Origin of the sequence: Streptomyces sp. APSN-46.1 (assembly GCF_022815725.1) — a bacterium.
Classification (GTDB): Bacteria; Actinomycetota; Actinomycetes; order Streptomycetales; family Streptomycetaceae; genus Streptomyces.
Map to the genome: position 1 here is coordinate 57,024 of NZ_JALGRF010000017.1, position 56,514 is coordinate 113,537.

General features: G+C 73.1%; 49 protein-coding genes, 2 pseudogenes and 1 riboswitch (2 of these 52 running past the window's edge). Of the genes and pseudogenes, 21 read left to right on the forward strand and 30 right to left on the reverse strand.

Annotated features, from left to right (window positions below; translation table 11 throughout):
- The 11 genes from MTF65_RS29130 to MTF65_RS29180 form a co-directional block, all read right to left on the reverse strand.
- A protein-coding gene (locus MTF65_RS29130; protein ID WP_243631983.1) for a methylated-DNA--[protein]-cysteine S-methyltransferase crosses the window boundary here: on the reverse strand, positions 1-208 show its 5' portion. 290 nt of this gene lie to the left of the window's left edge; 208 of the gene's 498 nt are visible here — the first part of the coding sequence; its start codon is at positions 206-208; its stop codon lies beyond the left edge, outside the window.
- A 14-nt stretch (positions 209-222) separates the two neighbouring features.
- Complete coding sequence (locus MTF65_RS29135) at positions 223-1,713, reverse strand: AlkA N-terminal domain-containing protein (protein ID WP_243631984.1); 1,491 nt, start codon at positions 1,711-1,713, stop codon at positions 223-225.
- Between the two features lie 244 nt (positions 1,714-1,957).
- The gene (pssA, locus tag MTF65_RS29140) at positions 1,958-2,818 is read right to left on the reverse strand and encodes a CDP-diacylglycerol--serine O-phosphatidyltransferase (RefSeq protein ID WP_308407236.1); all 861 of its coding nucleotides are present in this window, start codon (positions 2,816-2,818) and stop codon (positions 1,958-1,960) included.
- The gene (locus MTF65_RS29145; protein WP_008737909.1) at positions 2,805-3,461 is read right to left on the reverse strand and encodes a phosphatidylserine decarboxylase; all 657 of its coding nucleotides are present in this window, start codon (positions 3,459-3,461) and stop codon (positions 2,805-2,807) included. The genes pssA and MTF65_RS29145 overlap by 14 nt, the downstream gene beginning before the upstream one ends.
- 186 nt (positions 3,462-3,647) lie before the next feature.
- Positions 3,648-4,853, reverse strand: coding sequence for an acyl-CoA dehydrogenase family protein (locus tag MTF65_RS29150; RefSeq protein WP_214938775.1), 1,206 nt, complete (start codon positions 4,851-4,853; stop codon positions 3,648-3,650).
- 2 nt (positions 4,854-4,855) lie between these two features.
- Positions 4,856-5,368 (reverse strand): MaoC family dehydratase, encoded by a 513-nt coding sequence (locus MTF65_RS29155; RefSeq protein ID WP_030155134.1) that lies wholly within the window; start codon positions 5,366-5,368, stop codon positions 4,856-4,858.
- Positions 5,369-5,373: 5 nt separating this feature from the next.
- A complete protein-coding gene (locus MTF65_RS29160; protein ID WP_243631985.1) occupies positions 5,374-6,348 on the reverse strand; it encodes a CoA ester lyase in 975 nt (324 codons plus the stop codon).
- Complete coding sequence (locus MTF65_RS29165) at positions 6,345-8,414, reverse strand: protein meaA (protein ID WP_243631986.1); 2,070 nt, start codon at positions 8,412-8,414, stop codon at positions 6,345-6,347. The genes MTF65_RS29160 and MTF65_RS29165 overlap by 4 nt, the downstream gene beginning before the upstream one ends.
- Positions 8,415-8,445: 31 nt before the next feature.
- Positions 8,446-9,819 carry a crotonyl-CoA carboxylase/reductase gene (gene ccrA, locus MTF65_RS29170; RefSeq protein WP_243631987.1) on the reverse strand — a complete coding sequence of 458 codons (1,374 nt, stop codon included), beginning with the start codon at positions 9,817-9,819 and terminating at the stop codon, positions 8,446-8,448.
- Positions 9,820-10,219: 400 nt separating this feature from the next.
- Positions 10,220-11,047: a TetR family transcriptional regulator gene (locus MTF65_RS29175; RefSeq protein ID WP_243631988.1), complete on the reverse strand. Its 828-nt coding sequence runs from the start codon at positions 11,045-11,047 to the stop codon at positions 10,220-10,222.
- A gap of 187 nt (positions 11,048-11,234) precedes the next feature.
- Positions 11,235-13,031 (reverse strand): 3-hydroxyacyl-CoA dehydrogenase family protein, encoded by a 1,797-nt coding sequence (locus MTF65_RS29180; RefSeq protein WP_243631989.1) that lies wholly within the window; start codon positions 13,029-13,031, stop codon positions 11,235-11,237.
- A gap of 433 nt (positions 13,032-13,464) precedes the next feature.
- On the opposite strand from MTF65_RS29180, the gene MTF65_RS29185 reads away from it, so the two are divergent.
- Both MTF65_RS29185 and MTF65_RS29190 read left to right on the forward strand, forming a co-directional pair.
- Positions 13,465-14,016, forward strand: a complete 552-nt coding sequence (locus MTF65_RS29185; protein WP_243631990.1) for a HEAT repeat domain-containing protein — start codon at positions 13,465-13,467, stop codon at positions 14,014-14,016.
- 74 nt (positions 14,017-14,090) lie between these two features.
- Entirely contained in the window at positions 14,091-14,447 is a 357-nt protein-coding gene (locus MTF65_RS29190; protein WP_243631991.1) for a hypothetical protein, read from the forward strand.
- On the opposite strand, the gene MTF65_RS29195 is transcribed toward MTF65_RS29190, so the two are convergent.
- The 3 genes and pseudogenes from MTF65_RS29195 to MTF65_RS29205 form a co-directional block, all read right to left on the reverse strand.
- A complete protein-coding gene (locus MTF65_RS29195; RefSeq protein ID WP_243631992.1) occupies positions 14,441-14,869 on the reverse strand; it encodes a RidA family protein in 429 nt (142 codons plus the stop codon). The two genes, MTF65_RS29190 and MTF65_RS29195, sit on opposite strands and share 7 nt — an antisense overlap.
- A 24-nt stretch (positions 14,870-14,893) precedes the next feature.
- On the reverse strand, positions 14,894-16,528 hold the full coding sequence (locus tag MTF65_RS29200) for an alpha/beta hydrolase (protein WP_243631993.1): 1,635 nt from the start codon (positions 16,526-16,528) through the stop codon (positions 14,894-14,896).
- Positions 16,529-16,640: 112 nt separating this feature from the next.
- Positions 16,641-16,971 (reverse strand): annotated as a pseudogene (locus tag MTF65_RS29205) (radical SAM protein); the annotation flags it as partial.
- An 88-nt stretch (positions 16,972-17,059) separates the two neighbouring features.
- On the opposite strand from MTF65_RS29205, the pseudogene MTF65_RS29210 reads away from it, so the two are divergent.
- The 5 genes and pseudogenes from MTF65_RS29210 to MTF65_RS29230 all read left to right on the forward strand — a co-directional run.
- Positions 17,060-17,203: pseudogene (locus MTF65_RS29210) on the forward strand (cytochrome P450); the annotation flags it as partial.
- Between the two features lie 122 nt (positions 17,204-17,325).
- Entirely contained in the window at positions 17,326-17,769 is a 444-nt protein-coding gene (locus MTF65_RS29215) for an SRPBCC family protein (protein ID WP_243631994.1), read from the forward strand.
- 303 nt (positions 17,770-18,072) lie between these two features.
- Entirely contained in the window at positions 18,073-18,906 is an 834-nt protein-coding gene (locus tag MTF65_RS29220) for a M55 family metallopeptidase (RefSeq protein WP_243631995.1), read from the forward strand.
- 1 nt (position 18,907) lies between these two features.
- Positions 18,908-20,248: a M20/M25/M40 family metallo-hydrolase gene (locus MTF65_RS29225; protein WP_243631996.1), complete on the forward strand. Its 1,341-nt coding sequence runs from the start codon at positions 18,908-18,910 to the stop codon at positions 20,246-20,248.
- Positions 20,248-22,305, forward strand: coding sequence for a prolyl oligopeptidase family serine peptidase (locus MTF65_RS29230; protein WP_243631997.1), 2,058 nt, complete (start codon positions 20,248-20,250; stop codon positions 22,303-22,305). Before MTF65_RS29225 ends, MTF65_RS29230 begins: the two co-directional genes overlap by 1 nt.
- 11 nt (positions 22,306-22,316) lie before the next feature.
- On the opposite strand, the gene MTF65_RS29235 is transcribed toward MTF65_RS29230, so the two are convergent.
- Positions 22,317-23,030, reverse strand: coding sequence for a hypothetical protein (locus tag MTF65_RS29235; protein WP_243632042.1), 714 nt, complete (start codon positions 23,028-23,030; stop codon positions 22,317-22,319).
- A gap of 41 nt (positions 23,031-23,071) precedes the next feature.
- On the opposite strand from MTF65_RS29235, the gene MTF65_RS29240 reads away from it, so the two are divergent.
- Together MTF65_RS29240 and MTF65_RS29245 are read left to right on the forward strand one after the other, a co-directional pair.
- Entirely contained in the window at positions 23,072-23,644 is a 573-nt protein-coding gene (locus MTF65_RS29240; RefSeq protein WP_243631998.1) for a GNAT family N-acetyltransferase, read from the forward strand.
- A 64-nt stretch (positions 23,645-23,708) separates the two neighbouring features.
- Positions 23,709-25,676: a DUF5107 domain-containing protein gene (locus tag MTF65_RS29245; protein WP_243631999.1), complete on the forward strand. Its 1,968-nt coding sequence runs from the start codon at positions 23,709-23,711 to the stop codon at positions 25,674-25,676.
- A gap of 137 nt (positions 25,677-25,813) precedes the next feature.
- Here the strand turns inward: MTF65_RS29245 and MTF65_RS29250 are convergent, their stop codons facing one another.
- The gene (locus MTF65_RS29250; RefSeq protein WP_243632000.1) at positions 25,814-26,647 is read right to left on the reverse strand and encodes a methyltransferase domain-containing protein; all 834 of its coding nucleotides are present in this window, start codon (positions 26,645-26,647) and stop codon (positions 25,814-25,816) included.
- Between the two features lie 202 nt (positions 26,648-26,849).
- On the opposite strand from MTF65_RS29250, the gene MTF65_RS29255 reads away from it, so the two are divergent.
- On the forward strand, positions 26,850-27,419 hold the full coding sequence (locus tag MTF65_RS29255; RefSeq protein WP_243632001.1) for a TIGR03086 family metal-binding protein: 570 nt from the start codon (positions 26,850-26,852) through the stop codon (positions 27,417-27,419).
- A gap of 157 nt (positions 27,420-27,576) precedes the next feature.
- On the forward strand, positions 27,577-28,809 hold the full coding sequence (locus tag MTF65_RS29260) for an aminotransferase class I/II-fold pyridoxal phosphate-dependent enzyme (RefSeq protein ID WP_243632002.1): 1,233 nt from the start codon (positions 27,577-27,579) through the stop codon (positions 28,807-28,809).
- 882 nt (positions 28,810-29,691) lie between these two features.
- Here MTF65_RS29260 and MTF65_RS29270 read toward each other — a convergent pair.
- Both MTF65_RS29270 and MTF65_RS29275 read right to left on the reverse strand, forming a co-directional pair.
- A complete protein-coding gene (locus MTF65_RS29270) occupies positions 29,692-30,330 on the reverse strand; it encodes a DedA family protein (protein WP_243632003.1) in 639 nt (212 codons plus the stop codon).
- A complete protein-coding gene (locus MTF65_RS29275; protein ID WP_243632004.1) occupies positions 30,327-31,103 on the reverse strand; it encodes an MBL fold metallo-hydrolase in 777 nt (258 codons plus the stop codon). The genes MTF65_RS29270 and MTF65_RS29275 overlap by 4 nt, the downstream gene beginning before the upstream one ends.
- A 146-nt stretch (positions 31,104-31,249) precedes the next feature.
- Between MTF65_RS29275 and MTF65_RS29280 the strand changes: the two genes are divergently transcribed.
- The 4 genes from MTF65_RS29280 to MTF65_RS29295 all read left to right on the forward strand — a co-directional run bounded on the left by MTF65_RS29280 (position 31,250) and on the right by MTF65_RS29295 (position 35,967).
- Positions 31,250-31,654 carry a hypothetical protein gene (locus MTF65_RS29280; protein ID WP_243632005.1) on the forward strand — a complete coding sequence of 135 codons (405 nt, stop codon included), beginning with the start codon at positions 31,250-31,252 and terminating at the stop codon, positions 31,652-31,654.
- Between the two features lie 104 nt (positions 31,655-31,758).
- The gene (locus MTF65_RS29285; protein ID WP_243632006.1) at positions 31,759-33,939 is read left to right on the forward strand and encodes a phage holin family protein; all 2,181 of its coding nucleotides are present in this window, start codon (positions 31,759-31,761) and stop codon (positions 33,937-33,939) included.
- Between the two features lie 74 nt (positions 33,940-34,013).
- Entirely contained in the window at positions 34,014-35,435 is a 1,422-nt protein-coding gene (locus tag MTF65_RS29290; RefSeq protein ID WP_243632007.1) for an amino acid permease, read from the forward strand.
- An 85-nt stretch (positions 35,436-35,520) separates the two neighbouring features.
- Positions 35,521-35,967 (forward strand): SRPBCC family protein, encoded by a 447-nt coding sequence (locus MTF65_RS29295; protein WP_243632008.1) that lies wholly within the window; start codon positions 35,521-35,523, stop codon positions 35,965-35,967.
- 101 nt (positions 35,968-36,068) lie between these two features.
- Here the strand turns inward: MTF65_RS29295 and MTF65_RS29300 are convergent, their stop codons facing one another.
- The gene (locus tag MTF65_RS29300) at positions 36,069-37,649 is read right to left on the reverse strand and encodes an RNA polymerase sigma factor (protein ID WP_308407237.1); all 1,581 of its coding nucleotides are present in this window, start codon (positions 37,647-37,649) and stop codon (positions 36,069-36,071) included.
- Positions 37,650-37,959: 310 nt separating this feature from the next.
- A riboswitch (ZMP/ZTP riboswitch) is annotated at positions 37,960-38,056 on the forward strand.
- A gap of 28 nt (positions 38,057-38,084) precedes the next feature.
- Here MTF65_RS29300 and MTF65_RS29305 point away from each other — a divergent pair.
- Entirely contained in the window at positions 38,085-38,993 is a 909-nt protein-coding gene (locus tag MTF65_RS29305) for a bifunctional 5,10-methylenetetrahydrofolate dehydrogenase/5,10-methenyltetrahydrofolate cyclohydrolase (RefSeq protein ID WP_243632009.1), read from the forward strand.
- 90 nt (positions 38,994-39,083) lie between these two features.
- On the opposite strand, the gene MTF65_RS29310 is transcribed toward MTF65_RS29305, so the two are convergent.
- The 3 genes from MTF65_RS29310 to MTF65_RS29320 all read right to left on the reverse strand — a co-directional run bounded on the left by MTF65_RS29310 (position 39,084) and on the right by MTF65_RS29320 (position 42,787).
- The gene (locus MTF65_RS29310; protein WP_243632010.1) at positions 39,084-40,496 is read right to left on the reverse strand and encodes an NAD(P)/FAD-dependent oxidoreductase; all 1,413 of its coding nucleotides are present in this window, start codon (positions 40,494-40,496) and stop codon (positions 39,084-39,086) included.
- A gap of 16 nt (positions 40,497-40,512) precedes the next feature.
- Positions 40,513-40,701, reverse strand: coding sequence for a hypothetical protein (locus tag MTF65_RS29315; protein ID WP_243632011.1), 189 nt, complete (start codon positions 40,699-40,701; stop codon positions 40,513-40,515).
- Positions 40,702-40,996: 295 nt separating this feature from the next.
- Positions 40,997-42,787, reverse strand: coding sequence for an FAD-dependent oxidoreductase (locus MTF65_RS29320; RefSeq protein ID WP_243632012.1), 1,791 nt, complete (start codon positions 42,785-42,787; stop codon positions 40,997-40,999).
- Between the two features lie 216 nt (positions 42,788-43,003).
- Between MTF65_RS29320 and MTF65_RS29325 the strand changes: the two genes are divergently transcribed.
- Together MTF65_RS29325 and MTF65_RS29330 are read left to right on the forward strand one after the other, a co-directional pair.
- On the forward strand, positions 43,004-43,309 hold the full coding sequence (locus MTF65_RS29325; RefSeq protein ID WP_243632013.1) for a 4a-hydroxytetrahydrobiopterin dehydratase: 306 nt from the start codon (positions 43,004-43,006) through the stop codon (positions 43,307-43,309).
- Positions 43,309-44,061 (forward strand): class I SAM-dependent methyltransferase, encoded by a 753-nt coding sequence (locus MTF65_RS29330; RefSeq protein ID WP_243632014.1) that lies wholly within the window; start codon positions 43,309-43,311, stop codon positions 44,059-44,061. The genes MTF65_RS29325 and MTF65_RS29330 overlap by 1 nt, the downstream gene beginning before the upstream one ends.
- A 12-nt stretch (positions 44,062-44,073) precedes the next feature.
- On the opposite strand, the gene MTF65_RS29335 is transcribed toward MTF65_RS29330, so the two are convergent.
- The 7 genes from MTF65_RS29335 to MTF65_RS29365 form a co-directional block, all read right to left on the reverse strand.
- Positions 44,074-44,508, reverse strand: coding sequence for an RICIN domain-containing protein (locus MTF65_RS29335; RefSeq protein WP_243632015.1), 435 nt, complete (start codon positions 44,506-44,508; stop codon positions 44,074-44,076).
- A gap of 11 nt (positions 44,509-44,519) precedes the next feature.
- On the reverse strand, positions 44,520-45,368 hold the full coding sequence (locus MTF65_RS29340; protein WP_243632016.1) for an aldo/keto reductase: 849 nt from the start codon (positions 45,366-45,368) through the stop codon (positions 44,520-44,522).
- A gap of 104 nt (positions 45,369-45,472) precedes the next feature.
- The gene (locus MTF65_RS29345) at positions 45,473-46,246 is read right to left on the reverse strand and encodes an ABC transporter ATP-binding protein (RefSeq protein ID WP_243632017.1); all 774 of its coding nucleotides are present in this window, start codon (positions 46,244-46,246) and stop codon (positions 45,473-45,475) included.
- A complete protein-coding gene (locus MTF65_RS29350; protein WP_243632018.1) occupies positions 46,243-49,029 on the reverse strand; it encodes an ABC transporter permease subunit in 2,787 nt (928 codons plus the stop codon). The genes MTF65_RS29345 and MTF65_RS29350 overlap by 4 nt, the downstream gene beginning before the upstream one ends.
- Positions 49,030-49,043: 14 nt before the next feature.
- The gene (locus MTF65_RS29355; RefSeq protein ID WP_243632019.1) at positions 49,044-50,309 is read right to left on the reverse strand and encodes an ABC transporter substrate-binding protein; all 1,266 of its coding nucleotides are present in this window, start codon (positions 50,307-50,309) and stop codon (positions 49,044-49,046) included.
- Positions 50,310-50,397: 88 nt separating this feature from the next.
- The gene (locus tag MTF65_RS29360; protein ID WP_243632020.1) at positions 50,398-52,221 is read right to left on the reverse strand and encodes a long-chain fatty acid--CoA ligase; all 1,824 of its coding nucleotides are present in this window, start codon (positions 52,219-52,221) and stop codon (positions 50,398-50,400) included.
- 128 nt (positions 52,222-52,349) lie between these two features.
- The gene (locus MTF65_RS29365) at positions 52,350-53,213 is read right to left on the reverse strand and encodes a LysR substrate-binding domain-containing protein (RefSeq protein WP_243632021.1); all 864 of its coding nucleotides are present in this window, start codon (positions 53,211-53,213) and stop codon (positions 52,350-52,352) included.
- Between the two features lie 462 nt (positions 53,214-53,675).
- On the opposite strand from MTF65_RS29365, the gene MTF65_RS29370 reads away from it, so the two are divergent.
- Positions 53,676-54,836, forward strand: coding sequence for a bile acid:sodium symporter family protein (locus tag MTF65_RS29370; RefSeq protein WP_243632022.1), 1,161 nt, complete (start codon positions 53,676-53,678; stop codon positions 54,834-54,836).
- A gap of 9 nt (positions 54,837-54,845) precedes the next feature.
- Positions 54,846-55,286, forward strand: coding sequence for a (2Fe-2S) ferredoxin domain-containing protein (locus MTF65_RS29375; protein ID WP_243632023.1), 441 nt, complete (start codon positions 54,846-54,848; stop codon positions 55,284-55,286).
- A gap of 30 nt (positions 55,287-55,316) precedes the next feature.
- On the opposite strand, the gene fdhD is transcribed toward MTF65_RS29375, so the two are convergent.
- Positions 55,317-56,144 carry a formate dehydrogenase accessory sulfurtransferase FdhD gene (gene fdhD / locus MTF65_RS29380; protein WP_243632044.1) on the reverse strand — a complete coding sequence of 276 codons (828 nt, stop codon included), beginning with the start codon at positions 56,142-56,144 and terminating at the stop codon, positions 55,317-55,319.
- Between the two features lie 219 nt (positions 56,145-56,363).
- Between fdhD and MTF65_RS29385 the strand changes: the two genes are divergently transcribed.
- Positions 56,364-56,514 carry the 5' portion of a beta-ketoacyl-ACP synthase III gene (locus MTF65_RS29385; RefSeq protein ID WP_243632024.1) on the forward strand. It continues 791 nt past the right edge of the window, so only the first 151 of its 942 coding nucleotides appear in the window; it begins with the start codon at positions 56,364-56,366; the stop codon falls past the right edge of the window.

Genomic DNA, 56,514 nt, shown 5'->3' on the forward strand with positions numbered 1-56,514 from the left:
CGGTGAGCTCGCCGGCGAAGTACGCGGTCAACTGCCGGACCACTTCCGGGAACGGCTCCTCGGTGGCCGCGACCCGATCGCCGAAGGACTCCTCCGCCGGACGGTGGCGCTGGCCGGTCATGTAGAGGCCGCTGAGGACGCCGTCGGAGGCGACCAGGGTGAGCGGGCCGTAGGGGCTTTCGACGATGGTGTGCTGCTTGTTTTCCATGACGGTCGTACTCCTCAGACGGGCATGTGGTTGATGGGGTGGCCGTCGGTGGCCCACAGGTACTGGACGGCGTACGCGCGCCAGGGCTGCCAGCCGGCCGCCCGGGCCGTCAGCGCGGCCGGGGTGGAGGGCAGCCCGAGCTCCTTCGCGGCCTTCCGGACGCCCAGATCGGCCGGCGGGAAGGCGTCCGGATCGCCGAGCGCGCGCATGGCGATGACCTCGGTGGTCCACGGCCCGAAGCCGGGCAGGGCGTTCAGCCGCGCGCGGGCGTCCTCCCAGTCGCTGTCGATGCCGAGCGGCAGCGAACCGTCGGCCAGTGCGGAGACCAGGGTGGTCAGCGTGGCGCGGCGGCTGCGCGGCAGGGCCAGGGCCTCCGGGTCCAGCGCGGCGAGCGCCTGCGGCGAGGGGAACAGGCGGGTCAGCCCGCCCTCGGGGTCCGGGTCCGTCACGGGCTCGCCGTGGGCGGTGACCAGCCGGGCCGCGTGGGTGCGGGCCGCCGCGGTGGACACCTGCTGGCCGAGGACCGCGCGGACGGCGAACTCCGCCGCGTCCACCGTACGGGGCACCCGGCGCCCAGGAGCCTTGTCCACGAGCGGGGCCAGCAGGGGGTCGGAGCGCAGCTGCTCGTCCACGGCCTCCGGATCGGCGTCGAGGTCGAGCATCCAGCGGCAGCGGCTGATGGCGATGGTGAGGTCGCGCAGATCGGTCAGGGCCAGCCGGCAGCCGATGTGGTCGGGCCGCGGGGTCAGCGAGACCACCCCGGTGCCGTACGGGAGCCTCAGCGTCCGGCGGTAGGCCCCGGCCCGCCACTCCTCGACGCCGGGGACGGCGGTCGCGGCGAGGTGCCCGAAGAGGTTGTCGGGGTTGAGCGGGGCCCGGTACGGCAGGCGCAGGCTGAGGGTCCCGGGCACCTCCGGCGTGCGCCGCACGGCCTTCCCGGCCTTCCCGGCGCGTTGGCGCAGCTCGCCGGGGGCCAGGGCGAAGACCTCGCGGACCGTGTCGTTGAAGGTGCGGATGGAGGAGAACCCGGCGGCGAAGGCGACGTCGCCCATGGGGAGCTCGGAGGTCTCGATGAGCAGCCGGGCGGTCTGGGCGCGCTGGGCCCGGGCGAGGGCGAGGGGCCCGGCACCGAGCTCGGCGTTCAGCTGCCGCTCGACCTGCCGGGTCGAGTACCCCAGCCGCGCGGCGAGCCCCGGCACGCCTTCCCGGTCCACGACGCCGTCCTGGATGAGCCGCATGGCGCGGGCGACGGCGTCGGCGCGGGCGTTCCACTCGGGGGACCCGGGGGAGGTGTCGGGCCGGCACCGCTTGCAGGCCCGGAACCCTGCCTGCTGGCAGGCGGCGGCGCTGGGCAGGAAGCTGATGTTCTCGACCTTGGGCGGCACCGCGGGGCAGCTGGGCCGGCAGTAGATCCCTGTGGTCCGGACGGCGGTGAAGAACCAGCCGTCGAAGCGGGCGTCCTTCGACTGCACGGCCCGTACGCAGCGATCGGTGTCGGTGTACATGGCTCCAGGATCCCGGGAGGTGGATGTCGGGGCTGGCGGTTTTCCGACATCAAGCGTGCCACAGCCGAATCCAGCCTCGCCGGCGTTTGAGGCGCGGGGTACGGGGCGGAGCCCCGGGAAGCCCCGGGCGCAGGCCGGGCACGCTTTGCGCGACGGCGCCCCCAGGAGGCCGGCCTCGGGACCTCGGGAAACGACGAGAGGGCCCCTGGACGCCAACGGCGTCCAGGGGCCCTCTCCCGTACGGCTAGCGCGGCGTCGCGGCCCGCGCCTCGCGGCGGTTGTGGCGGAACGTGTTCGCGCGACGGGTCGTCGCGAACAGCGGGATCGTCGCCGCCAGAGCGATCTGCAGCGCGCAGCCCGTCTGGAGCAGCAGCTGACCACCCGGCGCGTCGAACGCCCACGCGGCCAGCAGGCCCATCGCCCCGACGATCCAGCTCAGCATCGCCACCGCGAGGACCCCCCGCGGCTTCGGGTACTCGACCCGGCTCACCATCAGCCAGGCCACGCCGATGATGGCCAGCAGGGTCGGGATGAACTTCAGCTCCAGCAGCACGATCGAGACGACCGTCAGCGCGCCGAAGGGGCTCGGCATGCCCTGGAACATGCCGTCCTTCATCGTCACGCAGCTGAATCTCGCGAGCCTCAGCACCACCGCCAGCAGCACCACGATCGCCGCCAGCGCCGACATCTTCTGGTGCGCGTCGTCGGCGACCATGCCGTAGACCAGCACGAAGTACGCCGGCGCCAGCCCGAAGCTGATCAGGTCGGACAGGTTGTCCAGCTCCGCGCCCATGGGTGAGCTGCGCAGCTTGCGGGCCACGATCCCGTCGAAGAGGTCGAAGACCGCCGCGAGCAGCATCAGTATCACCGCGGTCGCAGCGCTGTGCCGGGCCATGCCCGACTCGCCGCTGCCGGTGAGGTGCGGAATGAGGATTCCGGTGGTGGTGAAGTACACCGCCATGAATCCGCAGGTCGCGTTGCCGAGCGTGAGGGTGTCCGCTATCGACAGCCGCAGCGACAGCGGCATGTCGTCCTCGGCGGAGTCCTCCTCGGCGTGCTCGGGCACCCAGCCCGCAGCGGGAGTCTCAGGGTCAGTCACGGTCAATTCGGGTCACCCCCGCGGTGGTGGCCTGTCCGACCTCGACCGCGACCTCGACACCCTCGGGGAGGTAGATGTCGACGCGGGAGCCGAAGCGGATCAGACCGATGCGTTCGCCCTGCTCCACCTTGGTGCCGGCCGGCAGGTAGGGGACGATGCGCCGCGCGACGGCGCCGGCGATCTGCACCATCTCGATGTCGCCGAGCTCGGTGTCGAAGTGCCAGACAACGCGCTCGTTGTTCTCGCTCTCCTTGTTGAACGCCGGGACGAACCCGCCGGGGATGTGCTCCACGGACGTCACCGTGCCCGCGAGGGGCGCGCGGTTGACGTGGACGTTCAGCGGGCTCATGAAGATCGCGACGCGGGTGCGCCCGTCCTTCCACGGCATGATGCTCTGCACCACGCCGTCGGCGGGCGAGATGACACGGCCCTGGGTGATCTCACGCTCGGGGTCGCGGAAGAACCACAGCATGCCCGCCGCGAGAGCGGTGGCGGGCACGGCCGCCGCGGCCCAGCGTCCGGACTTGCGAGCCCGGGTGAGGCTGAGCGCCGCGGTGGCGACGGTCGGCAGAAGCCACGGCGATGCTCCGCGTGCGAGACGTCCGTTGAGGAAGCCGACGCGAGGTGCAGAGGTTTGGCTGTGGGGCATGGATGACCTTCGTAGCGGGTGATTGCCGCGCCGCAAACGGGGGGACGGGACGGCGGCTTTACCGGAATGCTATCGGTTGCACGCAACAACTGGGCAAGCCAGAAGCCGAGTCGATGCCCGTTGGCCAGTGACTGGGTGTGACACTTTTGCGACGAATCTCATGAAGATTCGTCGCAAAAGGAACATTCAGCCCTGGAGTCGGTACTCCTCGAGCAGGCGTCGCCCGATGATCATTTTCTGAATCTCGGCGGTACCTTCACCGATCAACAGCATCGGGGCCTCCCGGTAGAGGCGCTCGATCTCGTACTCCTTCGAGAATCCGTATCCACCGTGGATACGGAAGGCGTCCTCCACTACCTCCTTGCAGTACTCGGAGGCGAGGTACTTCGCCATCCCTGCTTCGAGGTCGTTTCGTTCCCCGGAGTCCTTTTTGCGTGCTGCGTTCACCATCATCGCATGGGCGGCTTCGACCTTGGTAGCCATCTCGGCCAGCTTGAACTGGATGGCCTGGTGCTCGGCGATCGCCTTGCCGAAAGTGTGACGTTGCTGGGCATAAGAGACGCCCAGTTCGAACGCACGCTGAGCGACGCCGCAGCCACGCGCCGCCACGTTGACGCGGCCGACCTCGACCCCGTCCATCATTTGGTAAAACCCTCGGCCCGTCTGGCCGCCCAGCACGCGATTGGCCGGAATGCGCAGTCCGTCCATGATGAGCTCGGTCGTGTCGACGCCCTTGTAGCCCATCTTGTCGATCTTGCCGGGGATGGTCAGGCCCGGACGGACCTCACCGAAGCCCGGCTCCTTCTCGATCAGGAAGGTCGTCATCGACTTGTGGGGCGCGGTGCCCTCGGGGTGTCCTTCGTCACTCCGGACGAGGACCGCCACCAGGGTGGACGAGCCGCCGTTGGTGAGCCACATCTTCTGGCCGTTCAGGACGTACTCGTCGCCGTCCTTCACCGCCTTGGACGTGATGGCCGACACGTCCGAGCCCAGACCAGGCTCGGACATCGAGAACGCGCCGCGCACCTCGCCCAGGGCCATCCGCGGAAGGAAGTAGTCCTTCTGCTCCTGGGTACCGTGCTGCTTGAGCATGTACGCCACGATGAAGTGCGTGTTGATGATGCCCGAGACGGACATCCAGCCACGCGCTATCTCCTCGACGCACAGGGCGTAGGTGAGGAGCGACTCGCCCAGGCCCCCGTACTCCTCCGGGATCATCAGGCCGAAGAGGCCGAGCTCCTTGAGGCCGTCGACGATCTGCTGCGGGTACTCGTCGCGGTGCTCCAGCTCGGTGGCGACCGGGATGATCTCCTTGTCGACGAACTCCCGGACGGTCTTGAGGATCTCCCGCTGGACGTCGTTGAGCCCGGCGGTCTGGGCGAGTCGGGCCATGGCTACTTCCCCTGTTCCTTCAGCTGCGGGCGGCCGGGCTGCTCGCCGCCGCGCTCCTTGATGTACGTCTCGGTCGGGACCATCACCTTGCGCCGGAAGACGCAGACGAGGGTGCCGTCCTGCTTGTAGCCCTTGGTCTCCACGTAGACGATGCCGCGGTCGTTCTTCGACTTCGACGGTGTCTTGTCGAGGACGGTGGTCTCGCCGTAGATGGTGTCGCCGTGGAAGGTCGGCGCCACGTGCCGCAGGGACTCGATCTCCAGGTTGGCGATGGCCTTCCCGGAGACGTCCGGCACCGACATGCCCAGCAGCAGGGAGTAGATGTAGTTGCCCACGACCACGTTCTTGCCGAAGTCGGTCGTGTTCTCCGCGTAGTTGCTGTCCATGTGGAGCGGGTGGTGGTTCATGGTCAGCAGACAGAAGAGGTGGTCGTCGTACTCGGTGACCGTCTTCCCGGGCCAGTGCTTGTAGACCGCCCCGACCTCGAACTCTTCGTACGTGCGTCCGAACTGCATGGGGATCAGGCCTCCGGGATTTCGAACTTGCTCGTGCGCTGCATGCCGGCGGCGCGGCCCTTGCCCGCGACGACCAGGGCCATCTTGCGGCTGGCCTCGTCGATCATCTCGTCGCCGAGCATCGCCGAGCCCTTCTTGCCGCCGGCCTCGGAGGTGCACCAGTCGTACGCGTCGAGGATCAGCTCGGCGTGGTCGTAGTCCTCCTGGGAGGGGGAGAAGACCTCGTTGGCCGCGTCCACCTGGCCCGGGTGCAGCACCCACTTGCCGTCGAAGCCCAGCGCCGCCGCCCGGCCCGCCACCTCGCGGTACGCGTCCACGTCGCGGATCTGGAGGAAGGGGCCGTCGATCGCCTGGAGGTTGTGCATGCGGGCCGCCATCAGGATCCGCATCAGGATGTAGTGGTAGGCGTCCGCGCCGTAGCCGGGCGGCTGCATGCCCACGACCAGCGTCTTCATGTTGATCGAGGCCATGAAGTCGGCCGGGCCGAAGATGATGGTCTCCAGCCGGGGCGAGGCGGCGGCGATCTCGTCGACGTTCACCAGGCCCTTGGCGTTCTCGATCTGCGCCTCGATGCCGATCTTGCCGACCTCGAAGCCCATCGTCTTCTCGATCTGGGTCAGGAGGAGGTCGAGCGCCACGACCTGCTGGGCGTCCTGGACCTTCGGCAGCATGATGCAGTCGAGGTTCTGGCCCGCGCCCTCGACGACCGTGACGACATCGCGGTACGTCCAGTGGGTGGTCCAGTCGTTGACGCGCACGACCCGGGTCTTGCCCGTCCAGTCGCCGTTGTTCAGCGCGTCCACGATGGTGTGGCGGGCGCCTTCCTTGGCGAGCGGCGCGCAGGCGTCCTCCAGGTCCAGGAAGACCTGGTCGGCCGGCAGGCCCTGGGCCTTCTCCAGGAAGCGCGGGTTCGAACCCGGCACCGCGAGGCAGGAGCGACGCGGGCGAAGACGGTTCACCGGGTGGACTGGCGTGGTCATGCGGGGACCTCCGTGCTTGCAACGATTTCGAGAGGGGCGAGCTTGTTGGCTTTGCGGATCTCGTCGACGATACGGCCGATGATCTCCGTGATGCCGAAGTCCTTCGGCGTGAAGACGGCGGCCACACCGGCCGCCTTCAGTGTCACGGCATCCGCGTTCGGAATGATGCCTCCGACGATGACGGGAATGTCACCCGCCCCCGCCGCGCGCAGGCGTTCGAGGACGTCCGGGACGAGTGCGCTGTGGGATCCGGACAGGATGGACAGTCCCACGCAGTGCACGTCCTCGGCCAGCGCCGCGGAGGAGATCTCCTCGGGCGTCAGCCGGATGCCCTGGTAGACCACCTCGAAGCCGGCATCGCGGGCCCGGACGGCTATCTGCTCGGCGCCGTTGGAGTGCCCGTCCAGGCCGGGCTTGCCGACCAGCAGGCGCAGTCGGCCCGAGCCGAGCTCGTCGGCCGTACGGGCCACCTTCTCGCGGACCTCGTGCATCGGCGTACCGGGCTCGGCGGTGACCGCGACCGGGGCCGAGGAGACCCCGGTCGGGGCGCGGAACTCGCCGAACACCTCGCGCAGCGCGCTCGACCACTCGCCGGTGGTGACACCCGCCCGGGCGCACTCCAGGGTGGCCTCCATCAGGTTCTCGGTGCCGGCCGCGGCCTCCTTGAGGCGCTCCAGGGCCTGCTGGGTGGTGGGGAAGACGAACGGGTCGCCGTTCCCCTGCCGGTCCGAGGACTCCTGCCGCTCGGCGCGCCAGCGGCCGATGCGTTCGACGGTGAGCGCCTCCACCGCGGGGTCCACCGTCATGATGGCGCCGTCCAGGTCGGCGGTGAGCGGGTTCTCCTCGGTCTGCTGGAAGCAGTTCACCCCGACGATCTTGTCCTCGCCGGACTCGATCCGCGCGCGCCGCTCGGCGTGCGAGGAGACCAGCTGGGACTTCAGGTACCCGGACTCGACGGCGGCCATCGCGCCGCCCATCTCCTGGATCCGGTCGATCTCGGCCAGGCAGTCGGCGACCAGGGAGTCGACTTTGGCCTCGATGACGTGGGACCCGGCGAAGATGTCCTCGTACTCCAGCAGGTCGCTCTCGTGCGCGAGGACCTGCTGGATGCGCAGCGACCACTGCTGGTCCCAGGGCCGGGGCAGGCCCAGCGCCTCGTTCCAGGCCGGCAGCTGCACCGCGCGGGCGCGGGCGTCCTTGGAGAGGGTGACCGCCAGCATCTCCAGGACGATGCGCTGGACGTTGTTCTCCGGCTGCGCCTCGGTCAGGCCCAGGGAGTTGACCTGGACCCCGTAGCGGAAGCGGCGCTGCTTCTCGTTCTCGATGCCGTAGCGCTCACGGGTGACCTTGTCCCAGATGCGGCCGAAGGCGCGCATCTTGCACATCTCCTCGACGAAGCGGACGCCCGCGTTCACGAAGAAGGAGATACGGGCGACCACCTCGCCGAAACGCTCCTCGGGCACCTGGCCCGAGTCGCGCACCGAGTCCAGGACGGCGATCGCGGTGGACATCGCGTACGAGATCTCCTGGACCGGGGTGGCCCCGGCCTCCTGGAGGTGGTACGAGCAGATGTTGATCGGGTTCCACTTCGGGATGTGGTTGACCGTGTACGCGATCATGTCCGTCGTCAGGCGGAGCGAGGGCCCGGGCGGGAAGACGTGCGTCCCGCGCGAGAGGTACTCCTTGACGATGTCGTTCTGGGTGGTGCCCTGGAGCTGCGAGATGTCCGCGCCCTGCTCCTCGGCGGCCACCTGGTAGAGCGCCAGCAGCCACATGGCGGTGGCGTTGATCGTCATCGAGGTGTTCATCTGCTCCAGGGGGATGTCCTGGAACAGCCGCCGCATGTCGCCCAGATGGGAGACCGGGACCCCGACCCGGCCCACCTCGCCGCGGGCGAGGATGTGGTCGGGGTCGTAGCCGGTCTGCGTCGGGAGGTCGAACGCGACCGACAGGCCGGTCTGGCCCTTGGCGAGGTTGCGGCGGTACAGCTCGTTGGACGCCTCGGCCGTGGAGTGGCCGGCGTACGTCCGCATGAGCCACGGACGGTCTTTCTGGCGCTCTGTCATCTCAGGCTGTCCCTTTGGCCTTTGAGGCGTCTCAGACGTTGCGGCTGGTTGAATTGGTCCGCTCCGCTGGCGCGTCACGGAACAGGTTGATGGCGTCGAGGTGCGTGGCGCGCAGCTCGTGGTCGCGGACGCCCAGGCCCTCCTCGGGGGCCAGCGCGAGGACGCCGACCTTGCCCTGGTGGAGGTTGCGGTGGACGTCGTACGCGGCCTGGCCGGTCTCCTCCAGGGAGTAGACCTTCGACAGCGTGGGGTGGATCTTGCCCTTGGACACCAGGCGGTTGGCCTCCCACGCCTCGCGGTAGTTGGCGAAGTGCGAGCCCACGATCTTCTTCAGGGACATCCACAGGTAGCGGTTGTCGTACTCGTGGTTGTAGCCCGAGGTCGAGGCGCAGGTGACGATCGTGCCGCCCTTGCGGGTGACGTACACGGAGGCGCCGAAGGTCTCGCGGCCCGGGTGCTCGAAGACGATGTCCACGTCCTCGCCGCCGGTCAGCTCGCGGATGCGCTTGCCGAGGCGCTTCCACTCCCTGGGGTCCTGGGTGTGCTCGTCCTTCCAGAACTTGTAGCCCTCGGCGCTGCGGTCGATGATCGCGGTCGCGCCCATCTTGCGGCAGATGTCCGCCTTCTGTGCGCTGGAGACGACACAGATCGGGTTGGCGCCGCCGGCCAGCGCGAACTGCGTGGCGTACGAGCCGAGGCCGCCGCTGGCGCCCCAGATCAGGACGTTGTCGCCCTGCTTCATGCCGGCGCCGTTGCGGGAGACCAGCTGGCGGTACGCGGTGGAGTTGACCAGGCCGGGGGAGGCGGCCTCCTCCCAGCTGAGGTGGCCGGGCTTGGGCATCAGCTGGTTGGACTTGACGAGGGCGATCTCCGCCAGGCCGCCGAAGTTGGTCTCGAAGCCCCAGATGCGCTGCTCGGGGTCGAGCATCGTGTCGTTGTGGCCGTCCGAGGACTCCAGCTCGACCGACAGGCAGTGCGCGACGACCTCGTCACCGGGCTGCCACGCGTTGACGCCGGGGCCGGTGCGCAGCACGACGCCCGAGAGGTCGGAGCCGATGATGTGGTACGGCAGGTCGTGGCGCTTGGTGAGCTCCGACAGGCGCCCGTACCGCTCCAGGAAGCTGAAGGTGGACACCGGCTCGAAGATCGAGCTCCAGACGGAGTTGTAGTTGACCGAGGAGGCCATGACGGCCACCAGGGCCTCGCCCGGGCCCAGCTCCGGCACCGGGACCTGGTCCAGGTGCAGGGACTTGCGCGGGTCCTTCTCGCGGGTGGTGAGCCCCGCGAACATCTCCTGCTCGTCCTTGTGCACGGTGATCGCGCGGTACGAGTCGGGGAGCGGCAGGGCCGCGAAGTCGGAGGCCGTAGCGGCCTGCGACTGGATCGCGTCCAGGATGTCCTTCACGGTATTGCCTCCGGCGAGCGCTGATGAGGGTGCGCTGAGGGATACGCGGGTGCGCGGTACAGGGGTGGTGGGTGCCGTCGGTTCGGCGGAGCTGTTGTGCTGGGGTGCTGCTGTGCTGGCGACGCCCGTGGTGAGGCGTGCGTGCGGTGCCTGGTGACGCAGGCATCCGGGGCGCGTTCCACTGCCGAGTGGGCGTGGTCCGCGGGGACGTCCGGACGAGATTCAACGTATGGCACCCCGTGTCACTCGGCAAGGCACCCAGTGCCAAAACTTTCTCTCATTTGCCTATTGACCTGCGCAGATGAGCGATGATCGATCAGAGTTACCCGCGAGTAGGGGCAAGCCGGACAAACACGAATGGCCGCCCCCGGAACGGGAGCGGCCACTGTGACGTGAGCGACTACTGCTTGAGTCTGAGTGCCTCTTCGATGGTGCGCATGACCTCGTCCAGCGGGGCGTCCGTACGGGCCACCGCCACCAGCACCTCGCCCTGCGTACGGACCGCGGCCGCCTCCTCCGCCGGGGCCTGCGCGCCGGCGTGCGGCGTGCGGCCCGCGCCGATGCCCGAGCCGAAGGTGTTCCGTACGATCGAGAAGGCGTGGTCCAGCTGCGCCTCCACGTCCCCCTGCCCGCCCGCCCGCAGCCAGCGCCGCAGCACGTGGTTGTGGGCGGTGACCACCGCGGAGGCGGCCACCTCGGCCAGCAGCGGGTCGTCATTGCCGTCGTGCGGCTCGTGCTCGTCGAAGTGGGCCAGCAGATAGCGCGTGAACAGCCGCTCGTACCGGGCCACCGAGGCGATCTCCCGCTCCCGCAGCGCCGGCACCTCGCGGGTGAGCCGGTAGCGCTCCACCGACACCGCCGGCGAGGCGGCGTACATCTTCATGACTTCCTTGATCCCGCGGCACACCGTGTCGAGCGGGTGCTCGTGCGCCGGGGCCGCGTCCAGCACCGCCTCGGCGCGGGTCAGGGTGTCGTCGTGGTCCGGGAAGATCGCCTCTTCCTTGGAGCGGAAGTGCCGGAAGAAGGTGCGGCGCGCCACCCCGGCGGTCGCGGCGATCTCGTCGACCGTCGTCGCCTCGTACCCCTTGGTCGCGAACAGCTCCATCGCGGCCGCGGCGAGCTCGCGGCGCATCTTGAGCCGCTGTGCGGCCGCCTTGGTGCCGGCCGGGCTCTCCGGGGTGTCGGAGGCGGTGGCGGCGCGGGGCGAGGTCTTGGCGGGCTGGGACATAGAGCGAAAGTACTTCATTTGCGCGGGGGAGCGCGCCTGAGGGGGGTGGGACGGGAATGGATGCGGGGGAGGGCCGGCACTGGGCACACAGTGCTCGTCGGGAGGGTTCGTCCGCCGTGAGGGTCCGGCGGACCCGAGCAGCCCTCCCCACGCATCCGGCTCGGTTGGCCCGGGGGCGGGGCGCGGCTTACCGGGGGGCGTACTCACGGAATCCGCGGCCGGTCTTCCGGCCCAGGCAGCCGGCCGCGACCAGGTGCTCCAGCAGCGGGGACGGGGCCAGGCCCGGGTCGCGGAACTCCTTGTGCAGCACCTTCTCGATGGCCAGCGACACGTCCAGGCCGACCACGTCGAGGAGTTCGAACGGCCCCATCGGGTAGCCGCCGCCCAGCTTCATCGCGGCGTCGATGGCGTCGATGTCCGCGTAGTGCTGCTCGACCATCTTGATCGCGTTGTTCAGGTACGGGAACAGCAGCGCGTTCACGATGAAGCCCGCCCGGTCCCCGCAGTCCACCGGGTGCTTGCGCACCTTCGCGCAGACCTCGCGGACCGTGGCGTGCGCGTCGTCGGCCGTCAGGACCGTACGGACCACCTCGACCAGCTTCATGGCCGGCGCCGGGTTGAAGAAGTGCATGCCGATCACGTCCTGCGGACGCGAGGTCGCGCGGGCGACGGCGATCACCGGCAGCGAGGAGGTGGTGGTGGCCAGCACCGCGCCCGGCTTGCAGACCTTGTCCAGGCCCGCGAACAGCTCCTGCTTGACGGCCAGGTTCTCGGCGACGGCCTCCACGGCCAGGTCCACCTCGGAGAAGGCGTCGAGCGAGCCCGCCGGGGTGATCAGCGCCAGCGTCTGGGCCGCGGCCTCCTCGGTCAGCCGGCCCTTGGACACCGCACGGCCCAAGGACTTGCCGATCGCGGCCTTCGCGGCATCGGCCTTCTCCTGGCTGCGGGCAGCCAGCACGACCGGGTAACCGGCCTGCGCGAAGACCTGGGCGATACCGCTCGCCATCGTGCCGGAGCCGGCGACGCCGACCGAGGAGACCGGGCGGCTCGCGCCCAGCAGGGACCCGTCCAGCGGCGTCTGGAGATCGCGGACGATCACCGTGCTGCCCGGGGCCTCGTACGTGTAGAAGCCGCGCCCGGACTTCTGCCCGGTCAGGCCCGCCTCGGCGAGGTGGCCCAGGATCGGGGCCGGGGCGTGCAGCCGGTCGCCGGAGGAGGCGTACATGGCCTCCAGGACGGTGCGGGCCGTGTCCACGCCGATCAGGTCGAGCAGCGCGAGCGGGCCCATCGGCAGGCCGCAGCCGAGCCGCATCGCCGCGTCGATGTCCTCGCGGGAGGCGTACTTCGACTCGTACATTGCGGCTGCCTGGTTGAGGTAGCCGAAGAGCAGGCCGTCGGCGACGAAACCGGGGCGGTCGCCGACCGCGACGGGCTCCTTGCCGAGCTCGCGGGCCAGCTCGGTGACCGCCTCGACGGCGGGCGGGGCGGTGAGGACGCTGGAGACGACCTCGACCAGCTTCATGGCCGGCGCCGGGTTGAAGAAGTGCAGGCCCAGCACGCGCTCGGGGCGCTGCGACTCGGCGGCCATGCGGGTCACGGAGAGGGCGTTCGTGCCGGTGGCCAGGATCGTGTCGGGCCGGACGATCGCGTCGAGCTCGCGGAACAGCCGCTGCTTGACCTCGTAGCTCTCCGGGACGACCTCGATGACGAGGTCGGCTTCGGCGGCGGCGCTCAGCTCGGTGAAGGTCCGGAAGCGGGCGAGCACGCCCTCCCGCTCCTGCTCGGTGAGCCGCTGCCTGGAGACGGAACGGGCCGTGGCGGCCGCGAGGGCGGCGGTGGCCCGGCGCGTGGCGGTGTCGCTGATGTCGATGCCGATGACCTCGCGGCCGGCCCGGGCGAGGACCTCGGCGATGCCGGTGCCCATCGTGCCGAGGCCGACGACGGCGATGGTCTGGAGGGTGGACTGACTGGACGGACGGTCCATCGCGGGACTCCAGTGAATGAGGGTGACGACTGGGGGAAGGCGCGCGGCGCACAGTGCGCGCGGAAGCCGTACGGAACGGAACGCGATGCCGATGCAATGCGTTGTGCCGTGCGGAGAAGCCTGGGAAAACCCCTGGGAAAGCCCGAGGGGAAAGCCCGAGGGGAAAGCCCGAGGGCGGAAGCGGCGGCGGAACCCTGTCCCGGGGTCGCCGTGAGGTCGTGCAGAACCGACTGGCACGAGGCGGCTGCGTCACCAGGCCGGTCCTCGTACGTGTTGTAGGGACAGTAACCCGCTGGTAACTGGTCCGCCAGAGTGCGGAGATGTGACCTGTACCGCCCAAATGTACCGATCATCGATCATCGATCAAACGCCCGTGCGGCGGGGTCTGCGGGAACCCGGCGTGGCGACCCCAGCGGGCCCCTAGGGTGGCCGCGTGAACGACGTACTGGAGCGCCTGCGGACCGAATCGGGGCAGTCGGCGGAGTACGAGGCGCTGCTCGCGGCGGACCCCGAGGCCCTGGCGGCCTCGCTGCACTCGCCCGGCCTGCCGCTGTGGGCCCGCGAACTGGCCGCGTACCGGCTGGGGCTGGCGGGCGACCCGCGAGCCTTCGAGCCCCTGGTGCTACTCCTCAACCACCGGGACCCGCCGCGCTGCGCGGCCGCCGCCGAGGCGCTGGCCGCACTCGGCGACCCGCGCACCGCCCGCGCGGCGGCGGCCCTCGCGACGAACGGCCTCCGCACGGCGTACGCCCTCCAGCCGGTCCGGCTCCTGGCCGCGCTCCGGGCCCCGGAGTCGGCCCCGGCACTGATCGCCACGCTGTCCCGGCTACTCGCGCCGAACGACCCGTACTGGAGGGTCGCCCTGGCCTGCGTCGAGGGCCTCGGCACCCTGGCCGACCCCCGCTCCCGCGAGGTCCTGGTACGAGCCCAGTCCCACCCCCGCCTGGCGGTCCCGGCAACGGAGGCGCTGCGTAGGCTGACCTGAACAGCCAGTAGAAGTGGGGCACATGCTGACGTACCGAGAGGTCATGACCAAAGGAAGCGGCCGCGTACCTGCGTGTGGAGATCCCGGCGGGTGCCGAGGATGTCAGGGGGGCCGGGCTGGACGGCTGGGACAGTGACGGCTACCTCCTGTCCTTCACCGTGCCCCACGCCGAGGCGGAGGCGCTCGCCGCCGATCTGCGCCTGGACCAGCCGCTGCGGGCACTGACCCCGCTGCCCCCGAGGGAGCCGCCCTCCCCCGCGGGGTTCGCGCACCTGGGTCTGCCCGATCCCGACACCGTGCCGAACGCGCGCAGTGGCGGGGTCTGCCCGCCCTGCATCGGGGACAAGCGCCGGTCCATGCTCCAGAGCATCGGCATCACCCTCCAGGATCTGGGAGGCGGGACCACCCGGGTCTACCTCGGGGGTCAGTGAGATCGGCCGGCCTCCGGGACCACGGCGAAGGCCTCCACCTCCACCAGGAGTTCGGGGCGGAAGAGGGCCGAGACCTGGACCGCCGAGGAGGCCGGGAGGCGGTCCGCCGGGATGACGGCGGCGCGGGCGTCACGGACCGCCGGGAGGTGGGCCGTGTCCGTGACGAAGTACGTCAGCTTCACCACGTCGTCGAAGCCCGCCCCCGCCGCCGCCAGGCACCGGCGCAGGTTCTCGAACACCTGCCGCGCCTGGACGGCGGCGTCGCCCGCGCCGACCACCTCGCCCTTCTCGTCGAGGGAGCACTGCCCCGAGACGGCGATGAACCTCCCGGTGCCCCAGACGACATGGCTGTACTGGGGGCTCGGGCTGACGCCCTCGGGAGCGGGGATACGGGTGAGGTGGCTGGCGCCGGCAGTGGTCATGGGCGGAATCCTGCCCGGTCAAGATCAGCCGCGGAAGCCCAGCAGGCCGTGCAGGGCGGCGCCGCCCGCCGAGGGCGGGACCGAGCGGGTCAGCGCGGCCGGCTTCGGGGCGGGCTGGGCGGCGCAGGTGGCGTTCGAGGCCTTGCCGGTCTTCAGGTACGCCGCCACCTTCTCGTCCAGGCACTTGTTTCCGGCCAGCGAGATCCCGTGGTTGCCGCCGCCCTGCTCGACCACGAGCGCCGAACCCGCCAGCTTCTCCCGCATGCTCAGCGCGCCCTCGAACGGGGTCGCCGCGTCCTCCGTGGCCTGGAGGAGCAGGGCCGGCGGGAGTCCGGTGTTGGTCACGTCGGGCGCCGCCAGCGGCTCCGTCGGCCAGAACGCGCACGGGGCGTTGTACCAGGCGTTGTTCCAGGTCATGAAGGGCGCCTTGGCGTGCGTACGCCACATGTCCGCGCGCCACTGGTTCCAGTCCTTCGGCCAGGCCGAGTCCCGGCACTGCACCGCCGTGTACACGCTGTAGCTGTTGCCCGCCGAGGGCTCCACCGCGCCGAACCGCTCGTACGCCGCCACCAGCGGCTTCGGGTCCCGGTCCACCACGAACTTCGAGAACGCCTGCGCGAGATTCGGCCAGTACCCGTTGTAGTAGCCGCCCGGCATGTACGTGTCCTCCAGCTCGGCCGGGCCCACCTTGCCGCCGGCCGGCGTCCCGCGCAGGGCCTCCCGCATCGCGTACCAGCTGTCCTCGACCTCCGCCGGGTCGCTGCCGAGCCGGTACGTCTCGTCGTACTGGGCGACCCAGGCCAGGAAGGACTTGTGGCGGGCGTCGAAGGCCTGGTCCTGGGCGAGGTTGTCCTCGTACCAGACCCCGCTCGGGTCCACCACGGAGTCCAGGACGAGCCGGTGCACCCGGGTCGGGTGGAGTTTGGCGTACACCGCGCCCAGGTAGGTCCCGTACGAGTAGCCGAAGTAGCTGATCCGCTCGGCGCCCAGCGCGGTGCGCAGCACCTCCAGGTCCCGGGCGGCGGAGACCGTGCCGATGTGCGGGAGCACGTCCGCGTGCCTGGACTGGCAGGACTCGGCGAACGACCGCACCCGGTCCAGGTTGGCCTGCTCGGTCTGCGCGTCGCGCGGTACGGAGTCCGGCCGTACGGGGGTGAAGTGGGCCGCCCCGCAGTCGAGGGCGGGCTCGCTCTTGCCCACGCCCCGGGGGTCGAAGCCGATCACGTCGTACTGGGCGGCCACCTCCTTCGGCAGCGCGGAGGCCACGAACCCGGCCAGCCCGCGGCCGCTGCCGCCGGGGCCGCCGGGGTTGACCAGCAGCGGGCCCTGGGACGTGGCGGCCGTGTGCGGTACGCGGGTCAGGGCGAGGGTGATCTGCCGCCCGGCGGGCCGGTCATGGTCGAGGGGGACCTTGAGGGAGGCGCACTGGAGGGTGGGGTAGCGGGGAGTCGCACAGCCCGACCAGCGGAGCGCGGCGGCCTTCGGGGCCGGCGGCGCGGCGGCGGACGCGGGCCCCGGCGCGGACGCGGGCGCGGGCCCCAGCGCGGACGCGGGAGCGGCCGTGACCGGGCTCGCGAGCGCCGAGGCGACCGTGGCGACGGAGATCGACAGAAGGATCGCGGCGCGCTTCTTCAGCGGGCGGATCGAGGGGCGGATCATGGGGCCTCCCAGCCGAGGGTTCTGGGCCGAATCGTCCCGGAACCGGCGTCGGGAAGGCGGGATTGCGCCCGCTATTGGCCCGATGTGATGACCCTTCGGCCGCCGTCCGAGGTCACAGCGGGGTGAGCCGGCTCGGCCCGGCGGGCGCGGGTCCGGCCGGCCGCTCGGGCAGGACGACCTCCCGGGCGGCGCCGCGCCGGGCCGGCCCGATGCCGAATTCGTCCGCGAGTTCGTGGACTTGGCGGGGTGGTCTGCCGCTGGTACCGGGCAGCGGCGTACGACCCGCCTGCGTACCTCCGCCCGTACCGCTCGACCAGGCGGGGGTGGTGTGCGCCCAGCCAGGCCGTGAACCACTCGCGGGCCCCGGGCCGCAGATGGAGTACCAGGGGTGTCACGCAGGCCGCGCCGGACTCCGCGACGGCCCGGACGGTCGCCCGCAGCTGCGGGGTCTGCGGCCGGGGCCATTTCGCCCCGGACCGTGAGCTGCCCGCGGGTGGCCGTCGTCTGCGGCCGTGGGCGAGCGTTCGGCGGCCACTGGCCCGCCTGGAAACCCAGATCGCACTGATCGAGCTGGTACGCCGCCTCGACGAACCCCGGCTCGTCGCCGACCCGCCGCCCTACCGGCCCAGCCCTATCCTGCGAGGCCCGATTCATCTCCACATCGAGCAGGGGTGAAGGCCCGGGAAATGTTCCCGTGACCGTGCGGGAGGTCCCCGGCCCGGCGGCGGATTTGGGCAGCCGCCCCGGAGGTGGTTGGCTTCGCCGTGACGAGTGAGAACAACTGCTGGAGGACAGCTATGGCGCAGGTCGAGGCCACCACGGAGCGGATCATCGCGGCCGACGCGGAGACGGTGTTCGACGCGCTGGCGGACTACACCGGTACCCGGGGGAAGCTGCTTCCCGAGCACTTCAGCGAGTACGAGGTGCGCGAGGGCGGCGACGGCGAGGGCACCCTCGTCCACTGGAAGCTCCAGGCCACCAGCAAGCGCGTCCGCGACTGCCTGCTGGAGGTGACCGAGCCCACCGACGGGCAGCTGGTGGAGAAGGACCGCAACTCCTCCATGGTCACGACCTGGATCGTCACGCCGGCCGGGGAGGGCAAGTCCAAGGCCGTGGTCACCACCGTGTGGAACGGCGCCGGTGGGATCGGCGGCTTCTTCGAGCGCACCTTCGCGCCCAAGGGCCTCGGCCGGATCTACGACACCGTGCTGGCCAACCTGGCCGCCGAAGTCGAGGGCTGACCCACCCCGTTGCCGGTGCCCCCCCGGTGCCCCCCGGTGCCCCCGCCGCCCCGGCGCCCTGACGCGGGGTACCAGGACGACGGCAGGACCCGGGCGGCTCACCGGATCGGGTGGATTTCCCGGCGGAGGTGAGCCGCCCGCCCCGGGCGCGGCCCAGGACCGTACGAGGTGCCGTGCCGGGCGGCGGCGTGGAGACGTGCCCCACTTCCCCGGGACGCCTAGGGTGGGGCGCGGCGACGACGACACGGACGGCACCCCGTCCGTGTCGTCCGCACCGCGCGCAGCCGACCGCCTGGGGGCCCGATGAAGATCCTCGTCTCCGCCGACATGGAAGGCGCCACGGGCGTCACCTGGCCCGAGGACGTGATCCCCGGGGCCTCCCAGTGGGAGCGCTGCCGGGGGATGTTCACCTCGGACGTGAACGCCGCCGTCCTCGGCTTCTTCGACGGCGGCGCCGACGAGGTCATGATCAACGAAGCGCACGCCACCATGCGCAATCTGCTGCTGGACAAGCTCGACGCGCGGGCCGAGGTGCTCACCGGCCGCCACAAGTCCCTCTCCATGGTCGAGGGCGTCCAGCGCGGCGACGTCGACGGCATCGCCTTCGTCGGCTACCACACCGGCGCCGGCGCCGAGGGCGTCCTCGCCCACACCTACCTCGCCAATTCCATCACCGGCGTCTGGCTCAACGGGATCCGGGCGAGCGAGGGCCTGCTCAACGCCCAGGTCGTCGCCGAGTACGGGGTCCCCGTCATCCTGGTCACCGGCGACGACCTGACCTGCGTCGACGCCGCCGGCTACGCGCCCGGCGCGGTGACCGTCGCCGTCAAGGACCACGTCTCGCGCTACGCGGCCGTCTGCCGCACCCCCGCCCGCACCGCGGCCGACATCCGGGCCGCCGCCAAGCAGGCCGCCGGGCTGGCCGTCCGCCACGACCCGGTGCCGCGCGGCCCGTTCACCGTGGAGGTCGAGTTCGACGCCGAACACCTGGCGCTGGCCGCCACCGTGGTCCCCGGCGCCGAACGTTCCGGGGAGCGCAGGGTAGCGTACACCACCGAGACGATGTACGAGGGGATCCGGGCGTTCAAGGCGGTCACGACGGTCGTCGCGGCAGCCGTGGAGGAGCAGTATGGATGACATGCGCGCTACGGATGGCTCCGCCGCCGCCCTGGACGGGGCGGCGTTCGACGAGGTGGTCGAGTTCACCTCCGGGCTGATCCGGATCGACACGACCAACCGGGGCGGCGGCGACTGCCGGGAGCGGCCCGCGGCCGAGTACGTCGCGCAGCGGCTGGCGGACACCGGCCTGGACCCGGTCCTCCTGGAGCGCACCCCCGGCCGCACCAACGTGGTGGCCCGGATCGAGGGCAGCGACCCCCGCGCGGATGCGCTCCTCGTCCACGGCCACCTCGACGTCGTGCCCGCCGAGGCCGCCGACTGGAGCGTGCACCCCTTCTCGGGCGAGGTCCGCGACGGGGTGGTCTGGGGCCGCGGCGCCGTCGACATGAAGAACATGGACGCGATGGTGCTGGCCGTCGTACGGGCCTGGGCGCGGACCGGCGCGAAGCCGCGGCGGGACATCGTGATCGCCTACACCGCCGACGAGGAGGACAGCGCGATCGACGGATCGGGCTTCCTCGCCGCCCGGCACGCGCACCTCTTCGAGGGCTGCACGGAGGGTCTCGGCGAGTCCGGCGCCTTCACCCTGCACCTGCCCGGCCAGGCCGTCTACCCCATCGCGGCCGGTGAACGCGGCACCGCCTGGGTGAAGTTGACGGCGCACGGCTCCACCGGGCACGGCTCCAAGCCCAACCGGGCCAACGCGGTGAGCCGGCTCGCCGCCGCCGTGGCCCGGATCGGCGCGTACGAATGGCCGGTCCGGCTCACCGGCACCGTCGCCGCCTGCGTCACCGAACTCGCGGCGCTGCAGGGCCTGACGGTGGACCCGCGCGCCCGCAGCTTCGACCTCGACAGCGTCCTCGGGAAGCTCGGCCCGGCCGCCGTCCTGGTCGATGCGACGGTGCGCAACAGCACCAACCCGACCATGTTCAGCGCCGGTTACAAGATCAACGTGGTCCCCGGACACGCCACCGCCTACATCGACGGCCGGGTGCTGCCCGGCGGCGAGGACGAGTTCATCGCCACCATGGACGCCCTCACCGGCCCCGACGTCGCGTGGGAGTTCCACCATCGTGAGGTGGCCCTCGAATCCCCGGTGGACGGGCGGACGTACGGGATCCTGCGCGAGTCGGTCGAACGGTTCGACCCCGAGGCGCGCGTGGTGCCGTTCTGCATGGCGGGCGGCACCGACGCGAAGCAGTTCTCCCGGCTCGGGATCACGGGCTACGGCTTCTCCCCGGTCAAGCTGCCGCCCGGCTTCGACTACTGGTCCCTCTTCCACGGGGTGGACGAGCGGGTCCCCGTCGACGCCCTGCACTTCGGCGTCCGCGTCCTCGACCACGCGCTGCGGACCCTGTGATGGCCCTGCCGGCCGGTGCCGGTGCCGGTGCCGGAGCCGGGCCCTACGGCAGCTGGCCCTCGCCCATCGACGCGGCGCACGCCGCCTCGCTCGACGGCCGCCCCGAGTACCTGGGCACGGTCGGCACGGAGGTGTGGTGGACCGAGCCCCGCCCGCGGGAGGCCGGGCGCCGCACTCTGGTCCGCCGGCCGGCCGACGGCGGTCCCGGTGTCTCGGTGCTGCCCGCGCCGTGGAACGTGCGCAGCCGGGTCACCGAGTACGGCGGCCGGCCCTGGGCCGGGGCCGAGCGGGCCGAGGGCGGCCCGCTGCTGGTCTTCGTACACTTCGCCGACCAGCGGCTGTACGCCTATGAGCCGGACGCGCCCGGCGGTCCCGGGCCGCGGCCGCTCACCCCCGTCTCGGCGGTGGGCGGCGGGCTGCGCTGGGCCGACCCGGTGCTGCGGGGCGGCGAGGTCTGGTGCGTGCTGGAGGAGTTCACCGGGCCGGCGCCGACCGACGTGCGCCGGGTCCTGGCCGCCGTGCCGCTGGACGGCTCGGCCGCCGCGACACGCTCCCTCGTAAGGGAGTTGACGGACGACCGGCACCGGTTCAGCACCGGGCCCCGGCTGTCCCCGGACGGGCGGAGCGCGGCCTGGCTGGTGTGGGACCACCCCCGGATGCCATGGGAGGGCACCGAGCTGCTGCTCGCCGAGGTCTCCGCGGACGGGGTGCTCGGCGAGGCCCGTACCGTACTCGGCGGCCCGGACGAGGCCGTGGCCCAGGTGGACTGGGCGGCCGACGGGAGCCTCCTCGCGGTGAGCGACCGCAGCGGCTGGTGGAACCCGTACCGGGTGGACCCGCGGCCCGGCACGGGAGCGGTGGCCGTCAACCTGTGCCCCCGGGAGGAGGAGTTCGGCGGCGCGCTGTGGAAGCCGGGGCTGTGCTGGATCGCCCCGCTCCCCGCGGGCGGAACCGAGGCCGAAGGCTCCGGCGGAGGGCTCATCGCCGTCCTGCACGGGCATGGCACCTCGGTGCTCGGCGTACTAGATCCGGAGAGCGGCGACCTGGTGGACGCGGCGGGGCCGTGGACGGCCTGGCAGCCCACGCTGGCCGCCAGCGGAACGCGGGTGTACGGGGTCGCGGCCAGCCCGCGCAGCGCGTACGAGGTGGTCGAACTGGACATCGCCACCGGGCACGCCCGCGTGGTGGGCGGCGGCGTCCCGTCGGGGCCGGACCGGGTGGATCCGGCGTACTACCCGGAGCCGCAGAGCCGCACCTTCGCCGGCCCGGGCGGACGCGAGATCCACGCGCACGTCTACCCGCCGCACCACCCCGCCCGCCGGGCCCCGGCGGACGAACTGCCCCCGTACGTGGTGTGGGCGCACGGCGGTCCCACCGACCACGTGCCGCCCGTACTGGACCTGCACATCGCCTACTTCACCTCGCGCGGCATCGGGGTCGTCGCGGTGAACTACGGCGGCTCCACCGGCTACGGGCGCGCCTACCGCGAGCGGCTGCGCGAGCAGTGGGGCGTGGTGGACGTGGAGGACTGCGCGGCCGTGGCCCGCGCGCTGGCCGCCGAGGGGACCGCCGACCCGGACCGGCTGGCGATCCGCGGCGGCAGCGCGGGCGGCTGGACGGCGGCGGCCTCGCTGGCCGCCACCGACCTGTACGCCTGCGCGGCGCTCAGCTACCCGGTGCTGGACCTGCTCGGCTTCGCGCGGGAGACCCACGACCTGGAGTCCCACTACGCCGAGAGCCTGGCCGGACCGCCGCAGACCCTGGGCGTACGCTGCCGCGAGCGCTCCCCGGTGGCCCGCGCCGACCGGATCACCGCGCCGTTCCTCCTGCTCCAGGGCCTGGACGACCCGGTCTGCCCGCCCGCCCAGGCCGAGCGCCTGCTGGCCGCGATGCGCGGCCGCTCGGTTCCGCACGCGTACCTCGCCTTCGAGGGCGAGGGCCACGGCTTCCGGCGCGCGGACACGATGATCCGGGCGCTGGAGGCGGAGCTGTCGCTGTACGCGCAGGTGTTCGGGTTCGAACGGCCGGACGTGCCGCGGCTGCGGCTGGAGCCCTGAGGGGTGTTTCCTCAGGCGCTGTGCAGCCAGACGCGCAGCGGGCCGAGCGGGGTGAATCCGTGGTGGACGGCCGTGTCGAGGTCGTCGCCGGACTCGTAGCCGACCACGTCGAGGCCCGGCCAGATTCCGGACAGCGCCGCGAGGGCGCCGGTCCAGGCCTCGTCGGCCGGGGTGCCGGCCGCGGTGAACACGTTGGAGATCCCGACGACCCGGCCGGTGCGGTTCGCCGCTGCCCCTGCGGCGATCCGCCCGGCGGCGTCGTGGCCGGCGAGGAAGGCGAAATCCTCGCCGAGCAGGCCGGGGTGGAACAGGCCGGTGCTCTCCTCGCCGTCCCAGGCGGCCTCCCACGCGGCCAGCTCCCCGGCGGCAGTGACCCGCGCCCAGCGGAGCGCCGCCGGCCGCGCGGCCGGGGCGGTCTGGGCGGCGCCGGCCGGGCGGTGGATCCAGTGGGCCTCGAACAGGACCTCGAAGCCCGCCGGGGCCAGATCGAGCGCGGCGAAGCTGTCCTTGACCGAGCAGCCGGGGGAGCCGGTGTCGATCCCGGCGACCAGGGCGGCGGCCGAGGCGTCCCGGGTGAGGGTCACCGCATCGGGGTAGAGCGGCGGCGTGCGGTGCGCGCTGCTCCACGCGTGCGGCCCGAAGCCGCCCGTGCGGCAGACGGCGGCGCACCACTCGGCGTTGTTGCGTGCCGCCGAGAGCAGGAGTTCTTCGGTGGGGGAGGCGATGATCACACAGGGGATCGTGCCATACGCCCTAGCCTGGGGCGATGTCATATCTCACGTACCTCGTGGAGGGGGAGCGGGTCGGGCTGAGGGCCTTCCGGCTCGCCGACGGCCCCGAGTTCACCGCCCGCGCGCACGAGAGCCGGAACCTGCACCACCCGTGGCTGTTCCCGCCCACCACCGTCGAGGAGTACGAGCCCTACGCGACCGGGCTGATCGAGGGCGGGGCGCGCGCCGGGTTCCTGGTGTGCGAGCGGGAGACCGGGGCCATCGCCGGGTTCGTCAACGTCAACAACATCGTGCGCGGGGCCTTCCAGTGCGGCGCCCTCGGGTACGGGGCGTTCGCGCACGCGGCCGGGCGCGGACTGTTCGGCGAGGCGCTCGGGCTGGTCCTCGGGCAGGCCTTCGCCCCGTCGCGGGAGGGGGGCCTCGGACTGCACCGCCTGGAGGCGAACATCCAGCCCGGCAACACCGCTTCGATCGCCCTCGTCCGTGGCCGGGGCTTCCGGCTGGAGGGGCTCTCGCCGGACTTCCTCCACATCGACGGGGCCTGGCGGGACCACGAACGCTGGGCGATCACCGCCGAGATGACGGCTCCCGGCCACGGCTTTACGTAATCCTGACCGGTGGTGATCCGCGGAACCCCTGTGCACCGGCCGGCATGGCGTGTTCCATTTCCCCATGGCCACCACCGTCCGCCGCGCCGTACTGACCCTGCCCGCAGCCCCGTTGGGCCCCGACAATCCGCTGCCCGCCCTGCGTGCGCCCGACGGGGTGCACACCGTGGACGAGCGGTCCCGCCCTGGTCTGCCGCGTGACATGGCGCGGCAGATCGGCTACGAACCGCTGCGCTCGCTGCTGCCCGTCCGGATCCGGGACGGCTACCAACGCGGCAGGACAGAGCGGGAGTTCGAGTCGATCGTCATCGAGAACGCACACCTGCGGGTCACCGTGCTGCCCGGACTCGGCGGGCGCGTGCACTCCCTGGTCCACCTGCCGACCGGGCGTGAACTGCTCTACCGAAACCCGGCGTTCCAGCCCGCCAACTTCGCCCTCAACGGGGCCTGGTTCTCCGGCGGCATCGAATGGAACATCGGCGCCACCGGGCACACCACCCTGTCCTGCGCCCCGCTGCACGCCGCCCTCGTCCCGGCACCCGACGGCGGCGCGATGGTGCGGCTGTGGGAGTGGGAGCGGCTGCGCGACCTGCCGTTCCAGGTGGACCTGTGGCTGCCGCCGGACTCGGAGTTCCTGTACGTCGGCGTGCGCGTGCGCAACCCGCACGAGCGGCCCGCGCCCGTGTACTGGTGGTCCAACACCGCCGTCCCCGAGGACGCGGGCACCAGGGTCCTCGCCCCGGCGCGGGAGGCGTGGCACTTCGGGTACGAGCGCGCGCTGCGGCGGGTCCCCGTACCGCTCTGGGAGGGCGCGGACCGCACGTACCCGCTGCGCGGCGAACACCCGGCCGACTACTTCTACGAGGTGCGCGACGGGGACCGGCCCTGGATCGCCGCGCTGGACGCCGACGGGCGCGGGCTGGCACAGACCTCGACGGCGCGGCTGCGCGGGCGGAAGCTCTTCGTGTGGGGCGCGGGCGAGGGCGGCCGGCGCTGGCAGGAATGGCTGACCGAGCCCGGCACCGGCGGCTACGCGGAGATCCAGGCCGGGCTGGCCCGGACCCAGCTGGAGCACGTACGGCTGGAGGGCGGGGCGGAGTTCAGCTGGCTGGAGGCGTACGGGCCGCTGGCCGCGGAGGCTTCCGCGGTGCACGGGGACGACTGGGGGGCGGCGCGCGGCGCGGCCTCGGCGGCCCTGGACCGCGCCCTGCCGCGGGAGCGGGTGGAGGAGGCGTACGAGGCCTGGCGCGGATGCGCCGACACCGAGCCGGGGGAGCGGCTGGCGGCGGGCTCGGGGTGGGGCGCGCTGGAGGTGCTGTGCGGCGGGTACAAACTGCCGGGCACCCCGTTCGAGGAGGCGGGGCTCGGCGAGGAGCAGGCCCCGTGGCTGGAGCTGTGGCGGACGGGCGTCTTCCCGTCCCCGAGGCGGGTCGCGCCGCCGGGACCGAGCCTGGTGGCCACGCACTGGCGGGACATGCTGGAGACCGCCCCGGCGGATCCGCTGACCGAGTACCACCTGGGCGTGGCCCAGTGGCATGCCGGGGATGTGGCGCAAGCGGTACGGAGCTGGGAGCGCGGGCTGGCGCTGGCGCCGTCGCGGTGGCCGCTGCTGCGGTGCCTCGCGGTGGCGGAGGCGGTGGCCGGAGACCCGGAGCGGGCGGCCGACGGGTTCGCGGCGGCGTTCGCGGACCTGGCCGAGGAGAGCCGCGGGGGTGAGGCCTGGACGGCCGCCGAGTCCGCGCTGGGGCGGGAGGCGATGACGGCCCTCCTGGCGGCGGGACGCCTGCCGGCCGCCCGCGCGGTCTGGGACCGCCTCCGGCCGGCCCTGCGCGAACAGGGCCGCTTCCGGCTGCTCGCCGCCCGGCTGCTGGCGGCGGAGGGCCATGTGGTCGCGGCCCGGCGGGTGTTCGAGGAGGGCTTCGAACTGCCGGACCTCCGCGAGGGCGACGAGGTCCTCGCCGAGGTCTGGTCGGCCCTCACGGACCGACCGCTGCCCCAGGCCTACAACTTCCGGATGCGTCCGCCGGGTTAGGTCCTGCCCGGCGGATCAGGCCCGGTGGATCAGAACCTCTCGTACGGCCCGCGTGGGAGGGGCATCGTGCGGGACGAGTGCGCCGCGTGGAGCCGCCGAGGCCGCGCCGGACCCCGTCGGTTCAGGACCCCGTCGGTTCAGGCGCGGCACAGGATCTCGCCGTGCGGGACCGAGAACCAGGCGTCGGGGTGGGCGGCCCAGGTGCGCCAGGCCTCGGCGGCGGCCTCCAGGTCGGACGGCGTGGCATGGCCGCCGCCCGTGGCGATGCCGGCGTAGGAGGAGGCCGTCGTACGGTCCGCCCACAGGGACGACCACCAGGTGACCTCCTCCGGCGTGGCGTAACACCAGGCCGTCACCGAGCAGCCGATCTCCGTGAAACCCGCCGCCCGCGCCCAGGAGCGCAGGCGGCGTCCGGCGTCCGGCTCGCCCCCGTTGGCGCGGGCCACCCGGCGGTACAGGCTCAGCCACTCATCCAGCCCGGCCGAGGCCGGGAACCAGGTCATCGCCGCGTAGTCCGCGTCCCGCGCCGCCACGACGCCGCCCGGCCGGCACACCCGCCGCATCTCGCGCAGCGCCCGCACCGGGTCGCCGACATGCTGCAGCACCTGGTGGGCGTGCACCACGTCGAAGGAGTCGTCCGGGAAGTCCAGGGCGTGGACGTCCGCCACGGCGAACTCCACGTTGCCCGCGCCGCGTTCCGCCGCGTGGGCGCGCGCCTGCGCGATCACGTCCGGCGCCGCGTCGACCGCCGTGACCCGGCCGCCCGGGGCCACCAGAGCCGCCAGGTCCGCGGTGATGGTGCCCGGACCGCAGCCCACGTCCAGCACCGACATGCCCGGCCGCAGCTCGCCGGTCAGGTACGCGGCCGAGTTCGCGGCCGTGCGCCAGCGGTGGGAGCGCAGGACGGACTCGTGGTGTCCGTGGGTGTAGACGGCCGTGGTGTGGACGGCCGTCTCGTGCGGGGTGTTCATGGCGTGACTCCTCCTCGTCGAAACGTTCTCGAAGCGTGGTGATCACGGTAGGGGATCGGCTCGTCATCTGAGATACCTGTTTTGCCATGTGGACACGGGGGCTGTGCGGCAAGGGGATCGGCCCGGCCGGTGGCAGGGCGGGGCGGGTGCGAGGACAGTGGGCCAGGAAGGAAAACCCCCCGGGCCGAGGACGGTGAGAGCGATGCCGGACACCCTGCTCGCGCAGCACGCCGAGGCGTTGCGGCTCTTCGGTGAGCGGGTGCGCGCCGTCGGCGACGGGTGGGACCTGCCGACGCCGTGTACGGAGTGGAACGTGCGGGACCTGGTCAACCACGTGACCGGCGAGCAGGTCTGGGTTCCGCCGCTCGTCGGCGAGGGCCGCACGGTGGAAGAGGTCGGCGACGCGTTCGACGGCGATCTCCTCGGCGACGACCCCGTCGCCGCGTGGGAGCGGGCCGCGACCGCCGCGCAGGCCGCGTTCGCCGCGCCCGGGGCGCTGGAGCGGACCGTCCAGCTCTCGTACGGGCCCACGCCCGGGTCGGACTACTGCGCGGAGCTGACCACCGACTGCGTCGTCCACACCTGGGACCTCTCGCGGGCGATCGGCGCCGACGACCGGCTGCCCGACGGGCTCGTGGAGTTCGCCATCAAGCAGGTCATGCCCCACGCGGACGGGCTCGCGGCCAGCGGGATGTTCGCCGCTCCGCTGGAGGTCCCGGCGGGCGCCGACGCGCAGACCCGGCTGCTGGCGCTGATGGGCAGGCAGGGCTGACCTCCGCCCCGGCACCCACCCGGGCCACCAATAACGGGCATAGAGCAGCAAAAACTCGTATAAAGGGCAAGGGTAAGGGCAGCAGGGCGGGCGGAGTGTGACGAGCGCGGAAGGCGCGGAAGGCAGGGAATCAGTGGCGGAGGGGACGCGGCGCGCGGTGACGGAGCGCACGGTGGCGGAAGGCCACGGTCCGGTCCGGTACGGCCCGCCCGCCCCCGAGCCCGGCCTGCCCGTGCTCCCCGAGCTCACCGCCGTCCTCGCCGAGGCCGCCCGGCGGCCCGCCCCCGAGCCCCCCGGCGGCGGTGAGCCCGTACGCGCGGCCGCGTGCCGGCACTGGGCCCGGCGCGGGCTCGCCACCGCCCCGGAGAACGTGGCCGCCGGGCCCGGCGCCCCCGGGCTGCTGCTGGCGCTGCTCGGCGCCTGCGGGGGCGACGTGATACTGCCCCGGCCGTGCCCCGCCTGGTGGACGCCGCAGGTCCGGCTGCTGGGACGGCGGGCCTACCACGTGCCGACCCCGGCCGAGTGCGGCGGCGTCCCCGACCCGTACGCCCTGCTGGAGACCGTACGCCGGGTGCGCGCCGAGGGCGGCGACCCGCGCGTCCTGCTGCTCTCGGTCGCCGACGACCCGACCGCGACGGTGCCGCCGCCCGAGCTGTTGCGCGAGGCGTGCGAGGCCGCGGCCGACTCCGGGCTGTTCCTCGTCAGCGACGAGACCTGGCGCGACACCGTGCACCGCCCGCACGACACCCTCGTGCTGAGCCCCGCCGAAATGCTTCCCGAGCAGGCCGCCGTACTCCTGGACCTGTCCGGAGCGCTGCTCCCCGCCGGCTGGCCCGCCGCCGTGGTCCGCTTCCCCGGCACTCCGCGCGGGACCCGGCTGCGGGCCCGGACCCTCGACGTCCTCACCGCGACCGGCGCACTGGTCGCCGGGCCGGTCGCCGGGGCCGCCGCGCACGCGCTCGACGAGCCCGACGTCGTGGCCGCACGCGCGTACGCGGCCGCCGCGCTCCACGGGACGGTGGCCGCCGCCGTCCACCGTGAACTGCTGCACGTCGGGGCGCTCGCCCGGCCCCCGCAGGCCGGGCGCCACCTCTACGCCGACCTGACCCCGCTGCGCGCCGGGCTGGCACGGCACGGGGTGGGCGACGCGATGGAACTGGAGGACTGGCTCGGCGCGCGGCTCGGCGCGCCCACGCCCGGCGGACAGCGGTTCGCGGACGAACTGGGCGCGCTCCGGGTCCGCTTGTCGACCGGGCCGTTCCTGGGCGCCACCCCGCAGGACCGGCTGGCCGCGCTGACCGCGCGCGATCCGCTGGAACTCCCGCACGTGCGGCGCTCGCTGGAGCTCCTCGGGACGGTCCTGGCCGAGCTGGCCGAGCCGACCGGATGAACGGGTGCCTCCCGATGAGGGCCCGGACGCGGACGCCCGCCCCGGCCGCGCCTGCCCCTGCCCGGCCCCGGCTGCCCCGGCCCTGGCCCCGGCTGCCCCGGCCCTGGCCCCGGCTGCCCCGGCCCTGGCCCCGGCTGCCCCGGCCCTGGCCCGGCTGCCCCGGCCCTGGCCGCGCCTGCCTCGGCCGCCCCGGCCCCGGCCCGCCTGCCCCGGCCGCCGGGTCGCTGGGTCGGCAGTGAACCCGAGCGCCGCGGCGCGGCCCGCCACCGCTCCCCGGCCGGTGGACCTGCGGCCGCTCGGCGAACTCCGGGCCGTGGCCCCGCTCGTTCGCCGGCCGGCTCACCACCCCGCTGCCCGGGATGCGCGCCTTCGCCCGGCTCGCCCGCGAGAGCGCCTTACGGCCCGACCCCGACGGGCTGCGCGGGATCCCCGACCTGCCCTACGCGACGGCGCCGCTGCCCGCCGTCGCCCCGCGCCCTGGAAGCGGGCCTGTGGCGCGTGCCGGCCTGTGGCCCCGTGCCGGCCCGTGGCCTGCGCCGGCCTGTGGCGCGCGCCGGCCCGTGGCCCGTGCCGGCCCGCGAGCCGGGCCGGGCCAGTTTCCTTCGCGCGGCAGAGCCGACTGGTTCGGTCCGGGCCCGCGCCGGGCGGCGAGCCTGGCCAGTCCCCTTCGCGCGGCTGGGCAGAGAACGGCCGGGCCGGTCAGGGGGATGCCGGAGGCCGGAGGTGGCACCAGGCTGTCGGGGCGTCTTCGGCAGGCCCGGCCCGGGCGGCGAGGCCCGGCCGGGGGCGGCCGCTGGTGCTGGCGGCGCGGGGCACCCGGCTCACCGAGCCGGACTGGTGGGAGTCCGCCGAACTGGGCGGCGTACGGTTCGGCCCGGCCGGTCAGGGGGATGCCGGAGGTCGGAGGTGGCGCCAGGCGGAGGGGGCCGCGCTGATCAGGAGGGTCAGGGCGACCGCCAGGGCCACGCCCTTCCAGGGCTCCGGGAAGAGGGAGCCGCCCAGGATGCCGATCAGGCCGTACGTCGCCGCCCAGGCGAGGCAGGCCAGGGCGTTGCCGCGGGCGAACCGGCGCAGGGGGAGCCGCGCCAGCAGGCAGGCCACCATCACCGGGATCCGGCCCGCCGGGACCAGCCGCGACACCACCAGCACCAGCACCCCGTGCTCGTCCAGCTTCGTCTGCGCCTGCTCCAGCCGCTCCGGCGTGGCCCGGCCGCGCAGCGCCTCCAGCCGGCGCGAACCGCCCCGGGACCGCACGCCGCGCTGGCCCAGCCAGTACAGCGTGACGTCCCCGGTGAACGCCGCCAGCGCGGCCACCCCGAACACCAGCAACACCCCCGGAAGCGGCGCCTGGTGATGGAACGCCACCACCGCCGCCGTGCTCACCAGCGCGCCCGTCGGGATCACCGGCACCAGCGCCCCCAGCGCCACCAGCACGAACAACGCCGGGTACCCCACCACCTGCTGGGTGGTCTCCGGCGGCACCTCGCCGACGGCGTCACCCACCACACGCCACGGCGTCACGGCAGCCTCACCCGCTCGCCGTGATCCGGCACCCGCACCGTCACCTTCGGCGCCAGCCGCCCGGCCCGCCGGGCGAACTCCTCGCCCGGCGCGTGGAATTCGTGCGGCCGCACCGCGTCCATCCCGATCGGCCAGTACGTGCCGTAGTGCACCGGCACGGCCGCCGCCGGCGCCAGCGCGGCCAGCGCCCGCGCCGCCCGCCCCGCGTCCAGGTGCCCGGGCCCCAGATACGGGCCCCAGCCGCCCACCGGCAGCAGCGCCACATCCACCGGCCCGACCTCCTCGGCCATCGTGTCGAACAGCCCGGTGTCCCCGGCGAAGTACGTCACCGCCTCGCCCTGGACCACGTACCCGAGGGCCGGCGCCCGCTGAGGCCCGAACGGCAGCCGCCGCCCGTCGTGCCGCGCGCTGACCGCCCGTACCCGGACGCCCTCCCGTACGGCGACCTCCTCGCCCGGCGCCACCTCCGTCACCGTCAGCCCGCGCACGCCCGCGATCCGCGCCAGACCCGGCACCGCCCGGGGGGCGCCCCGAGGCACCAGCAGCCGGGTTCCGGGCGCCAGCCGGGCCAGCGACGGCAGATGCAGATGGTCGGCGTGCAGATGGGACACCAGCGCCACGTCCGCCTCCGCCGCCTCCGGAGGCGGCAACGCCCCCCGCCGGCGCCGCAGATGCCCGAGCCGACCGGCGAACAGCGGGTCCGTCAGGAACCGGACCCCGGAGTCCTCGACCGTGCACGTGGCATGCCCCCACCAGGTGATCTCCACCGACACGAGGCCCTCCCGCCGTCGCACCTCCCCGGACCCCCGAGCTTAGGGTCTGTCCGCCGCCCACGCCCCGCATCGGAACCGCATGGGAACCCCATGGGAAGGAGAAGACCCCCTCCTCCCGACCCGGGATCGGAGTAGGGTCGGGCGGCATGGATGAGCTGCGGGTGGCCGCGATCGCCAGCCTGACCCCGCTAGAGGACCTGGACGACGACCCCTTCGCCGTGGACACCCGCGGCCAGCACGCCATGTGCGCCCGCTGGGCCGCGGAGCACGGCTACGTCGTGGCCCGGGAGCTGGTCTTCTACGGGCTGCGCCCCGACCACTACGGACTCTGGTCCGACATCGACGCCGGGCAGGTGGACCTGTTCGTCGCCGCCAACCAGCGGGTGCTCGCGCGGGCGCTGAGCTCGGTCGAGGCGTTCACCGCCGAGTGCGAGCGGCGCGGCGTACGCCTGGAGACCGCCGGGCTCGCCGAACCGCGCTACACCTCCGCCATGAAGGCCGAGGTCCACCGCAGGCTGTCCATGCCGACCGCCGGCTACGACGGCACGTAGGACGGCACGTAGGGGGTGTCCGGTCCGTCACCCCGCCCCGGCCGGGGCGCCCTGTGCGACGCTGGCACGACAGCGGTCGCCGGGGAGAGGGAGGCGGGTACGGCGTGTGGCGCGGACGGTGGCGGACGGCGGGCAGCGCCCTGCTGCGGGTGATCGTCGTATGGGCGGTGTCCACCCTCACCATGCTCGTCCTCGCCGGGGTCCTGCCGGACTTCCGCCTCCAGTCCGGCGACGGCGACAGCATCACGCAGATCGGCCTGACCGCCGCCTGGGGCGCCGGGGCCTTCGGCCTGCTCAGCGCGCTGGTGTGGCCGCTGCTCGTACGGGCCCTGCTGCTGGTCCCCGCCCTGGTGCTCGGGCTGCTCGTCTTCTTCCTCAACGGCTCGCTGCTGCTGATCGCCCTCAGCCTGGTCCCGGCCGGGCGCGGCGAGGTGGCCCCCGACACCGCGGTGGTCGTCGCCGCGGTGATGTCCGCCGTGGCGTCGGCGACTTCCACCGCGCTCGCGGTACGCGACGACGAGGCCTACCGCCGCAGGCTTTACCGGCTCGCCGACCGGCGCCGCCGCAGACAGCGCGGGCCGGGCGCGCCCGGCGCCGGCGAGGCCGCGCCCGGCATGGTCTTCCTCCAGCTCGACGGCGTCGGGTACGAGGTGCTGCGCGGCGCGGCGGCCAGTGGGCTGATGCCGACGGTGGCCGACTGGCTGGGCCGCAGCCACCGGCTGACGCCCTGGCACACCGACTGGTCGAGCCAGACCGGCGCCAGCCAGCTCGGCATCCTGCACGGCTCCACCTTCGACGTGCCCGCCTTCCGCTGGTACGAGAAGGACACCGGCGAGGTGATGGTCTGCAACCGGCCCACCAGCGCCGCCGAACTCCAGCGGCGGGCCGTCGCCCGCACCCGCGACGGCGGGCTGCTCACCCTTGACGGCGCCAGCCGCGGCAACCTCTTCAGCGGAGGCGCCGACCAGTTGGCCCTGGTCCTGTCGGTATCGGCGCGGCGGGGCCGGGCGAACCGCTCCCGCGCGGGCTACTTCGCGTACTTCTCCGACCCGGCCAACGCCGTCCGCACCGCCGTGTCCTTCGTGGCCGAGGCGGGCCGGGAGATCGGGCAGTCGATACGGTCGCGGCTGCGCGGGGACGGGCCGCGGGTGGCGCGCGGCGGGCTGTACCCGCTGATCCGGGCGTTCGCGACGGTGGTGGAACGTGACGTGGTCGTGGCGGCGGTGATCGGTGACATGCTCGCCGGCCGCGCCGCGGTCTACGCCGACCTGGTCGGCTACGACGAGGTCGCCCACCACTCGGGCCCGCACGGCCGGGACACCGACCAGGTACTGGCCCGCCTCGACCGGAGCCTCGCGCTGATCTCCCGGGTCGCCGAGCACGCGCCCCGGGAGTACCGGATCGTGCTGCTCTCGGACCACGGCCAGAGCCCGGGGGAGACCTTCCTCGGCCGGTACGGGCTGACCCTGAAGGACCTGGTCCGGGCGGGCTGCGGGCTGCCGGTCCCCCGCCGGGCGGGCCGTACGCACAGCGGGGCCGAGGCCCGCGCGGCCGTCCTCGCCGCCCTGCGCCGGCCGGTCGAGGAGGACGAGGAGGCCCGGCCCGGGCCCGGCCTCCTCGACCCGGTGGTGCTGGCCTCCGGGAACCTCGGCCTGATCTCCTTCCCGGACATCGCGGGACGGGCCACCCGGGAGCGGATCGAACGGGCGCACCCGGCCCTGATCCCGACCCTCGCCAACCACCCCGGGGTCGGCTTCCTGCTGGTGGACGGGGAGGTGCTGGGCCCCGGCGGCGCGGTCGCGCGGCTGGCGGTGCCGGGGGAGGCGGAGGAACTCCTGGCCCCCTTCGGCCCGGGTGCGGCGCGGGCGGTGCGGCGCACCGACTCCTTCCCGCACGCGGCCGACATCATGGTGAACTCGGCGTACGACCCGCTGACCGGGGCGGTCCACGCCTTCGAGGAGCAGATCGGCTCGCACGGCGGCCTGGGCGGGGAGCAGGCGCGCCCCTTCCTCATGTGGCCGACGGTGCTGTCCGAGCCGGTCCCGATCCCGGAGCCGGTCCCGATCCCGGAGCCGGTCCCGATCCCGGAGCCGGCCCCGGGCCCGGTTCCGGAGCCGGGAGTAGGGGCCGAGCTGGTCGGCGCCGAAGCGGTACACGGCGTACTGCGCCGCTGGCTGCGCGAGGCGGACGGCCCGCAGGTACCGCTGCAGGATCCCCGGCCGGAGGGCGCCACCGGCGCAAGCCTTCCTCCGGTAGGGGCGCCCGTACAGGATGAAAACCGTTGATTTGGTGCCGGATTGACCGTGCCCGACCATGTGTCGACCTGTCCAGCATGTGAAACACCTGAGGCGCGACCCCCGTGAGCACCACCCTGCACGCCCCCACCCCGGCCCCCGCCCCGGCCGACGACCGGACGACGGGAGGAGAGACGGGCCCGCACGCCCGCCGCTTCGGGCTCCCCGTCGCGACCTGCCTGGTCATGGGAAACATCATCGGCGGCGGGATCTTTCTGCTGCCCGCCTCGGTCGCGCCCTTCGGCACGATCAGCCTGGTCGCCTTCGGGGTGCTCACCGCCGGCGCGATCGCCCTCGCCCTCGTCTTCGGCCGGCTCGCCGAGCGCCACCCGCAGACCGGCGGCCCGTACGTCTACGCGCGCGCCGCGTTCGGGGACTTCGCCGGCTTCCTCGCGGCCTGGAGCTACTGGATCACCGCCTGGGTGTCGAACGCGGCCCTCGCCGTGTCGGCCGTCGGCTACCTCACGGTCCTCTTCCCCGCCGCGGGCGCGCACAGGTGGTCCATATGCCTGGCCGCGCTCACCGTGCAGTGGCTCCCGGCGCTCGCCAACCTGGCGGGCACCCGGTACGTGGGCGCGGTACAAGTCGTCGCCACCGTACTGAAGTTCGCCCCGCTGCTCCTCGTGGCCGTGGGCGGGCTGTTCTTCTTCGACCCCGCGAACCTGGGCCCCTTCCAGGCCACCGACCAGAGCGCCGCCGGCGCGGTCTCCGCCTCGGCTGCGATCCTGCTCTTCAGCTACCTCGGCGTCGAATCCGCCACCGTCAGCGCGGGCGAGGTCCGCGACCCGGCCCGCAACGTCGGCCGCGCGACGATCCTGGGCACGGTCGGCGCGGCCGTCGTCTACCTGCTGGGCACCCTCGCCGTCTTCGGCCTGGTCGCCCACGACCGGCTGGTCTCCTCCACCGCCCCCTTCACCGACGCCGTCAACGCCATGTTTTCCGCAGATGGAGGGGCCGGCGGTACCTGGGTCGGCACCCTGGTCGCCTGCGCGGCGGTGATCTCGATGATCGGCGCCCTCAACGGCTGGACCCTGCTCAGCGCGCAGACCCCGTACGCCGCGGCCAAGGACGGGCTCTTCCCCAAGGCCTTCGAGAAGAAGAAGCGCGGCGTCCCGGTCGTCGGCGTCATCGTCACCGTCGCCCTGGCCTCCGCCCTCACCGTCTACAACTCCGCCGCACCCGGCGACGGCGCGGGCACCGGGGGCGTCTTCGAGATCCTCGTCCTGATCACCACCTTCACGGCGACCGTCCCCTACCTGCTCTCCACCGCCGCGCAGATCCACTTCCTGCTCTCCGGCCAGGCCGAGCGCGTCCACCGCGGCCGGCTGGTCCGCGACGGCGTCCTCGCCGTCCTCGCCTTCGCGTTCTCGATGTGGCTGGTGGCGGGCTCCGGCTACGCGGCCGTCTACCAGGGCGTGCTGTTCCTCTTCGCGGGCGTCCCCGTCTACGCCGTGATGTCCGCGCGAAAGCGTCGTGCGGCCGTCTGACCTGCGGAGTAGCGTGGAATGAGAGGACAGGCAGGGGGTAGTAGGTGGAGTGAGAGGTCAAGCAGGGGGGTAGTAAGGGGTGGCCATGTCCGCGATCAGAGAAAGCATCGACATATCCCGGAGTCCGGCAGAGGTCTACGCCTACATGACGGACCCGAGACATCTGCCCGAGTGGCAGGACAGCGCCGTCGCCGCCCGCCGGCTGGACGACGCACCCCTCCACGTCGGCTCGAAGGTCGCCGTCACCCGCCTGATCGGCAAGCGGGAGTTCCCGATGACCATGGAGGTCATGGAACTCGACCCGCCGCGGAGCTGGCGCATGCACGGTATCGACGGCCCGGTACGCGGTGACGTCCGCGGCACGATCGAACCGCTCGACGACGGCGCTCGCTCGCGCGTCACCCTCGACCTCGACTTCGAGGGCCACGGCATGGGCAGGGCCCTCGTACCGCTCGTGGTCAAGCCGTTCGCCCGCAAGGAGATGCCGAAGAACGAGGAGAAGCTCAAGCACCTGCTGGAGCACTCCGGCTGACGAATGGGTCGCACCCCGCGGATCCGGCGCGCGTACGCGCTTGTGGTTCCGCGGGGTGCGACCCCGCCGTTCACGCCCCGAGGGGCCGTCTTGCGACCGGCTCAGTCGAGGTAGTCGCGCAGCACCTGCGAGCGCGACGGGTGGCGCAGCTTCGACATGGTCTTGGACTCGATCTGACGGATGCGCTCACGGGTGACCCCGTACACGCGGCCGATCTCGTCCAGGGTCTTCGGCTGGCCGTCGTTCAGGCCGTAGCGCATGGAGACCACGCCCGCCTCACGCTCGGAGAGCGTGCCCAGGATCGACTGCAGCTGCTCCTGGAGGAACGTGAAGGAGACCGCGTCCGCGGGCACGACGGCCTCGGAGTCCTCGATGAGGTCACCGAACTCGCTGTCGCCCTCCTCACCCAGGGGGGTGTGCAGGGAGATCGGCTCACGGCCGTACTTCTGGACCTCGATGACCTTCTCAGGGGTCATGTCGAGCTCCTTGCCCAGCTCCTCCGGAGTGGGCTCCCGGCCGAGGTCCTGGAGCATCTGGCGCTGCACGCGGGCGAGCTTGTTGATGATCTCGACCATGTGCACGGGGATGCGGATGGTGCGCGACTGGTCGGCCATGGCACGCGTGATCGCCTGCCGGATCCACCAGGTCGCGTACGTGGAGAACTTGAAGCCCTTGGTGTAGTCGAACTTCTCCACGGCGCGGATCAGGCCGACGTTGCCCTCCTGGATCAGGTCCAGGAAGAGCATGCCGCGGCCGGTGTAGCGCTTGGCGAGGGAGACCACGAGGCGGAGGTTGGCCTCCAGCAGGTGGTTCTTGGCGCGGCGGCCGTCCTCGACCAGGATCTCCAGCTCGCGCTTGAAGGCGGGCTTGTGGTCCTCCTCCTCTTCGAGCTTGTACTCGGAGAAGAGACCCGCCTCGATGCGCTTGGCGAGCTCGACCTCCTGCTCGGCGTTGAGCAGCGGCACCTTGCCGATGAGCTTGAGGTAGTCCTTGACGGGGTCGGCGGTGGCGCCGGCGACCATGACCGTCTGCGCGGGGGCGTCGTCCTCGTCGTCGTCGGACAGGACGAAGCCCTGGGTGCCGCCGGCCTTGGGGGTCTCCTCCTCGGCCTCGTCCACGAGGTCCTCGGCCGCCCAGTCCTCGCCGACGGCCGGGGTCTCGCCCTCGTCGGCGTCCTTGGCGCTGGTCTTCTTCGCGGCCGCGGTCTTCTTGACGGCGGTCTTCTTCGCGGCGGCCTTCTTGACCACGCGCTTCTTGGGAGCGGCGGCGTCTGTGTCCTCGGACACATCGGCCGCGGCGGTCTCTCCCGATATCGCCGCAGCGGCGGCGACGGGTGCGGCCGCGACGGCGGTCTTGCGCGCGCCGATGGGGCGCGGCGCGGCGGCAGCCTTCTTGGTCACGGTGCGGGCAGGCGCGGCGGCCGCCTTGCGGGGCTTCTTGGCAGCGACCTTCGTGGCGGGGGCAGCGCTGACGTGCAGCGCGACGCCCTCCTCGTCCAGGACCTGGTTCAGGCTGCGCAGGACCCGCTTCCACTGGTCCACCGGGATGCGGCCGGCCTCGAAGGCCTGGCGCACGTCGTCACCGTTGATGTGACCCTGCTCGCGGCCGCGCTCGACGAGCGCGACCAGGGCCTCGGATTCGGCGATCTCCGGAGGGAACGTACGGGACGGGCTGAGCGACACAAGGAGCCTCTCGTTGCGAACAAATAAGGGTGGACGGGACATCATCGCGCGAACTCGGGAAACAGACCGACGGGGGTCTGTATTCCGGGGCCGCGCGAGGACACCTGTCGGTTCATCGCATGCCCGAGTCGATTCGTTACGCGCTGAATTGAGTGACCTGCGCCACGCTGTGGCCGCGCAACCGATCCGGCGTGGATCCGTCCGCCTCCGAAAAGTAGATCACGGCTCCGATGCCGTGGAACTCCGTACGCATCCTCCCCCCAGGCGGACCGGCGGTTCACGGGGTGCGCGGCCGCGTCGACTACAGTGGGCCGCGGGCCGTGACTGGCGTTCGGGTGGATCACCACCGGGGAGCGGCCCGGCGTACGCGGTCCGTACGCCGACTGCCGCGCGCCTGGGCGAACCGCGATCCGCAGCGACGCTCAGGAGACCCCCATGACGACTGCCCAGTCCATCCCGCAGCCCCAGTCCGGCGAGCCGGCGCAGACCGCCCGCCTCATGGACGGCACCGCCCTCGCCCGCCGCGTCTCGGAGCGGACCGCCGCCTACGCGGCGAAGATCACCGAGCGCACCGGAACCGCGCCCTGTCTCGCCACCGTGCTGGTCGGCGAGGACCCCGCGTCCGTCACCTACGTACGGATGAAGCAGAACCGTTGTGCCAAGGCCGGGATCACCTCCCGCCACGTGGAGCTCCCCGCCACGACCACGACCGAGGAGCTCGTCGCCACCCTCACGGCCCTCTCCGAGGACCCGGAGATCAGCGGCATCCTGCTCCAGCACCCCGTCCCGCACCACATCGACGAGCGCGCCGCCTTCGAGGCCATCGCCCCGGGCAAGGACGTCGACGGGGTCACCATGCACTCCTTCGCCGCCATGGGCTTCGGCCTGCCGGGCTTCGTCTCCTGCACCCCCGGCGGCATCATGCGGCTGCTCGCCGAGTACGACGTCGACCTGACCGGCAAGCACGCCGTGGTCGTCGGGCGGAGCGCGATCCTGGGCAAGCCGGCCGGGATGCTGCTGCTGGAGCGGAACGCGACCGTCACCTACTGCCACTCGCGCACCCGGGACCTGCCGTCGATCGTGCGCCAGGCGGACGTGCTGGTCGCCGCCGTCGGCAAGGCCGATTTCATCCGGGGCGAGGACATCAAGCCGGGCGCGGTGGTCCTGGACGCCGGGTACAACGAGGGCAACGTCGGCGATGTCCACTTCGAGTCGGCGGCCGCGCGTGCCTCGCTGATCACCCCGGTTCCGGGCGGCGTCGGCCCGATGACCATCGCCGTGCTGCTGGAGCAGACGGTGCAGGCCGCCGCCACGCAGGCCGGGCTGGACCTCGCGGCCCTCTGACGGCCGTTTTCGCGACCGCTGAGCCGTGCCGGCGGCCCTGCTCTGCGCCCTGCTCTGAGCCCTGCTGAGCCCTGCTGAGCCCTGCTGAGCTCAGCAGGGCCGGTCGGCCGGGTCGAGGCCCGCCGCGGCGCGCTCGGCCGCCGTCAGGGTCGGGGCCTCGGGCGCGCCGCGGCCGGTGGCCCGCAGTACGTGCCAGACCACGGACGGGCGGAACCAGTGCGTGGGCGCGCTGTTCATGGTCATCACCTTGAGCAGGGCGGCGGTGAGCGCCTGCTCGGTGGTGGCTCCGGCCATCAGGCGGGTGACGTACGCGCCCAGCACCCCGGCTCCCGGCTTCGGCTTCACGCCCGTGGCGCCCGGGTAGCGGATGTCCTGCGAGGTGGCGAGCTCCCAGGCCGTCGCCACCTGCGGGGCGAGCGCGCGCTGCGCCTCGCGGCCGAAGCTCGGACGGTCGATCCCCTTGGCGCGCAGCAGGGCGCGTACGGCCAGCAGCCCCTGGGCGGCGACGGTCATGCCCTGCCCGTACAGCGGGTTGAAGGTGGCCACGGAGTCGCCGACGGCGAAGAAGCCGTCGGGCAGGTCCGCCTTCTCGAAGTAGAGCCGCCGGTTGGCGGTGCCCTGGGTGACGGCCACGTCCGTCAGGGGCTTTCTGCCCTCCAGCAGCTCGCCCACCATCGGCGAGCGGAGGCCTTTGGCGAACGGGATGAACGCGTCGGGATCGGCCGTGGGCTGGCCGCCCCGAGTGCCCGACAGGGTGGCCTGCCACTGGCCGTTCTCGATCGGCACGAGCGTCGCCGTCCGGCCGGGCACGGGCACGCGCGCGTCGGCCTGCACGTTGACGATGGGGAAGCCCGCCGCGTGGGCCCCGGCGGGCGCCTCGAAGATCCGGGTCGCGTAGACGAGACCGGAATCGACCTCGGCCCGCCTGATCCCGCCCGCGCCGAGTTCCTGGAGCCAGGTCCGGGCCCGGGACCCGCGCCCGCTGGCGTCCACGACGAGGTCGGCGGTGACCAGCAGGCCCTCCTCGCCGGGGGTGTCCACCCGGACCCCGGTGACCCGGGCGGCGGTGCCCTCCAGGGCGCGGACCCGGCTCCGCTGGAGGGTGCTGACCCCGGGCAGGGCCGTCACCCGGGCGCGGACCACCGAGTCGAGGAGGTCCCGGCTGCAGGAGACGGTGAACTGCATCTCCTCGTAGCGCGGCAGCCAGCCCTGGGCCGTCAGGGTGACCAGGTCGGTGGGCAGGCTCCGGCGCAGGGCCCCCGCGGCCGTCCACGCCCCGGTGATGCCCGGCAGGATCTCCTCGATGGCGCGCGCCCCGCCCGACCAGAGGAGGTGGACGTGCCGGGCCTGGGGGAGTCCGCGCCGCACCGCCGGGCTGTCCGGGAGGACGTCGGCGTCGATGATCGTGACCGTCATGTGTTCGGCGAGGACGGCGGCCGCGAGCAGGCCGGCCATGCTGCCGCCGATGACGACGGCGTGCGGGGGCGGGGAGGGCTGGGTCATCGTGGGGTGCTCTCTGTCAAGGCCGTGCGGGGGCATCGGCGGTGGCGTCGGCAGGTATTTCGGCGGGCGCTCGGGCGGGGCCCGCGTCCGGGAGCCGTCCCTCGCGGGCGAGCAGGTCGCCCAGGTGGTCGGCCAGTGACTTCCACCCCCTCGGGGAGACCCGCCCGGCCCGCGTGACGACGGTGCGTACGTCGTGCCCCCGCATCACCGCGAGCATCGGGTTCGCCGGGTCGCGGCCGCCGGTGTCCAGTTCCCGCCCGATCCCGGCGAGGGAGCACGGTCGGCCGGCCGCCCGTCCGCACGGAGGTGGGTGCGGCGCGGGTGCGCGAACCGCAGGCGGTCCCAGCTCCTTCAGCGGGAGCCGCGGGGGCCTGCCGTCCAGGGTGAGCCGGAACTGCGTGCAGAGTAGCTCCCCGCCCTGTGCCGAACCAGCACAACCGCAACCTTCTCGCGATGCGGCTCAAGAAAGATCGGCACGCGCGAACGCGTGTCGCCCCGGGTCAGCCGATGTCGAAGACATTGCGCAGGCCGAGACGGTAGCGCCACCGGTCGTGCCGCTTGGCGGACTCGATCTCCGGCGCCCGGTACAACGGCGTGATCGTGCACGGCTTCGCCGGCGAACCGTCCCTGGCCAGCAGGGCGTTGACGGCCGCCCGCGCCGAGGCGTTGGCGCCCTCCATCGTCGCGAGGTCGATGTCGACCGCGACGTAGTCCCCGCTCAGGAAGAAGTTGGGGACGCGGGTGCCCGCGCTCGGCCGGTTGTGGAAGGTGCCGGTCGGGTGGATCAGCAACTCGTCCTGGTTGGTGGGGTTGGGGGTGCCGAGCCCGTCCACCCCCGGGTCCAGGAACCAGGAGTGCAGCTTGGCGTCCTTCAGCGGGGCGGTGCCGGTGTCGTTGAGGGAGGCCTTCAGCTGCGCCCACACCTCGCGCGCGACCTCCTCGCGCGTGCACTGCTTGGCCGTCTTCCCGTAGAGGATCCCCGGCTTGTCCCACTCTGAGATGTCCACCGACAGGCAGTCCACCGCCGTCCCGTCCCCGTAGTCGGCGGGGAAATCCCGCGCGGGCCAGTGCTCGGCCTGCTGAATCGCCGTCAACGACCAGGGTGAGTCGATGCAGTTGAGGTGGCCGTGCACCAGCGGCGCCCGCTCGGTGAGGTAGAACTGGATGCCGGTCATCCAGTCGGTCTCCAGCTTGTCGCAGCGTCCCAGCATCGGGTCGGCGGCGCGCAGCGCCGGGCTCCAGGTGCGGCGGGCGTGCTCGACGGGGAGGGCGGACACGTAGTGGTCGGCGGTGACGGTCCGGCGGACGCCGCCCGGGTCCTCGACCTCGACCCCGCTGACCCGGCCGTTCCCGTACCGCACCTCCCGTACCGTCCAGCCGATCCGGAACTCCACGCCCAGCGAGCGCAGATGGGTCTCCCAGGGGTCGATCCAGGCCTCGTTCGTCGGCAGGTTCAGGATCCGGTCCGGCGGGCCGTCGGCGCCCCGGCCCAGGAGGTTGAAGACGAAGGCCTCGCCGAGGGTGCCGACCGTACGGGTGGAGGCCTCCTCGGCCTTGGTCGCGACGATGTTGCGGGTGACGCCGATCGCCAGGATGCGCTGGTACTCCCGCGACATCTGCGCGGCCCGGGTGAAATCCCACCAGGGGGTGCGCTCCCAGACCTCGTCGCGGCGCTCGTCGCAGCTGGTGAGGAAGACCAGCGCGCGGTCCACGAAGTACGCGGTCTCGTGGAGCGGCAGCCGGACCAGGGACTGCAGGATGCCGGTCAGGGCCCGGCGCAGTTCCTCGGGCGTGAGTTCGGCGGGGGAGTGGTCGGGCCACGGGATGGGTGCGCGCAGGTCCTCGCGGCCCGCCGCCCGGGCGAACATCATCTCCCGCGGGGCGACCAGGTTGTCCCAGACGCCGTGGGCGTTGCCGGGGAAGGGGATGCGCCGCATCGTGTCGGGCAGGTTGTGGTAGATGCCGGGGATGAAGCGGAAGCCGTGTTCGGCCGGCAGCGGGCGGCGGCCGCCCCGGGCGCTGCCGGGAACGTCCATGCTGCGGGCCTTGCCGCCGAGCGCGCGGCGCTCGTACACGGTGACGGCGTAGCCGCGCTCGGCGAGTTCGTGGGCGGCCGTGAGCCCCGCGACCCCGCCGCCGAGGACGGCGACCCGCCGGCCGTCGGCGGGCGCCGACGTGGCCCCGCTCTCGGCGGACGCCGGGGCGGCCAGGCCCCCGGAAGCCGCTAACGCCGCGGTGGTGGCCGCCGCGCCCGCGATGAACGTACGCCTGGAATTGCCCGTGCGCGCCATGTGGTGTCCCCTCGGTGTGCGCCTTATTACCGGCGGTAACAGTCACGTCCGGCGCAGGAGCATAGGGGCCACCCCGTGGCCACGGAAGGCGCGGAAGTACCCGCACGCACTATGGCGTGAAACCTTCCCTCGGGCGTCGGCTGTGGGAACCTCTTCTGACAACACGTCGGTCAGGCACATCGGTCAGGCACATCGGTCAGGCAAAGGAGCATGCGGATGTCGGGCGAGCCGCTTTCCCAGAAGGAGATCGAGGACCGGCTGCGGGAACTCCCCGGCTGGGCCTACGAGGACGACCGGATCATCCGTACCTACCGGCTCGCCGGCCACGTCGCCGCGGCCGCGCTCGTCGCCCACATCGTCTCCGTGCAGGAGGAGTTGAACCACCACTCCCACCTCACCCTCGGCTACAACACGGTCCGCGTGTCCGTGAACACCCACAGCGCCGGCGACGTCGTGACCGCGACGGACTTCGAACTCGCCGAACGCGTCGAGGGCCTCGCCCCCGCCCACGGGGCGCGCTGATGCCGATACCGAGGCCGCTGCTCGACTACGACGCCGAGGCCGAGGCCTACGACGCCAGCCGGGGCGGCGTCCCGCGCGCCGAGGCCGCCGCCGCGGCGGTCCTCGGCCTGCTCCCGCCCGCAGCGCGGACCCTGCTCGACCTCGGCTGCGGCACCGGCATCGTCACCGCCCGGCTGACCCGCCCCGGGCTGCGGGTCCTGGGCGCGGACACCTCGTACGGGATGGCCGCGATGGCCGTCCGCCGCCGGGTCCCCGTGGCGCTGGCCTCCGGGACCGCGCTCCCGGTGCGGACCGGTTCGCTGGACGCCGTGAGCGCGGTGTGGCTGCTGCACCTGCTGCGGGCCCCCGGCGCGGTGCCCGCCGTCATCGCCGAGGCGGCCCGGGTGCTGCGCCCGGGCGGGGTGTTCGTCACCACCGTGGACAAGGACGCCGCGCACGACGTGGGCAGCGACATCGACGAGGTCCTGGCGCCCCACCTGACGCCGGCCCCCTCGGACGCCTCCGGGCCGGTGACGGCGTACGCGGCGCGAGCGGGCCTGCGTCCGTACGCGGACGCGCTGTTCGCCGGGCACGGCCAGGGGTGCAGCCCGCGCGCCGCGGCTCGGGCGCTGCTGGCCGGACAGTACGCCTCCCGGGTCCGTCCGCGCGGGATCGGCCCGCGCGAACTGGCGGCCCGGCTGGAGCGGCTGCCCGACCCGGACCTCCCGCGCGCGGACCCGACGTACCGTCTCCAGGGCTTCGTCCGCGACTGACCCGGCCCGCGGTCAGCGGGGTTCCAGGCGCCACCACTGCGAGGGCGAGTTACTGTCCTCGCACTGGCGGACCAGGCCCTCGTCGTCCGGGGAGGCCGCCTCCAGCGACAGCCCGCTGATCGCGGCGATCAGGGAGACCACGCCCGGCGCGTCCAGATGCTCCTCGACGATCCACTCCTGCGCGCCGAACGCGTTGGCCTTCCATACCTGGACACGGGTTCCGCTCTCCGTCGACGCGTTCGCCACGTCGAGCCGCTTGCCGTTGTGGACGCTCACCAGGTGGAAGAGCCCGCCGCCGCTGTGCACCGGCGAGATCTCCCACTCCTGGGCGGCCGCGGGCGCGGGCGGTCCCTCGGGCGCGACGCGGACCCGGTTGCCGCTCTCCACCTGGAGCAGCAGACCGCTGGCGACGTTGCGGACGCGGTAGACACCGTCCGGAGGATTCACTCCCGCGCCCCTCAGATGTCGAAGACGGCCGGGTCCGGCCCGATCCGCCGCCCCTCGGGCCCGCTGCCCAGCGCGTCCAGCGCCGCGATGTCGTCGGCGTCCAGCTCGAAGCCGAACACGTCCAGGTTCTCCCGGATCCGCGACGGCGTCACCGACTTCGGAATCACGATGACCCCCTGCTGGAGGTGCCAGCGCAGTACCACCTGCGCGGCGGAGCGGCCGTGCTTGTCGGCGATCGCCGTGACGACCGGAAGCGCGAGCAGCTCCTTGCCCTGGCCCAGCGGGGACCAGGCCTCGGTGGCGATCCCGAGCCGGGCGTGCAGCGCGCGCAGCTCGGTCTGCGGGAAGAGCGGGTGCAGCTCGATCTGGTTCACGGCCGGGACGAGCGTGCTCACGCCGCCGATCCGCTCCAGGTCCACCGGGCGGAAGTTCGACACACCGACGGCCCTGGCCCGGCCGCTCGCCGCGATCTCCTCGAAGGTCTGCCAGATGGTGAGGAAATCGTCGCGCATGGGGCGCGGCCAGTGGATCAGGTACAGATCGAGGTGGTCGAGCCCCAGCCGGCCGAGGGACTCGTCGAAGGCGCGCAGCACCCCGTCCCGGTCCCAGACCTTCGTCTTGACGTTCCACAGCTTGGTGGTGACGAACAGCTCCTCGCGCGGCACCCCGGAGGCGGCGATGGCCCGGCCGGTTCCCTCCTCGTTGCCGTACGACGCGGCGGTGTCTACGCTGCGGTAGCCGGCCTCCAGCGCGGCCCCGACGGCCCGCTCCGCCTCGTCGTCAGGGACCTGCCAGACGCCGAAGCCGAGCTGGGGCATGAGCGTGCCGTTGTTGAGCTTGATGGTGGGGACCTGGTTCACGTGTACTCGTTCCCTCGCCTCGGTGCGGTGGTGGGTTCGCAACTGGCCTACGACCGGCCACAACCTGCCCTCCGGAGCGCCTATTCCCGCCAACCGGGTGGTCTTCAGGCCACCCCCAGATACGCCTCCCGCACCAGCGGATCGGCCCGCACCTCGGCAGCGGTGCCCTCGGCCAGCACCGTCCCGAAGTCCAGTACGACCACTCGTGCGCAGAGGTCCATCACGAAGGCCACGTTGTGCTCCACCAGCAGCACCGCGCACCCCTCCTCCTCGGCCAGCCGCCGCACCACGCCCGCCAGCCGCTCCCGCTCGGGGGCCGACATCCCCGACGCGGGCTCGTCCAGCAGCAGGACCCGCGGCGGATCGGCCACGGCGCGCGCCAGCTCCACCATCCGGGCCTGGCCCACGGGCAGTCCGCCGGCGTACGAGGCCTCCAGCGGCCCGATCCCGCAGTCGGCCAGCACCCGCGCCCCCCGCTCCCTGCGCTCCCGTTCCCGCCGGCGCCGGGCCGGCGAGGCGATCAGGTCGGCGGCGAGACCGCCTCCGCCGCCCCGCCACTCCTGCCCGACGAGCACGTTGTCCGCCACGCTGAGCTGCCCGAACAGCTGTTGGCGCTGGAACGTCCGGCGCATTCCGTGCCGGGCCCGCCAGACGGGGGACCGGCGGGTGATGTCCGCCCCGTCGAGCAGCAGCCGCCCCCGGTCCGGGCGGCGAATCCCCGACAGCACGTCGAACAGGGTGGTCTTTCCGGCCCCGTTCGGCCCGATCAGGCCGCACACCTCACCGGCCCGGACCCCCAGGCTGACTCCCGTCAGCGCCTTGACCCCGCCGAAGCGCACGCTGACGCCGCCGGCCTCCAGTACGTACGGCTCCCTCATGTCGCCATCCCCAGGTAGGCCTCGGTGAGCCGGTCCTCCTCCACCTCGGCGCGCGGGCCGCACCAGGAGACCCGGCCCTGGGCGAGGTAGGCGACGGTGTCGGCGATGCCGAGGATCCCGGCGGCCTTCTCCTCCACCAGCAGCAGCGCCGTCCCCGCCGCGCGGAGCTCGGTGAGCAGCGCGTACACCTCGTCCACGACACGCGGGGCGAGTCCGAGCGAGGGCTCGTCCGCGATCAGCACCTCGGGCGGCCGCTGCAGGAGCGGTGCGAGGGCCAGCATCTGCTGCTCCCCGCCCGACAGCGCCCCGGCGGCCACGCCGCGCCGTTCCCCGAGCCGGGGGAACCGGTCGTAGACGGCCGCCCGCGCGTCGCTCTCCGTGAGGTACAGGGCCAGGTTCTCCTCGATGGTGAGCGCGGGGAAGATCCCCCGCCCCTCGGGGGCGAGCAGCACTCCGGCCCGCGACCGCAGCACGGCCCCGTCCCGGGTGGCGTCCCGTCCGCGTACGAAGACCCCTCCGCCCGCGACGGGCAGCAGCCCGGCGGCCACCCGGCAGGCGGTGCTCTTCCCGGCCCCGTTCGGCCCGAGCACGGCCAGGATCTCCCCCTTCCGCACGGCGAGATCGACCCCGTGCAGCACGAGCCCGCCGTCATATCCGGCCGTTATGCTGCGCAGCTCCAGGGCGGGGCCGGGCCGTGCGGCGGGGGCGGCCCCTGCGGGGCGCCGTTTCCTGGGGCTCCGCCCCAGACCCCGCGCCTCAAACGCCGGCGGGGCTGAATCGAGAGCGGTGCCGCTTTGCGGGCCGGGATGCCCGGAGGGCACATCCAGCCCCGCCGGCGTTTGAGGCGCGGGGTCCGGGGCGGAGCCCTGGGAAGCGGCGGCACGCCTACGCGCCAACCGCACCGGCACGGCCGCGCAATACCCGTCGGGGTCGTTGGCCAGGGCCAACCCCGCCAGGCCGAACAGGATCACCGGCAGGTGGGCCGACGACGTCACGTAGTCCGACAGCAGCCTCGGCGCGACCGCGAAGACCAGCCCCGCCACCACCGCGTACACCGGCCGCCGAACCCCCGCCGCCACCACCACCGCCAGCCACACCAGCCCCGTCATCGCCGTGAAGTCCGTCGCCGTGATCCGGGAGTTGTACGACGCGTACATCACGCCCCCGAACCCCGCCAGCCCCGCCGACACCGTGAACAGCAGCAGCTTCGTCCGCAGCACGGACACCCCCGAGGCCATCGCCGCCGCCGGGGCCGACCGTACGGCCAGCATCGCCCGCCCCGACGGGGAGTTCCGCAGCGCGCCGAGCCCCGCCGCCACCGCCGAGACCAGCACCACCAGGGCCACGCCCAGCGCCCGGTCGTCGGACAGGTCCACCGGCCCGATCACCGGCCGCGGAATCGACCACCCCGAGTCCCCGTTCCGCAGCCACCGCAGCTGGAACAGCACCTGGTCGGCGAGGAACGCCAGCGCCAGCGTCGCCAGCGCCAACGACCGCCCGCCCAGCCGCAGCGCCGGCAGGGCGACCACCGCGCCCAGCAGCGCGGCCACGCACGTCCCCACCGCCAGTGCCGCCACGAACGGCCAGCCCCGGCTCATCAGCAGCCCCGCCACCAGCGCGGCCCCGGTCACGAACGTGGCCTGCGCCAGCGACACCATCGCGCCCAGCCCCGTCACCACCGTGAGGGACATGAACACCAGCGCGATCGCCAGCCCCTGCGCGAGCAACCCGCTCCAGAACGGCGTGGTCACGGTGTAGAACGCGACGCCCAGCGCGCCCGCGAGCGCGGCCCACACCCCCCACCGCCGCCCCCATGACGCCCCGGCCAGGTGGTCCACCGGCGGCGCGTCGGCGGCGGCGGTCCCGGCCGTCCGGGCCCTGCGGGTGAGCACCAGCAGACCGCCGAACAGGATCAGGAACGGCACCGCCGTCCGGAACCCGGTGATCCGCTCCGCGAAGGACGCGTACCCGGCGACGAGGTTCTGCAGCACCCCCAGCCCGAGCCCGCCGGCGAACGCGAGCGGCACGGACGCGAACCGCCCGATGACCGCCGCCGTGGCCGACACGAACAGGAACAGGGTGAAGTCGTGCGCCGACAGCCCCAGCAGCGGCGTCGCCAGCACCCCCGCCAGCCCGGCCAGCGCCGACGCGATCATCCAGGCCACCGAGGACAGCCGGTCGGCGCTGATCCCGCGCAGCTCGGTCAGCGAGCGGTTGTCCACGGCGGCCCGCAGCCGCAGCCCCAGCCGGGTGTGCCGCATCAGCACCCACAGCGCCACGGCCACCAGCGCGGTCACCGCCCAGGTGATGAGCTGGTCCGAGTCGATGCCGACGCCCTCCGTGAGCTGCCAGGACCGCGCGGGGCTCGGCCCCACGCCCGGCAGCCCGAACTGGTTCTCGGCCGGGGTGACCGGAGCCCCCGCGTCCGCGAGCAGCTCCACCGCCCACAGTCCGGCGGCCGGCAGTGCCACCAGCAACCCGATGGTGGCGACGATCTGCGCACTCTCCCCGACCCGCGCGAGCCGGCGGAACATCAGCCGGTCCAGCGCCCACCCCAGGCCGGGGGCGAGTACCAACACCACCAGCAGTGCCGCCGGGACCGCGGGCCACCCCAGGCCGGAGTGCACTTCGTAGAAGACGAGCGCGCACAGGTAGGCCGTGGCCCCGTGCGCGAAGTTGAACAGCCCGGACGCCGAGTACGAGAGCACCAGCCCGGTGGCGAGCAGTGCGTACAGGGCGCCGGAGACCAGACCGCTCAGCACGAAGACGAGCAGATCGTCCATGCCGCTTCCCTCGGTTACTTGAAGGGGATGGGCTCGTAGCACTTGAACGGCACGGAGACCTCGTACGCCCCGTTCCTCAGCTGGACGAGGGCCCCGCAGCCGAAGCTCTCCTTCTGGCCCTTGGGTTCCGCCCGGTCTCCGACGAGCGTCGCGGTGTCGGAGAAGCCCTGCGCGGCGGCCTGGAACGACTCGACGGTCAGCTCCTTGCCCGCCTTCCCCGCGATGGACACGAACAGGTCGGCGGACATGTACCCGGTCAGCATGTGCATGTTGAGCGGTACGTCCTGCCCGCCCGCGGCCGCCTTGATGTCGGCCTTGAACTGCGCCATCTTCGGGTTCGCGGACTCGAAGGGCTCGAACTGGAGCAGTACGTGCACCCCGTCGAGGGCCTGCTTGGTGGCGTCCTTGGCGAGCAGACCGGGGTCGTAGTCGGTCGGGTCGGAGAGCAGCCCCTTGTACCCGCCGCGCTTGAGCGCGGTGAACAGCCCGATGTTGTTGGGCGTCTGCATGACCGAGACCACGGCGTCCGGGGCCCCGCCGTCGTCGCTGCCGAGGATCTCCTTCACGTACGCCGACCAGTCGCTCGGCACGGCGGTGCCGGGGACGGAGGCCTTGGCGTAGGCGACCTTGAACCCGGCGCTGGCGAAACCCTGCTGGAAGGTCCGGATGCCGAACTTCCCGGCGTCGCTGTCGTTGGCGATGATCGCGACCGACTTGCCCCGCGCCCCGCCGAGGATCTGGCCGATGCCCTCGGGCCAGGTCTGGTTGAGGGTGCCGCCGGGGGAGGGGACCAGGCAGCCGTTGAAGCCGTAGATGTACCGGGGCCCGCAGAAGGACGGCAGGGTGCCCCAGCCGAAGGTGGGCACCTTCTCCCGCTCCAGGAAGTCGGCGCCGGAGAAGGTGACCGAGCTCATCGGGGAGACCGCGAAGACCTTGTCCTGCTGGACGAGTTTGCGGGCGGCCGCGAGGTTCTTGGCCGGGTCCTGGCCGTCGTCCTCCGCGCCGATGTAATCGACCTCGCGCCCGTTGATCCCGCCCTCGGCGTTGGCTCTCAGGTACCGGGCCCTGGCCCCGAGATCGGTGTCCTTCTTGCTGTAGCCGCTGGCGCTGGTCATGGAGACGATGCCGCCGACCTTGATGGCGTCGGCGGTGACCCCCCGGGCGTTCCCGGCCGCGCCGCCGGGCGTGCCCGGGCTGGTGCTGTTGGAGGCGGAGTTGCAGGCGGAGACGAGGGCGAGCACCGCCGCGGCGGCTGCCAGGGCGCGGATCGGTCGCAACATGGGCGGAATCCCCTCCGGTCGGAATCCCCGCATTCTGTGTGCGACCTGACGCACCGTCAATACTTTGGCAGGGCAAAGTGACGGATCGTCAGTTCTGGTAGAGGTCCGCGACCTCCTTCGCGTAAGCCTTCTCGATCGCCGCGCGCTTCAGCTTCAACGAGGGGGTCAGCAGCCCCCGTTCCTCCGTGAACTGCTCGGCCAGCACCCGGAACGCGCGGATCGACTCGGCCTGCGAGACCAGCGTGTTCGCCGCCACCACCGCCCGGCGGACCTCCGTCGCCAGGTCCGGATCGTTCACCAGGTCCGCCGCGGTCAGCTGCGGGCGGCCGCGCATCGACAGCCAGTGCGCGACCCCCTCCATGTCCAGAGTCAGCAGCGCCGCGATGTACGGCCGGTCATTGCCCACCAGCACACACTGCGCCACCAGCGGATGCGAGCGCACCCGTTCCTCCAGGGCGGCGGGCGCCACGCTCTTGCCGTTGGAGGTCACCAGGATCTCCTTCTTGCGCCCGGTGATCGTGAGATAGCCGTCCTCGTCCAGCCGCCCCAGATCCCCGGTCGCCAGCCAGCCGCCGCGCAGCACCGCCTCCGTGCCGCGCGGGTCGTTGAGATACCCGGAGAAGACGTGGTCGCCGTGCAGCCAGATCTCCCCGTCGTCGGCGATGTGCACCGTACTGCCCGGGATCGGCCGGCCCACCGTGCCGTACTTCGTCGCCCCCGGCGGGTTCGCCGTCGCCGCCGCGCACGATTCCGTCAGCCCGTACCCCTCGAACACCGTGATCCCGGCGCCCTCGAAGAACAGCCCGAGCCGGCGCGACATCGCGGACCCGCCCGACATCGCGTGCCGCACCCGGCCGCCCATCGCCTCGCGGACCTTCCCGTACACCAGCTTCTCGAACAGCTGGTGCTCCATCCGCAGCGCCGCCGAGGGGCCCGGCCCGATGCCGAAGGCCTTCTGCTCCCGCGCCTCGGCGTACCGTACGGCCGTCTCCACCGCCCGGTCGAAGGGGCCCGTACGCCGCTCCACCTCGGCCTTGCGCCGGGCCGCCGCGAACACCTTCTCGAAGACGTACGGCACCCCGAGCACGAAGGTCGGCCGGAACGCGGCCAGATCCGGCAGCAACTCGGCCGCCGCCAGCACCGGCTGGTGCCCGAGTTTGACCCGGGCCCGGACCGCCGCCACCTCCACCATCCGGCCGAAGATGTGCGCGAGGGGCAGGAAGAGCAGGGTGGACGGGCGCTCGCCGGGCCCGGTCTGGAACACCGACTCCCAGCGGCTGACCAGCGTGTCGGCCTCGTACATGAAGTTGCCGTGCGTCAGCACACAGCCCTTGGGGCGGCCGGTGGTTCCGGAGGTGTAGATGACGGTCGCCGTCGCGTCGGGCGTCACCGCGCCCCGGTGCCGGTGCACCACGCCCTCCGCGACGCCGCGGCCCGCCTCGACGAGATCCGCCACCGCCCCGGCGTCGAGCTGCCAGAGACTGTGCAGCAGGGGGAGCCGCTCGATGACCGAGCCGACGGTCATGGCCTGGTCCTCGTCCTCGACGACGCAGCCGACGCAGGAGGAGTCGTACAGGATCCAGTGGACCTGCTCGGCGGAGGACGTCGGGTAGACGGGGACCGGCTGGGCGCCGATGGCCCACAGCGCGAAGTCGAACAGCGTCCACTCGTACCGGGTCCGGGACATCACGGCGACCCGGTCCCCGAAGCGGACGCCCCGGGCCAGCAGCCCCTTCGCGAGCGCCAGCACCTCGGCGGCCAGCTCGCCGGAGGTCACGTCCAGCCATCGGCCGTCCGTCTTCCGGCCGAGGACCACCCGGTCCGGCTCCTGCCGGGCATGCTCGAACACGAGGTCGGCCAGGCCTCCGACCGGCGCGGCCGTGATCACGGGTGGGACGGTGACCTCGCGCAACACCCGCTCCTCTCCGTGTGGCGCCGCGACGCTACCCCACCCGCCGGGCCGGCCGGGACCGCTTTGGAAACCTCCACAAGATCCCCTCGGATTTCGCGGTTCGCCGACCGGGACGGCTCGGCTCCTGGTCAGGCGGGCCGGCTGAGGCGGTCCCCGCCCGAGAGGATCGCGGCCGCCAGGGCATCGGAGGCCGGGGTCGGTCGCCGGCCCTGCCGCCGGCCCTGCAGCAGCGCGAACTCAACCGGACCCAGCTCCGGGAGGCCGCCGACCCGGACCAGGCCCGGCGGGATCAGCCCCCGGGTGTGCGCCATCACGCCCAGGCCGGCGCGGGCCGCCGCGATCAGGCCGCTCAAGCTGCCGCTCGTACAGGCGATCCGCCACGCCCGCCCCTCCCGCTCCAGGACCTCCAGCGCCCGGGCCCGGGTGATCCCCGGCGGCGGGAAGACGATCAACGGCACCGGCTTGTCGGGATCCACCCGCAGCCCCTCCGCCCCGATCCACACCATCCGGTCCCGCCACACCAACCGGCCCCGCTCGTCACCGGGCCCGCGCCGCTTCGCCAGCACCAGATCGAGGCGGCCCGCGTCCAGCCGCTCGTGCAGGGTCCCGGACAGCTCGACCGACAGCTCCAGATCCACCTCGGGGTGCTCGTGCCGGAAGCCTTCCAGGATCTCCGGCAGCCGGGTCAGTACGAAGTCCTCCGACGCCCCGAAGCGCAGCCGGCCGCGCAGCCGGGTCCCGGTGAAGAAGGCGGCCGCCCGCTCGTGCGCCTCCAGGATGGTCCGCGCGAAGCCGAGCAGCGCCTCGCCGTCCTCCGTCAGCTCCACGTGGTGCGTGTCCCGGCTGAAGAGCGGCCGCCCCGTCGCCTCCTCCAGCCGCCGCACGTGCTGGCTGACCGTGGACTGCCGCACACCGAGCCGGGCGGCGGCCTGCGTGAAGCTGAGCGTCTGGGCGACGGTGAGGAACGTACGCAACTGGACGGGGTCGTACATGCGGCCATGGTACGGCGGCTATCGGCATCCGTGATGGCAGTCAGTTCGGTATACCTATTTCCCGATCACCGGCCAACCCCTGACCATGAAGTGACGAACACCCCCCACGCCGGCCACCCGCCCGGACCCTCGGGGCAGGGTGCCCGGCCCACACCCCGGACGACCATGTACTTGCCCGCACCCCGCGGACTGTGCTTGCCCGCACCCTGGGCGGCGCGCGCCAGCATCCCGGACGGCGTGTGCCGGGTGGGTGCCTGCATCCGCTGCCGGTGCGGCGGGAGCGCCCTGCCCCGGGCGGGATGCCGCCGTACTGCCCGGCGGCATCCCGCCCCGCGCGGGGTGCCGGATCCGGCTGGCCGGGGACGCGTCGGGCCGGTTCCGGCCGGGCGGCGACCGGCCTCCGCACGGGATGCCCGCCCGACCCGCCCGCCCCGACCCCTACAGCAAGTGAGAGCCCCGCACATGCGCCGCCCGCACCTTCCCGCCTGGCTGCCCCTGGACCCGTACGTACTGGCCCTGCTCGGCACCGTCGGCCTCGCCGCCCTGCTCCCGGCCAGCGGTCCGGCCGCCGCCACCCTCGCCGAGGGCGCCGCCACCGGCGCCGTGGCCCTGCTCTTCTTCCTCTACGGCGCCCGGCTCTCCACCCGCGAGGCCCTCGACGGGCTGCGCCACTGGCGCCTCCACCTCACCGTGCTGGGCTGCACCTTCCTGCTCTTCCCGGTGCTCGGCCTGGCCGCCCGCGGCCTCGTCCCCACCCTCCTCACACCCCCGCTCTACAGCGGCCTGCTCTTCCTCTGCCTGGTCCCCTCCACCGTCCAGTCCTCCATCGCCTTCACCTCCATCGCCCGCGGCAACGTGCCCGCCGCGATCTGCGCCGGCTCCTTCTCCAGCCTCGCCGGCATCTTCCTCACCCCCGTCCTCGCCGCCGGACTCCTCGGCGAAAGCGCGGGCGGCTTCTCCCTCGACTCCCTGCGGGGGATCGCCCTCCAGCTCCTGCTGCCCTTCCTGCTCGGCCAGACCCTGCGCCGCTGGACCGGCGGCTTCCTCGTCCGCCACAAGAAGGCGCTCGGCTACGTCGACCGGGGCTCGATCCTCCTCGTCGTCTACGCCGCCTTCAGCGCGGGCATGGCGGCGGGCATCTGGCACCAGGTCAGCGCCCCGCGCCTCGGCGCCCTGCTGGCCGTGGAGGCCGTACTCCTCGCCGTCATGCTCCTGGTCACCTGGTACGGGGCCAAGCGGCTCGGCTTCGGCCGGGAGGACCGCATCGCCATCCAGTTCGCGGGGTCGAAGAAGAGCCTGGCCGCCGGACTCCCCATGGCCAGCGTTCTGTTCGGGGCACAGGCGAGCCTCGCCGTGCTGCCGCTCATGCTGTTCCACCAGATGCAGCTGATGGTGTGCGCGGTCCTGGCCCGCCGCCGCGCCGGAGCCCCCGCATCCCGCCCCGCGTCCGGCTCCGGGTCCGACCCCGCATCTCGCCCGGGGTCCGGCCCCGAGCCCCGCCCCGACCCCCGCCCCGAGCCCCGCCCCGCGTCCGGCGAGTCCGCCCCCGAGGGTGAACTCCCCGCCGGGCATGTGGCGGAGGTCTCGCCGACGCCTCAACCCCCCGCCGCCCAGGCCCGGTAACGTGCGTCGGTGACCTGGATACGCCCGCTCGCCGCCCACGCCGAACGCCCCTGCACCCTGGTGGTCTGCCGTGGCTGCTGCTGTGGCGACCCCCGCAAGAACCCCGGCACCGACCACGCCGGCCAGCTGGCCCGGCTGCGCGAGGCGGCGGCCGCCTCCGGGGGCCGCCTGGCCGTCCGTACCAGCGACTGCCTGGGCCCGTGCGCACAGGCCAACGTCATCGTGGTCCAGCCCACCTCCGAGGCGCGCCGCCGGGGAGCCCGCGCGGCCTGGTTCGGCTGGGCCCTGGACGACACCGCGACCGACGAGGTCATCGCCTGGGCGGAATCCGGCGGCCCCGGCTCCAGCCCGATCCCGGCGTCCCTCGACCTCTACCGCATCGACCCGCCGCAGCCGAAGCCGCCGGCCGACACGTCCCGCCGCCCCCGCCGAGCCCGCCGGGGACGCTGAGCCCGCCGGGGACGCTACGTCGCTACGTCGCTACACCGTGACGCGTTCCTCGCCGGCGTAGATGTTCATGTTCGGCCCCCGCAGGAACCCCACCAGGGTCAGCCCCGTCTCCAGCGCCAGGTCCACCGCCAGCGACGACGGCGCGGAGACGGCGGCCAGGACCGGGATCCCGGCCATCACGGCCTTCTGCGCGAGCTCGAAGGAGGCCCGGCCCGACACCAGCAGGACCGCCCCCGTCAGCGGCAGCCGCCCGGCCTGCAGCGCCCGGCCGACGATCTTGTCCACCGCGTTGTGCCGGCCCACGTCCTCCCGTACGTCGAGCAACTCGCCCTCCGCCGAGAACAGCCCGGCCGCGTGCAGCCCGCCGGTCCGTTCGAACACCTTCTGGGCCGCGCGCAGCCGGTCCGGAAGCCCGCCCAGGAGATCCGCGGACACCCGTACCGGATCGGCGGCGATCCCCGCGAAACGGGTCGCCGTACGCACCGCGTCCAGGCTCGCCTTGCCGCACAGCCCGCAGGACGAGGTGGTGTAGACGTTCCGTTCCAGCGTGATGTCCGGGACGGGCACTCCGGCGGCGAGCTGCACGTTGACCACGTTGTAGGTGTTGGAGCCGGCCTCGGTGGCGCCCTCGCAATAGGTCACGGCCTGTACGTCCGCGGCCGAGCCGAGCACGCCCTCGCTCACCAGGAAGCCCACGGCGAGGGCGAAATCGTCGCCAGGGGTGCGCATCGTGATCGCCAGCGGCTTGCCGTTCAGCCGTATCTCCAGCGGCTCCTCGGCCACCAGCGTGTCCGGGCGCGCGCCGGCCACGCCGCCCCGGATCCGGACGACGCGGCGACGCTCGGTGACCCGTCCCATGGCGATCAGCCCACCCGTTCTCTGCTCGTCGTGCACCTCGTCGTGACACGTGACGAGCACATTCTCCCGGATCGGCGCCCACTCAGGCCCCCGGCTGGAAGTTGCTCGGAATTCTCCAAATTCCGGGGCGGTAATCCTGTCGGGTCACCCACACCCGTACCCGCCAGTAGCAGGCGAAGCTGGGTCATCCTGACTTCCGTACGAGGGGGGACCCCGCCCATGACCGGTTCACGCGTGGTGGCGCTAGGGCACTACCAGCCCGCGAGAGTGCTCACCAACGAGGACCTCGCGGCCGTGGTCGACACCAACGACGAGTGGATCCGGTCCCGGGTCGGCATCAAGACGCGCCACATCGCGGGCCCCGAGGAAC

Coding starts and splice junctions, on each gene's coding strand:
- MTF65_RS29180 (WP_243631989.1), bottom strand. CDS start 13,031: ATGGACCGTCCGTCCAGTCAGTCCACCCTCCAGACCATCGCCGTCGTC.
- MTF65_RS29325 (WP_243632013.1), top strand. CDS start 43,004: ATGTCGGGCGAGCCGCTTTCCCAGAAGGAGATCGAGGACCGGCTGCGG.
- MTF65_RS29320 (WP_243632012.1), bottom strand. CDS start 42,787: ATGGCGCGCACGGGCAATTCCAGGCGTACGTTCATCGCGGGCGCGGCG.
- MTF65_RS29195 (WP_243631992.1), bottom strand. CDS start 14,869: ATGACCACTGCCGGCGCCAGCCACCTCACCCGTATCCCCGCTCCCGAG.
- MTF65_RS29200 (WP_243631993.1), bottom strand. CDS start 16,528: ATGATCCGCCCCTCGATCCGCCCGCTGAAGAAGCGCGCCGCGATCCTT.
- MTF65_RS29345 (WP_243632017.1), bottom strand. CDS start 46,246: ATGAGGGAGCCGTACGTACTGGAGGCCGGCGGCGTCAGCGTGCGCTTC.
- MTF65_RS29150 (WP_214938775.1), bottom strand. CDS start 4,853: ATGGCCCGACTCGCCCAGACCGCCGGGCTCAACGACGTCCAGCGGGAG.
- MTF65_RS29175 (WP_243631988.1), bottom strand. CDS start 11,047: ATGTCCCAGCCCGCCAAGACCTCGCCCCGCGCCGCCACCGCCTCCGAC.
- MTF65_RS29165 (WP_243631986.1), bottom strand. CDS start 8,414: ATGACAGAGCGCCAGAAAGACCGTCCGTGGCTCATGCGGACGTACGCC.
- MTF65_RS29230 (WP_243631997.1), top strand. CDS start 20,248: ATGGCCCTGCCGGCCGGTGCCGGTGCCGGTGCCGGAGCCGGGCCCTAC.
- MTF65_RS29370 (WP_243632022.1), top strand. CDS start 53,676: ATGCGCCGCCCGCACCTTCCCGCCTGGCTGCCCCTGGACCCGTACGTA.
- MTF65_RS29305 (WP_243632009.1), top strand. CDS start 38,085: ATGACGACTGCCCAGTCCATCCCGCAGCCCCAGTCCGGCGAGCCGGCG.
- MTF65_RS29310 (WP_243632010.1), bottom strand. CDS start 40,496: ATGACCCAGCCCTCCCCGCCCCCGCACGCCGTCGTCATCGGCGGCAGC.
- MTF65_RS29315 (WP_243632011.1), bottom strand. CDS start 40,701: ATGCGGGGGCACGACGTACGCACCGTCGTCACGCGGGCCGGGCGGGTC.
- MTF65_RS29220 (WP_243631995.1), top strand. CDS start 18,073: ATGAAGATCCTCGTCTCCGCCGACATGGAAGGCGCCACGGGCGTCACC.
- MTF65_RS29255 (WP_243632001.1), top strand. CDS start 26,850: ATGCCGGACACCCTGCTCGCGCAGCACGCCGAGGCGTTGCGGCTCTTC.
- MTF65_RS29215 (WP_243631994.1), top strand. CDS start 17,326: ATGGCGCAGGTCGAGGCCACCACGGAGCGGATCATCGCGGCCGACGCG.
- MTF65_RS29240 (WP_243631998.1), top strand. CDS start 23,072: ATGTCATATCTCACGTACCTCGTGGAGGGGGAGCGGGTCGGGCTGAGG.
- MTF65_RS29295 (WP_243632008.1), top strand. CDS start 35,521: ATGTCCGCGATCAGAGAAAGCATCGACATATCCCGGAGTCCGGCAGAG.
- MTF65_RS29160 (WP_243631985.1), bottom strand. CDS start 6,348: ATGACCACGCCAGTCCACCCGGTGAACCGTCTTCGCCCGCGTCGCTCC.
- MTF65_RS29365 (WP_243632021.1), bottom strand. CDS start 53,213: ATGTACGACCCCGTCCAGTTGCGTACGTTCCTCACCGTCGCCCAGACG.
- MTF65_RS29250 (WP_243632000.1), bottom strand. CDS start 26,647: ATGAACACCCCGCACGAGACGGCCGTCCACACCACGGCCGTCTACACC.
- MTF65_RS29135 (WP_243631984.1), bottom strand. CDS start 1,713: ATGTACACCGACACCGATCGCTGCGTACGGGCCGTGCAGTCGAAGGAC.
- MTF65_RS29155 (WP_030155134.1), bottom strand. CDS start 5,368: ATGCAGTTCGGACGCACGTACGAAGAGTTCGAGGTCGGGGCGGTCTAC.
- MTF65_RS29225 (WP_243631996.1), top strand. CDS start 18,908: ATGCGCGCTACGGATGGCTCCGCCGCCGCCCTGGACGGGGCGGCGTTC.
- MTF65_RS29145 (WP_008737909.1), bottom strand. CDS start 3,461: ATGCCCCACAGCCAAACCTCTGCACCTCGCGTCGGCTTCCTCAACGGA.
- MTF65_RS29245 (WP_243631999.1), top strand. CDS start 23,709: ATGGCCACCACCGTCCGCCGCGCCGTACTGACCCTGCCCGCAGCCCCG.
- MTF65_RS29350 (WP_243632018.1), bottom strand. CDS start 49,029: ATGGACGATCTGCTCGTCTTCGTGCTGAGCGGTCTGGTCTCCGGCGCC.
- MTF65_RS29330 (WP_243632014.1), top strand. CDS start 43,309: ATGCCGATACCGAGGCCGCTGCTCGACTACGACGCCGAGGCCGAGGCC.
- MTF65_RS29355 (WP_243632019.1), bottom strand. CDS start 50,309: ATGTTGCGACCGATCCGCGCCCTGGCAGCCGCCGCGGCGGTGCTCGCC.
- MTF65_RS29280 (WP_243632005.1), top strand. CDS start 31,250: ATGGATGAGCTGCGGGTGGCCGCGATCGCCAGCCTGACCCCGCTAGAG.
- fdhD (WP_243632044.1), bottom strand. CDS start 56,144: ATGGGACGGGTCACCGAGCGTCGCCGCGTCGTCCGGATCCGGGGCGGC.